The 46017-nt window shown below is 61.1% G+C and carries 36 protein-coding genes and 4 pseudogenes; 27 read left to right on the plus strand and 13 right to left on the minus strand.

Translation table 11 applies throughout. The features are described 5' to 3' along the window. Nucleotides 1-277 precede the first annotated feature (277 nt). Nucleotides 278-659 (plus strand): annotated as a pseudogene (locus ACNPN0_RS07785) (LexA family protein). Further along, entirely contained in the window at nt 641-1951 is a 1311-nt protein-coding gene (locus tag ACNPN0_RS07790) for a Y-family DNA polymerase (protein WP_448938057.1), read from the plus strand. Before ACNPN0_RS07785 ends, ACNPN0_RS07790 begins: the two are co-directional and overlap by 19 nt. Here ACNPN0_RS07790 and ACNPN0_RS07795 read toward each other — a convergent pair. Continuing rightward, on the minus strand, nt 1948-2301 hold the full coding sequence (locus ACNPN0_RS07795) for a hypothetical protein (RefSeq protein ID WP_448938056.1): 354 nt from the start codon (nt 2299-2301) through the stop codon (nt 1948-1950). The two genes, ACNPN0_RS07790 and ACNPN0_RS07795, sit on opposite strands and share 4 nt — an antisense overlap. 208 nt (nt 2302-2509) lie before the next feature. Further along, complete coding sequence (locus ACNPN0_RS07800; protein ID WP_448938055.1) at nt 2510-2752, minus strand: hypothetical protein; 243 nt, start codon at nt 2750-2752, stop codon at nt 2510-2512. A 1142-nt stretch (nt 2753-3894) separates the two neighbouring features. Between ACNPN0_RS07800 and ACNPN0_RS07805 the strand changes: the two genes are divergently transcribed. From ACNPN0_RS07805 to ACNPN0_RS07815, 3 genes are all read left to right on the plus strand, one after another. Continuing rightward, nucleotides 3895-4587: a fasciclin domain-containing protein gene (locus ACNPN0_RS07805; RefSeq protein WP_448938054.1), complete on the plus strand. Its 693-nt coding sequence runs from the start codon at nt 3895-3897 to the stop codon at nt 4585-4587. Nucleotides 4588-4739: 152 nt separating this feature from the next. Continuing rightward, nucleotides 4740-5300, plus strand: a complete 561-nt coding sequence (locus ACNPN0_RS07810; protein WP_448938053.1) for a sigma-70 family RNA polymerase sigma factor — start codon at nt 4740-4742, stop codon at nt 5298-5300. Continuing rightward, complete coding sequence (locus ACNPN0_RS07815; RefSeq protein ID WP_448938052.1) at nt 5300-6106, plus strand: anti-sigma factor; 807 nt, start codon at nt 5300-5302, stop codon at nt 6104-6106. Before ACNPN0_RS07810 ends, ACNPN0_RS07815 begins: the two co-directional genes overlap by 1 nt. Nucleotides 6107-6838: 732 nt before the next feature. Here the strand turns inward: ACNPN0_RS07815 and ACNPN0_RS07820 are convergent. From ACNPN0_RS07820 to ACNPN0_RS07830, 3 genes and pseudogenes are all read right to left on the minus strand, one after another. After that, nucleotides 6839-8288: pseudogene (locus ACNPN0_RS07820) on the minus strand (IS1380 family transposase). A 3-nt stretch (nt 8289-8291) separates the two neighbouring features. After that, nucleotides 8292-9344 (minus strand): transposase, encoded by a 1053-nt coding sequence (locus ACNPN0_RS07825; RefSeq protein ID WP_448938051.1) that lies wholly within the window; start codon nt 9342-9344, stop codon nt 8292-8294. A 410-nt stretch (nt 9345-9754) separates the two neighbouring features. Beyond that, complete coding sequence (locus tag ACNPN0_RS07830; protein ID WP_448938050.1) at nt 9755-10375, minus strand: TetR/AcrR family transcriptional regulator; 621 nt, start codon at nt 10373-10375, stop codon at nt 9755-9757. 90 nt (nt 10376-10465) lie between these two features. On the opposite strand from ACNPN0_RS07830, the gene ACNPN0_RS07835 reads away from it, so the two are divergent. After that, nucleotides 10466-11107, plus strand: a complete 642-nt coding sequence (locus tag ACNPN0_RS07835) for a hypothetical protein (RefSeq protein ID WP_448938049.1) — start codon at nt 10466-10468, stop codon at nt 11105-11107. A gap of 20 nt (nt 11108-11127) precedes the next feature. Further along, nucleotides 11128-11415 carry a hypothetical protein gene (locus ACNPN0_RS07840; protein ID WP_448938048.1) on the plus strand — a complete coding sequence of 96 codons (288 nt, stop codon included), beginning with the start codon at nt 11128-11130 and terminating at the stop codon, nt 11413-11415. Nucleotides 11416-11463: 48 nt separating this feature from the next. Here the strand turns inward: ACNPN0_RS07840 and ACNPN0_RS07845 are convergent. Next, a pseudogene (locus tag ACNPN0_RS07845) lies at nt 11464-12539 on the minus strand (IS3 family transposase); the annotation flags it as partial. A gap of 111 nt (nt 12540-12650) precedes the next feature. Here ACNPN0_RS07845 and ACNPN0_RS07850 point away from each other — a divergent pair. The 13 genes from ACNPN0_RS07850 (at nt 12651) to ACNPN0_RS07910 (ending at nt 28765) form a co-directional block, all read left to right on the plus strand. Then, nucleotides 12651-13127, plus strand: coding sequence for a GNAT family N-acetyltransferase (locus tag ACNPN0_RS07850; RefSeq protein WP_448938047.1), 477 nt, complete (start codon nt 12651-12653; stop codon nt 13125-13127). A gap of 183 nt (nt 13128-13310) precedes the next feature. Next, on the plus strand, nt 13311-14144 hold the full coding sequence (locus tag ACNPN0_RS07855; RefSeq protein WP_448938046.1) for an AraC family transcriptional regulator: 834 nt from the start codon (nt 13311-13313) through the stop codon (nt 14142-14144). A gap of 117 nt (nt 14145-14261) precedes the next feature. Beyond that, nucleotides 14262-15104: an ABC transporter ATP-binding protein gene (locus ACNPN0_RS07860; RefSeq protein ID WP_448938045.1), complete on the plus strand. Its 843-nt coding sequence runs from the start codon at nt 14262-14264 to the stop codon at nt 15102-15104. A gap of 220 nt (nt 15105-15324) precedes the next feature. Then, entirely contained in the window at nt 15325-16218 is an 894-nt protein-coding gene (locus ACNPN0_RS07865) for an ABC transporter substrate-binding protein (RefSeq protein ID WP_332595362.1), read from the plus strand. 72 nt (nt 16219-16290) lie between these two features. Then, a complete protein-coding gene (locus ACNPN0_RS07870; RefSeq protein ID WP_448938044.1) occupies nt 16291-18372 on the plus strand; it encodes an iron ABC transporter permease in 2082 nt (693 codons plus the stop codon). A gap of 57 nt (nt 18373-18429) precedes the next feature. Next, nucleotides 18430-19524, plus strand: a complete 1095-nt coding sequence (locus tag ACNPN0_RS07875) for a peptidase C39 family protein (RefSeq protein ID WP_448938043.1) — start codon at nt 18430-18432, stop codon at nt 19522-19524. A 1184-nt stretch (nt 19525-20708) separates the two neighbouring features. Further along, nucleotides 20709-21485, plus strand: coding sequence for a DeoR/GlpR family DNA-binding transcription regulator (locus ACNPN0_RS07880; protein ID WP_448938042.1), 777 nt, complete (start codon nt 20709-20711; stop codon nt 21483-21485). Further along, nucleotides 21482-22459 carry a 1-phosphofructokinase family hexose kinase gene (locus ACNPN0_RS07885; RefSeq protein WP_448938041.1) on the plus strand — a complete coding sequence of 326 codons (978 nt, stop codon included), beginning with the start codon at nt 21482-21484 and terminating at the stop codon, nt 22457-22459. The genes ACNPN0_RS07880 and ACNPN0_RS07885 overlap by 4 nt, the downstream gene beginning before the upstream one ends. Before the next feature lie 2 nt (nt 22460-22461). Continuing rightward, on the plus strand, nt 22462-24456 hold the full coding sequence (locus tag ACNPN0_RS07890) for a PTS fructose transporter subunit IIABC (protein ID WP_448938040.1): 1995 nt from the start codon (nt 22462-22464) through the stop codon (nt 24454-24456). Beyond that, nucleotides 24453-26135 (plus strand): phosphoenolpyruvate--protein phosphotransferase, encoded by a 1683-nt coding sequence (gene ptsP, locus ACNPN0_RS07895; protein WP_448938039.1) that lies wholly within the window; start codon nt 24453-24455, stop codon nt 26133-26135. The genes ACNPN0_RS07890 and ptsP overlap by 4 nt, the downstream gene beginning before the upstream one ends. Nucleotides 26136-26187: 52 nt before the next feature. Further along, nucleotides 26188-26466 (plus strand): HPr family phosphocarrier protein, encoded by a 279-nt coding sequence (locus ACNPN0_RS07900; RefSeq protein WP_105657931.1) that lies wholly within the window; start codon nt 26188-26190, stop codon nt 26464-26466. Between the two features lie 129 nt (nt 26467-26595). Next, nucleotides 26596-27900, plus strand: coding sequence for an MFS transporter (locus ACNPN0_RS07905; protein ID WP_448938038.1), 1305 nt, complete (start codon nt 26596-26598; stop codon nt 27898-27900). Nucleotides 27901-28003: 103 nt separating this feature from the next. Further along, nucleotides 28004-28765, plus strand: a complete 762-nt coding sequence (locus ACNPN0_RS07910) for a polysaccharide deacetylase family protein (protein ID WP_448938037.1) — start codon at nt 28004-28006, stop codon at nt 28763-28765. Between the two features lie 19 nt (nt 28766-28784). On the opposite strand, the gene ACNPN0_RS07915 is transcribed toward ACNPN0_RS07910, so the two are convergent. From ACNPN0_RS07915 to ACNPN0_RS07935, 5 genes are all read right to left on the minus strand, one after another. After that, nucleotides 28785-29216 carry an SRPBCC family protein gene (locus ACNPN0_RS07915; protein ID WP_166650869.1) on the minus strand — a complete coding sequence of 144 codons (432 nt, stop codon included), beginning with the start codon at nt 29214-29216 and terminating at the stop codon, nt 28785-28787. A gap of 91 nt (nt 29217-29307) precedes the next feature. Further along, on the minus strand, nt 29308-29682 hold the full coding sequence (locus ACNPN0_RS07920; protein ID WP_105657927.1) for a hypothetical protein: 375 nt from the start codon (nt 29680-29682) through the stop codon (nt 29308-29310). A 132-nt stretch (nt 29683-29814) separates the two neighbouring features. Then, nucleotides 29815-31443 (minus strand): hypothetical protein, encoded by a 1629-nt coding sequence (locus ACNPN0_RS07925; RefSeq protein ID WP_448938036.1) that lies wholly within the window; start codon nt 31441-31443, stop codon nt 29815-29817. Nucleotides 31444-31466: 23 nt separating this feature from the next. After that, nucleotides 31467-32750: an AAA family ATPase gene (locus tag ACNPN0_RS07930; protein WP_448938877.1), complete on the minus strand. Its 1284-nt coding sequence runs from the start codon at nt 32748-32750 to the stop codon at nt 31467-31469. Between the two features lie 135 nt (nt 32751-32885). Next, entirely contained in the window at nt 32886-34541 is a 1656-nt protein-coding gene (locus tag ACNPN0_RS07935; RefSeq protein WP_400343165.1) for a thiamine pyrophosphate-dependent enzyme, read from the minus strand. Between the two features lie 368 nt (nt 34542-34909). Here ACNPN0_RS07935 and ACNPN0_RS07940 point away from each other — a divergent pair, with 368 nt between their 5' ends. Together ACNPN0_RS07940 and ACNPN0_RS07945 are read left to right on the plus strand one after the other, a co-directional pair. Beyond that, entirely contained in the window at nt 34910-36439 is a 1530-nt protein-coding gene (locus tag ACNPN0_RS07940; protein WP_448938034.1) for a sodium:solute symporter, read from the plus strand. 337 nt (nt 36440-36776) lie between these two features. Beyond that, nucleotides 36777-37187, plus strand: a pseudogene (locus tag ACNPN0_RS07945) (HipA domain-containing protein); the annotation flags it as partial. Nucleotides 37188-37568: 381 nt separating this feature from the next. Here the strand turns inward: ACNPN0_RS07945 and ACNPN0_RS07950 are convergent. Next, nucleotides 37569-38858 carry an adenylosuccinate synthase gene (locus tag ACNPN0_RS07950; RefSeq protein WP_388024618.1) on the minus strand — a complete coding sequence of 430 codons (1290 nt, stop codon included), beginning with the start codon at nt 38856-38858 and terminating at the stop codon, nt 37569-37571. Between the two features lie 263 nt (nt 38859-39121). On the opposite strand from ACNPN0_RS07950, the gene ACNPN0_RS07955 reads away from it, so the two are divergent. Continuing rightward, nucleotides 39122-39931, plus strand: a complete 810-nt coding sequence (locus tag ACNPN0_RS07955) for a MerR family transcriptional regulator (protein ID WP_448938878.1) — start codon at nt 39122-39124, stop codon at nt 39929-39931. Here the strand turns inward: ACNPN0_RS07955 and ACNPN0_RS07960 are convergent. Then, nucleotides 39916-41151, minus strand: a complete 1236-nt coding sequence (locus ACNPN0_RS07960) for an ROK family transcriptional regulator (protein ID WP_448938033.1) — start codon at nt 41149-41151, stop codon at nt 39916-39918. The two genes, ACNPN0_RS07955 and ACNPN0_RS07960, sit on opposite strands and share 16 nt — an antisense overlap. Nucleotides 41152-41284: 133 nt before the next feature. On the opposite strand from ACNPN0_RS07960, the gene xylA reads away from it, so the two are divergent. Genes xylA through ACNPN0_RS07980 form a run of 4 tightly spaced genes read left to right on the plus strand, consistent with a single transcriptional unit; the run spans nt 41285 to nt 45785 of the window. Then, entirely contained in the window at nt 41285-42472 is a 1188-nt protein-coding gene (gene xylA, locus ACNPN0_RS07965) for a xylose isomerase (RefSeq protein ID WP_448938032.1), read from the plus strand. Nucleotides 42473-42512: 40 nt separating this feature from the next. Beyond that, nucleotides 42513-43940, plus strand: a complete 1428-nt coding sequence (gene xylB, locus ACNPN0_RS07970) for a xylulokinase (protein WP_448938031.1) — start codon at nt 42513-42515, stop codon at nt 43938-43940. A 9-nt stretch (nt 43941-43949) separates the two neighbouring features. Continuing rightward, nucleotides 43950-45218: an FAD-binding protein gene (locus tag ACNPN0_RS07975; protein ID WP_448938030.1), complete on the plus strand. Its 1269-nt coding sequence runs from the start codon at nt 43950-43952 to the stop codon at nt 45216-45218. A 33-nt stretch (nt 45219-45251) separates the two neighbouring features. Then, nucleotides 45252-45785 (plus strand): TetR/AcrR family transcriptional regulator, encoded by a 534-nt coding sequence (locus ACNPN0_RS07980; protein WP_448938029.1) that lies wholly within the window; start codon nt 45252-45254, stop codon nt 45783-45785. The last annotated feature ends 232 nt before the right edge of the window (nt 45786-46017 follow it).

The raw sequence follows: 46017 nt of genomic DNA on the forward strand, positions 1-46017 counted from the left end.
GGGGTTGCAACGACCGTCTCCCATTTAACCGTGCTTTCTATCGGGACATCGGTAACACTTCTGTACCAAGACATCGGCTGAAAACCCCCTTCGCCTCTCGTGCATAAACCCCGGGCACTTTATAGGAACTCAGCCCACGCTCCTTTTCTCGGTTCGCCCCCTTACCTGTCGGCCGCACCCTATACACTCAATCATTAGAATATGTATTCTATGATTAGGTGTTGTCATGAAGGTTTATCGAATACAGGTTTGTGAGCTGGCCACCCCGCCGCAGCGCATGGTCGCGGTGGCGCTGGACCGTGTGCCCGCCGGCTACCCCTCCCCCGCCCAGGACTACTCGGACACGAAGATCGACCTGACCGAGATGCTGATCCGCGACCAGGTCTCCACGTTCATCGTGCGGGTCTCCGGCGAGTCCATGCGGGACGCGGGGATCAGCGACGGGGATGAACTGATCGTTGACCGGTCCGTGCAACCTAAGGACGGGCATGTGGTGATCGCGGTCATCGACGGGGAAATGACCGTCAAAAGGCTCTCCGCCGGCCCTGCGGGGGGTGGTACTGAAGGCCGAGAACCCGGACTACCCGGACCTGCGCGTGGCGGAACTGTCGGATTTCCGGATCTGGGGCGTGGCCACCACATGCCTGCACCACCTGTAGCCTCCACCGCCAGCCGGCGGGGCGAGTACATCGCGCACGTGGACGTGAACAGCTTCTACGTCTCCTGCGAACGGGTCTTCGACCCGACACTCGAAGCACGCCCAGTCATCGTGCTGTCCAACAACGACGGCTGCGCGGTCGCGCGCAGCGCCGAGGCGAAAGCTCTGGGCATCGAGATGGGTGCGCCCTGGTTCAAACTCGCCGCCGATGCCCCACGCACCAGACTAGTCGCCAAGTCCTCCAATTATGAGCTGTACGGGGAAATGTCGGCCCGCGTGATGAAGCTCCTGGGCCGGTTCTCCGCTTGGGTCGAGGTGTATTCCATTGACGAAGCATTCCTCGGGGTCACCGGCACTCTCGAAGAGCTGCAACTGCTCGGTGAACGGATCAAGGCAGAGATACGCCGACTGACAGGGTTACCAGTCTGTGTAGGTATCTCGAAAAGTAAAACTCTCGCAAAACTAGCTAACAAGACAGCAAAGCACATCAAAGTGCTGGACGGGGTATGCGTGTGGGAACGCGCTCCCACACAGACTACTGAGAACCTCCTGGCCAGCTTGCCCGTTATCGAAACGTGGGGCATTGGCCCTCGGCTCACCAAACGACTCCGAGGACTAGGCATCCATACGATCAAGGATCTGCGGGATGCGGACGAAATGCGGATCCGGGACACATTCTCCATTGTCCAGATGCGCACCGTCTTGGAGCTGCGCGGGATTCCATGCATACCGATGGAGGAAGAACGGGTGATCAAGGACCAGCTGATCTTCTCCCGCAGCTTCTCCGACCCAATCACCGACCGGGTAGGCATGGAACAAGTAATGGGAATCTACGCGCAGCAAGCCTCCGCCAGATTGCACAAGCACCAACGCCAAGCCAAGATCCTCTCCGCATGGGCAATGACCAGCTACTACAACCAGCACCAGAACCACCAGCCATCGATCACTGTGAAGCTGCCAGGACCCACATCCGACCCGGTAGTGCTCACCCGCGCAGCGAAACAGCTACTCCCCCAGATCCTGGCCGGAGTGAAATACGCTCGGGCCGGAGTAGTAGTCATGGATCTTCAGCCATGGGCGATGCAAGAGACGTTCGACCCTTTCGTGTCAGCGCATGAGGCGAAGCAGATCGGTCCGCTGATCCAGCAGATCCGTGCCGAGCACGGGGTCAAGTCCATTGGGCTCGGTGCTGCGGGCCTGCAGCAGGGACCGGCGTGGGAGATGCGTCGGGAGATGATGAGCCCGCGATACACCACGCACTGGAGGGAATTGATGACCGTCAGAGCGGTCTAAGGGTGGCGGTGCTTGTAGAGGGCTATGGCCGCGCGTTTCGCCCGAATCGTTGCATTGAGCGCTGAAAGCCCGATAATCCCAGCGACTGCTACCCCTACGCCCCAGAACACCAGGTATCCGATGCTTGGCACCGTGCCGGCAAGACTGCCTCCGGCGAACAGGATCGCTAAAGAAGTCAAGATCAAGGGGATTATTCTCCCCATGTGGTCATAGGATCCTGCATCGAATTCAGACTTGGCGAGGAGGTGTTCGAAGGGATGGTTCATCGGCACTTCGCTGAGAGCGTTGAGTTCTCGATTTACGCGGCGCGCGTGCCTTTCATTCAACCGGCCTACTTCACTATGGAGCATCTTCTGCGCTGGCCTTTCCGTGTCTCTCTTCGGTTCCGGCCATAGTACAGAGGCTGTGCATGGGCCGCGATCCCCCGTAGCGGGCGGGCTCAGGGACTGCAGCTCGCGGCTCGTGTCCGAGCGGTCGGTTGGTTCGTGCTCTCCACGTGTGCGCAGGAAAACCAGCACAGCGGATTGGGATTTTACTGTGCATAGGTGGGCAGGAGGCTTAACCGCGTTCAGTTGTTCTCGTCGCGGTTGATTCGGGTTCGGGCAGGGTTTCCATCCAGCAGGTGGCGTCGATTGCGGTTTGCAACCCGTTCATGGTTTGGGAAACGGCCTGTTTCGTATCGGGGTAGTCCTTGTTCCAGGGGTCGGTGCTCATGGTGATGCGTCCGGTCGCGGCGAGGTCTTCTAGCTCGTTGGCCAAGGTTTTGAGATCCTCGTAGATCTCTGAGGCGTTGCGGGGCATGATCTCTCCTAAGCGGCCGGAGCGGAAGGCATTGAACGACGAGGCAATGCTGTTCTTTTTGTCTTCTTCACCGTAACCCATGCTAAGGACAGGATCTCCCGGATTACGGTGGCGATGCCATCGCTACATGGCTTCGTTTTTCGTCGTCTTCGCTGGCCAACAAAGCAATCTCCTCGGTGCAGGGCATGAGCTCGGCGGATTAGCGCTAGATGCCTGAAATCCGCTTCTATTGGCTAGCAAAATTTCATCTTAGGTGACCCCGATACGTTCTATTCCATCTACGCGTTCAGCACCGCTTCAAGCTCTATCCCGCATCTGACTCCGAAACGACCTTGCTCGAGGCCGCATGCAGGCCAAAATTGACCGACGTGTCGAAACCCAGATACCTCAGAACCTGACTGGCTTACAGATGGCCGTTTCTTTACTGCATCCTACCTGCGTACAGGAAAAACAGAGGAAAGAATCAAGTTTTTCGTGCGCAGTAGGCAGGTTGCCCAGTCCAGGTTCCTGGGAATCCGAGGATGATTGCCTACATGTGGAGTAAATGAGCAATTATTCATTTACTCAAAGAGTGCTTGATCGAAGAAGCACGAACACCCCAGTTCCGAATTGCGCCTGCGGCTTCGTGCTCGGGCGCTAGATTGCAAGCAGAGCAACGGAGGGATGAAGCTTATGCCGAGCGCAGGCAGGCAGAATTTTAAAGGTAAGGCAAGCAACGAGGTCCTCGAGACCGGCAGACAAGGTTGCCCACACGAGTTGGCCACCCACCCCGCAGCTTTGTGGGCGACCTCCACAGGACATGCCACAGCCCATTGAAGCTTCTTCCGTACATCGGGGCCACCCAGCTGGCGACTGCCGTCTCCTCCCCCGACAGAGCCGAATGAACGTTCTCCAGGCACGCTCAAAGAGAAGTTGAAGGCGACCTCCTATGCAGATCCCCGAAATTCCCAGGCCCGCTGAGCATGGGCTGATTCCAGCGCCGAGATCTTGGCGAGGGACGTCGGCGCAACAAGCAAAAGAAATTTCTTTTAAAACCAATCCGCGCCTGCCTGGGTTCCGAATGCCTATCAAGAACACTTCAGAGCAAGAGTTCGCAACCACATAATCCCGCCCTGACCAGGGCTCCAGGCAAGGAGAAGTACATGAACCGCATGCCACGCAAAATGGCAGGACTGCTCTCGATCGCCGCAGTAGCAGCTTTGGGACTCAGCGCCTGCACAATGGATGAATCCGCAGATTCTTCCTCCTCTGACTCCACGATGTCCAGCCAGGCGCCTAGCAGCTCGCCAGCCACGGAGGACTCCCCTATGGCCAGCGAACCAGCCATGGACCCGGCAGCAAACCTCGTCGGCCCACAGTGCGCGGACTATGCAGAAGCCGTCCCCGAGGGCGCGGGATCCGTTGCGGGCATGGCCAAGGATCCAGTGGCCGTAGCCGCCTCGAACAACCCGTTACTGACCACCTTGACTAAGGCTGTCTCCGGCGAGCTGAACAAGGACGTGGATCTGGTTGACACCTTGAACGGCGCCGAATTCACCGTCTTCGCTCCAGTGGACGACGCATTCGCCGCATTGCCAGCCGATGACCTGAAGGCAGTGACCGAGGATGCAGACATGCTCTCCACGATCCTGACCTACCACGTGGTCCCGGGCCAGATCGCCCCAGCTGACATCAGCGGCGCACTGGAAACCGTGCAGGGCGACACCGTCGAGGTCAGCGGCAGCGGCGATGATCTCATGGTCAACGATGCGAAGGTCCTATGCGGCGGCGTGCAGACCGCTAACGCCACCGTGTACCTGGTTGACTCGGTGCTGATGCCACCAGCCAAGAACTAAAGTACAGCGCGCCTCGCTCTCTGACAGGCCGGGTGAACAGGCTCTTGGCATCGCGCCAACAGCCTGTTCTCCCGGCCTGTTGCAACCTAACCACGGTTCTCTGCATTCCAAGATTGCATACTCCCGCGATGACCTGTGAGATCCTTGATCTCATGACCCCGAATCACTCGAGCCCCGTGCAACAAGGTGTCGCTGCTGACGCGCAACAGCTCTTGATTCGTGCAGGTCAAGGCGACTCTGATGCTTTTGGCCTGTTCTACGATCAAAGCTGCGCACAGATCTTTGGAATGGTCCAAGCACTACTGGGCACCACGCATAGCAGCGAGCAGGTCTTGGAGAAGATTTTCGTCGATGCTTGGAGCCAAGCCCCGCGATTCAGCTCCGGGAACCTTTCGGCGCTGGCCTGGCTGGCAAACATTGCCCACCAGCGATGCCTTTGGCATCTGCGCGAGTCCCTCGGGTTGCAACAGCCAGGGGCCAAGGCCGCCCGTCCGCCAACCACCGAGGGGCAACGCAGATTCACGGAGAACCCTGCACTGTCGCAAGCCTTTGGGAAACTCAGTGATATGCAACAGCAAGCACTGCATTTAACCTACTTCGCAGGCCTTGGCGATACTGAAGTAGCAGCGCAACTGCAGCTTCCGGTGGAAACCGTAAAATTACAGCTCCTCGATGCTCTGAGGAAACTTCGAGACCTCATGGGAGTCGCATAATGACACAGCCTGGCCAGGACCTCCTTGTCGAACTTGCGCTCAACACCACCAGCAGCACTGAGCGCCAGGCAGCGTTGGCACAGATAGCCGACTTGCCTCAAGCGCAGCAAGAACTCGACTCGTTGCAGGAAACCGCAAGCCTGTTGGGTCTGGCAGCGCCTGCAGTGCTGCCGCCAGCACGGTTGAAAGCCAACGTCATGCAAGCAATTCGACAAGTCGAACAGGTGCACCCAGACGTTCCCTCTGCGCCGCCTGTGCACGATACTGCCGCGCCCCCACCGCTCGCCTCGACTCGCGAGGCAACTAGTCCCCCAGCACCGAACAATGCGGGGCTTCCGAAGAAGCTCTTCGGCCTCGCGGCAACGGTCCTCCTGCTCGCAGCCGGCGGGCTGGGAGCAGCAACCTGGAACCTGAATACGCAAAATAAGGAACAGCAGGCGCTGATCAATGGCATGCTCACCGAGCGGAACTCCATGAAGCAGATTCTCAGCGCACAGGACATGAAATCCACTTCGCAAGCCCTGGAATCCGGGGCAACCATGCGTCTGGCTTACTCCGTTGCTGAAGGTCTGATGTCCGTATCAGTCACAGGCATGCCAGCTCTAGCGGAAGATCAAGGCTATGAGCTCTGGCTCATCTCAGCCGATGGGGCAATTCCGGCAGGGATGCTGGACCTCCAGGACTCCTCAGGCACGACAATGATCAGCGGCTCCATGGCCGGAATCACGCACCTAGGCGTCACGATCGAACCGGAGAACGGCTCGCCCTCCCCAACAAGTGATCCGCTGATGCTCCAAGATCTCTAGCCAACTCGCTTGAATCCGAGGGCCCAGAGAGCCAGGAACTACCAATTCAATCCCTCGGCAGGTTCGTTGTACTGATCACGAAAGGCTCCCGCTCGCACCCACACACCATGGTTCGGGCACATCATCAGGACAGATCAGGGCCCTCCGCCATCTGACGGTGCTGGTTGCACGGTAGATGTGTGCCGCGTTGAGCACGGTCCTGGTCCATCACCTCGATCACCCTCCCTTACCTTCAATAAATAAAGAAATATTTATTTCTTTCAAGCAGTGTCTGCAGTGTGCCAGTATTGAAACTTTATATTTTCGGGCATCATGCGATTACTGAAATAGGTACTTTGGTACGTTTCGGAATCTGGGTCGCGATACAACCGTAAGGTAGCACCGAATCGCAATTGCGGTGCAATCGTCGAAAACAGCAGAATTGAGCGTCTGAACTCCACCTCCAGCATCGCTCAAGACCTTACTACCCTGCTTTTTTAGCGAAGGACCGGATGCTTTCCGACCAGGGCACCTTGGAATTCTGTATCGAGAAAACCCTGACAATGGCTAACCCAGGTTTTTCATAACGGCTCCGACGGCCACCGAAATCCATTCCCAAGAGATTCCCGGTGGCCGTCGCAGCCTCTGCCCACGCCGAAGAGCGCCTGACACACCAGCGCTGGGTGCCAGGCTCCACCAACCCGGGCTACATAGACCTTTCGAAACCAAAGAAACCACAGGACAACCACCAGATCAGGCGGCCAGCTCACCGTGCCGCCACCGCTGGTACAACGTACCGATGCCCTCATTCAATTGGCATAGAAGTTGCGCTTCTGGTGCACTTTCGGGGATCAGCAGCCGGCGTTGCCGGCCACCAGAGACAACTTTCCCGGCCATCGAAAATAGCCGGTACCGCCACCGCTTCACATCACACACTGAAGCGTCATGGCCACCAGGCAACACCGCCAACTGCAGCCACGACACCAGATTCAGTGCGAACATCGCCAAGTCAGCCCACACCTGGTTCGTGGCAAAAGACCAATTCGGCAACTTCCCCAACCCCGCGCTCTTCAGCGTCTTGATCCGGTTTTCGCACCGGCCGCGGGCCCGGTGCCGGGCATCGAGGAACGCCACGTTGAACCGCGGACTATTGGTCAAGAACACCGCCACCCTGTTCCCGTCGGTATCGAACAAGGTCGCTTTCGCTCCGGGATGCAACGGCTCGGCCCGCAAGTAAATCCTTGTTCCTGGAGGGTGGTCCTTCAGCTCGATCACCTTGGACGCGTCGATCACCCACGCATCATCACGCTGGTCCCCGTCAGCGGTCAGCGCTGGTTCCCAGTACTTCTTCTCATCGATCCACCGGATGAACCGCTCCTTGATGACCGGCAGCGAATACGAGGTGGAGAATTGGATCCCCAGCGAATCCAGGTGAGGCAAGAACTCACGCGAAGATCCGGCACTATCGGTGCGGACCAGGATCTTCTCACCACACAGGTTTCCGTGCTCGTCGTAGAAATCATCAGGTAGTTGGGCCAACGCTTGGCTGAGCACCTCGATATGGGAAGCGGGCTGAGTTCGGGCCCCGGTTTCCCGGGCGCAGGTGCACGGCGAGGACTTCTCCGGTTCCATTCGTCTTGCCGTAGTCGGGCATGGCGATCATCGGTGAGAAACCGTACCCGCCTTTATACGTTCCTGCGCTGGATTCTTTTTCGGAGTGGACATGAACCAGCGAGGCGTCGAGGTCGATAATCAGCGGTTTGGCTGGCGTGGCCAGCCGCGCAGGATTCCGTGGCCCGGCCGCAACCCAGACTTTGGATCGCAGGCTGCGGGTCATGGTGGCGAAGCCATAGGCGAAAGCTTCTGGTTGTTCATTGATTCGGCGCATGATTCGGCTGATTGTGGCATCCGAAGCTACGGGGCCGAAGAGCTCTGGTGCGGCGCGTAGCTGGTCAATGTCGGTGGCTTGCTGCCCGCCGGCGGCCAGCGATAAGGCGAGGGTTCCGAGGATTTTTCCTGGCCGGTGGGTTGCGGTGGCTGGTACGAACTGGCTGAACCGGTCTTCGCAAAGAGCGCGAAAGCCCACCGCGTTCAGGAAGCCGGTCAACACCGACAGCCCAGCATAGGAGACCAGGGTTCGGCCGGTGGGTTGGGTCGGTAAGGCAGGGAAAATGTGGGTAGAATGGTTCGCTGATCCTTTTATGTCTCATGTCAAGGTAAAAATCTTCTCTCGCTGCCGGAAAATACTGCGTGCGAGATACCGTTTCAGAGCACGTTTGATCTCCTGATAGCTCAACCCCTCAGCTGTTCGCCGTTCGGCATACTCCTTGGTCGTTTGATCGTGGATCATTCGGTTCTTGATCACTATGCCTAAGGCCATGTTAGGTTGCCGGTCGCCGTGTCGATTTAGCCGATGCCTTGTAACGTTGCCCGACGAGGCCTGCAGAGGAGCCGCGCCTGCCAGTGACGCAAACGCGGCTTCTGATCGGAACCGGCCATGATGCGAGTAGGACGCCAGAATGATACCCGTGGTTACAGGCCCAAGACCCGGCTGGTCCTGGAATCCAGGAGCAATCTGTTCGCTGAGCTCAGCCGACTGTGCCTTATTGCTTTTCAGCCGTGCCGACGCGCTGAGGATGTCGTTAGCTAATTCTGAGGCTTCCTGCCGGGCAATACATTGCTCAATTCCATCGTTGCGACAACTTCGCCAGGCACTGATTTCCGTAATTTGTTGGTCGGTTAGAGCCCGACGTGCGTCTAAGCCAAAATCGGTTTGACGAACCAAAGCATTCAGTGCGTTGCGGTTAGCTGTGCATTGCTGTTCGATCCGCCTACGGCGGGTCAATAGGAGATTCATTGCTGTCCGAATTCCGTCGGTGCGCGGCTGTAACAACAATTCAATTTCAGTGCCGAGGACGCTCATCGCTGCGGCGGTTGCATCGATTTCGTCCGTCTTGCCGATGCCTGCGCGAGCTTGTTTGCGTGGTGGTTTTACCTCAGTGACGGTGATGCCGGCTTCCGTAAATTTGCGGCAGATTGACGCTCCGTTAGATTTGGTGCCTTCCACAGCAGCAATGATCTCGTTGGTGGTGTTACGTCGGATCCAGGCGATGGCTCTGCCCATGCCGGGCCCAGATACCGGGAATGCTTCGCAGCCAGTACGGGCGCCAGTTCTGGTGTTAATGATCGCGTAGGTGTGGGTGCGGGCGTGGGTGTCGACTCCGATGACGTAGTCGTATTTCTCTGCCACGTTGGTCATGATGGTGGACCTCTATTCCAGTTGATGGCCGTTGTTGTGGCATCTGTCTGGAATGGAGTCCTGTCAGGCAGTTCTCTAATGAGTCACGCCTCTTGTGAAGAAGCGGCCAGCCTTTTATCAAGCCATGGCAAGGGGCCAGACCAATGCCAGCCCATCGCAGCGGACAAATCAGTGACATGGCACAGAGCGTAAACCTCTGGCCAGAAAAGGTGTGAGTCACGCTGTGTCAGGTTGGCATCGATCTTGCCAGCGGGTAACCAGACCTGCCAAGACCATTAAAGAAAAGGTGATCCCTTGAACGGGTATTTTGGAAGCTTAGACACTCCCCTTTTCCCAGTTCAGATCACCTTTTCATCTTTTAAGTCAGTTAATGACTACCCGTCTTCATGAAATTCCCGGGCTAGAGCCGCTTAGGCCGCACTCCATGCGGTTGTCACTGCGTGTACGGCAAGACGGAGCGTTTCCGCTTCAGCTTCAACCCGTACTTCCTCGGCGGGCAGAGCACGCTCCGTCATGAGGCCGCTGATTACGGTCGCGAGGAATCGTGCCCGCTGCTCAATCTGCCCGGCGGGAATTGCGCCTTCCTCAATAAGCGCACCCAACCACCGCTCCACACGATGACGCCCCATCCGCTCGAGCGCGAGGTAGGTTCTCGTCTCATCTTCGGACGGTGCGGAGGCCACGTACGCCTCATACAAGAACCCCCATTGCTCCCGGGCGCGATCGCCGGCACCGAATTGCGCGAGGAGCAACCGCAAACATGCGGTCAGGCGCTCGGTCGGCATGAGAGCCCGATTGTTGATCGGATCGTCGGGAATGTCGACGTCGTAGATTCCGGCGACGACAGTGTCGACGAGGGCACGCTGCGTGGGGAAGAAATGCCGCAGCGAACCCGTACTCACTTCAGCGCGAGCGGCGACCGCCCGAACGCTCAAACGCGCGGTTGGATTCTCGCCGAGCATCGTCGCCGCAGCGATCAGGATCTTCTCACGCGTGCCCACTTCTCTCGATGCATCAGGCTGGCTGCCCATGGCGTCCTCTCGTTACAAAACTATTACAGTGTGCTAGTCTATCCCATTATTGACTATTACGGTGTACTAGTCTGGAAACGAGGACGGAAAATGAAGTTCAAAAGGTGGCTGAACCATCGCGTGCGTGCCGGATCCGGCGAGCCGGTGCAGCGCTTGCGCTGGTGGCAGATATTCAGCAGGTCCTTGCGCACCATCGCCCTGCCCTCTCCCGATGGGACAGCATCCACCTACACGGTTGATGTTCGCCACGGCGGCGACATGGCTGATGGCGTGATCAGGGCCCGCCTCTATGTGAATGGATCGTTGCACTCGTACTCGAAGATGCCCGCGCGCTTCCCAGTCCCAGGCGGCCACATCGAAGTCGCTGCCAACGGCTTCGGACTCAAGCGCTGCCACTATCTGCCCGCAGGCGGCAGCGAACTGCAACTGGCCCCAGATCCCGCATCCGCGGAAGGGCGCCGTGCCAGGCTGCATCACAGGCATCCGGGCCTGAGCCGATTCATCGGCATCGTCTCGACCGCACTGGTCTTCGCCGGCCTGTGCATCACGGTGCCTCAGATCATTGAATCGATATCCCGGATTCCTCCCATCGCCGATTCGATAGGCACCTTCACTTCTCCTGTGCAACTCCCGCTCCAGGGCAACCTTTTCATCGGGTTCGGGGCCGTTCTTGGCAGCACGGAACGAGCCTTGCGGATGCGATCGAGCTGGATCGACGAACTCGCCAGCTAAGCCCGCGAAAGGAAACAACTATGCCGAACGCCGCCTCAAACTGGCTCCTCCAAATCGACGAACCGATATCAGCTTCCCGCGTTCCGCCCGCCGCCGAATACCACCGCGTCTACGCGGGCGAAAAGCGCAAGATCCCGCGCGGGATCCTCGCGATCGCCCTGCTTCTCGTGGGCTTTGCAGGTTTCGCGCAGCTATCCCTCCTCGGTGCCCGTCATATCGATACCGAAATTCTCGGGCGTGCCGGCTTCACGCCGCTCCAACAGGCCGCCGGCGCGCTCTCCCTGGCCTTGCTCATCCCCTTACTGTGAGCTGGTCAAGTTTTTGGGACACGAACTTTGATCTTCTTGTATATTTCCTCAAGCCGTCAAAGCTAGAGGATCCCTTTCCTGATACGAGTCCAGAACCACCTGGGGGCTAACTCCGCCATTTGCCGTATACGGGCGCTTCCGGTTGTACCAAACCGCGATGTACTCCTTCACTGCGGCACACGCAGCCACCCTGCTGCTGAAGAACCTCTGGTGGAACATTTCCTTCTTGATCGTCCAGAAGGCTGACTCGGCGACGGAATTATCCCAGGGACACCCCGGCGCGTCCCGTCGACTACCGCACCCTGTGCGCAGCACACCACCTCTGGAACGCGCCGAGGTACATTGGGGCCTCGGTCTGAATGGAACACACTACCAAACTGGATGAACGCCTGCGACGCAGCAAGCCCCCTCGCGTCAATGGCCAACTACGTTTACATGTTCTTACCCATTGACCAGCCCACGATCTGTCGCGAATTCAAATCGATCACCGTCGCCAAATACAACCAGCCTTCACCGGCGCGCAGGCAGGCGATATCGCCTAACAGTTTCGCCGCAAGCCGCGAGGAGCGGAAGCCACGCATGCCGAGATTGTCGACCCTATGGTTTTCTATACGCACCGTCCGGGATTGGCGCTCACGCACGGTCGTGGTTTTGAAGGCGCTCATCCGCCTGGCACGGATTCTCAGCTCTTTCATGAGCGACATCACCGTGGATGTCGAGATGTCTTCCTCATGGTTTTTGCGGATCAAATCCACTAATTGTCCGCCACCGGCGACCTGGTTGGACGCCTCACACTCGTCCTGGAGCAGTTTCGTGCGGTGTGCTCGCAGGACTTAGGCTTCGCTCAGCTCTTGGCAGGCGTTCAGACATCGGTAGTGACTGCCCCTGGAATTCTGGGTTTCCTGCCCATCCAGTTCACTGGATACTCGCCTATGTGGGCTTCGATGAAGTCTAAGACCGCGCTTACTCCTTACTGTTCGCGGCGCGATCGGCGCCGACAACTTTTATGAAGCCGTTCTCCCGTTTCACCTTCAACAGTTTTTTGCGCAGGTTCTCGTTGTGGACCGTTTCACTGGGCCGTGTTCTTCGGTTTCCACTATGGGACGCTCGGCGCGGTCGGCGCGGGATTCTGAGCGCTCATTGACCTCTTTTTGAAATAAGAGCGCCATAGGTAGGTCTAGTACTGTTTAATGCATTTAAGAGTTTTTTAAGTTTACGACATCGAAAGGCTTTGGATGTCGCGCTCACAATCAATTACCCTGCGTCCATTTCGCAGCGCAGACACCGAATTCTTTGCCAGCATGGCCTCGGATGAACGTGTAGCTCGTTTTATTGGGTATGGGGAGCCATGGGACCGGCAAACCATCAACGCCTGCGTTAAGCAATCCCTCCAACATGAACCACTCGACACTGTGGGGGGCTCTCGATGGTTCCTAGCAACTGAAGCAAATGCAGCAGTGGGCCTCGTGTTTTGCACCCGGCTGGAAAGTTGCGTGGAGGTCGGTTACTGGGTATCTCCAGATCAATGGGGGCGAGGAGTTGGTGGAGCCGTGCTCGATAGCACCCTGATTTCAATTCCCAAGATATACGGAATTACGAAATTCAGTGCCCGCGTATCTCCGGCTAACACTGCTTCAACCCGACTGCTCACCAGTCGAGGATTCAGACTGGAAAAACGTGATGACATGCTTGAGTACTACACACTGGAATAGCCTTCTGTGGGTAACCGAACGCAGCCTAGATTCCTGATTGAACCAGTTGGGGGTGAAATGTATTTGGTTTAGTAGTCGATCCGTAGAATTTTGGCACGCGATTATTGAACCGTTCTTCAAGGGGTTCGGTAGATCTAACATGAAACCTGCTATGTCATGCCGAATACTTTCTATACTGCAAATATGACTTCCCCTCCTACCTCGACCATCGGGCTTGGTACTTGGTCCCGTGAACCAGGTACTGCTCTAGTGCAAGCAACTGCCTTGCCTAGCGATGCGACCTCATCATTTGTGATTCTGAGCGAAACGCACACCATTGATGTCTCTACGGAGTGGGAGCCTCATTCGCACCTGGCCCATGAGCTCTTATGGACCCAAGATGGGACACTCACCGCTCAAATCGAAGGACAGATTTTTACGGTCTCCGAGGGTCATGGTCTGTGGATTCCGTCCGGAGCGCTGCACGGTGGACGCCTGACCGCACATGTAGAACTTTTCAGCGCGTTCTTTTCCCCTGAACGAACCACCACCCCATTCAGTACCCCTACAGTGATCGACATGAAACCGTTGCTTAAGTCGTTGCTGGTCCATTTATCCAGTCGGGAACTGAGCCAAGAAGCCAGAGCGCGTGCGGAGGCTGTAGTTTTCGACGTACTCAAACCATCAGCTCATCAGCTAGCGCTGCGCTTGCCCGATGACCCTCGTATCCATGGCATTGCCAACCGTTTACTAGCCAACCCTGCGGATAACCGATCTCTCGAGCGATGGGCGGTAGATGCTGGAATCAGCTCACGAACCATCACGCGAGTCTTCCGCGAAGCAACCGGCTTATCCTTTGCCCAGTGGCGTCAAGCGGTGAAAATTCATCGCGCCCTGGAGCTGCTCACCAACGGTGAAGGCGTCCAAGACATCTCTGAAATGCTGGGCTACGCGCAGCCGAGTACTTTTATCGACGCTTTTCGACGCACTATGGGCTCCACACCTGGCACATTCGCCATAGAAAATGTCAATAGGTGACCGAAAAGCCGGATGCACTGTCAGAAATCATCGATTGCTGACATCGATTAGTTAACTTAGACTTACCTAAGTGAAAATACCTATTCAAATCGGATGTATTCAATCCGGTCAATACGCATGCTAGATGTGGCGTCCGGAGCAGCTTCCGCTGCACCCGGAACGATGCTCGTCCACGAGGTAGTGCTGCGCTACGGCAAAAGCACTGTAGTGGACGGTGCTTCCATCCGTTTATCCCCGGGTGAAGTCACCGCACTCATTGGACCCAATGGCAGCGGAAAATCCACACTTCTCCGTTCCATGGCAAGGTTGCATGAGCGCACCGCGGGGGTCATCACGATCTCCAATTCTCACGGGGAGGCCCGCGAAATTAGCACGCTGAACGGACGAACATTCGCCCACGAAGTTACGCTCTTCGCGCAGTCCCACGCCACCCCGGAAGGGTTAGCCGTGGCAGATATCGTCGCCTTAGGTCGCCATCCATATCGGCGCGGTTTCTCGGGGCTATCCGATGCGGATCATGCGGCGATTGCCTGGGCCATGGAACTGACTGGCACTACCTCGATGTCCCGGAAGGCAGCTGGGGAACTATCCGGTGGAGAACTTCAACGTGTCTGGTTGGCCGTGTGCCTGGCACAGCAAACCAATGTGGTGCTTCTCGACGAGCCGACCAATCACCTCGACTTGAGATATCAGGTCGAGACCCTAGACCTGGTCCATGATCTAGCCCGTCGAGATCGGCTAGCCATCGGCATCGTCCTGCATGACCTGAATCAAGCCGCCGCGCTGGCTGATCGGCTGGTGCTGATGAAACACGGCCGGGTATACGCCTCAGGAACCCCTGCCGAGGTCCTCACCGCAGATAACCTCTCGGAGGTCTATGAGATCCCCGTGCAGGTCCTCTCTGATAAGCAGAATGGATTGTTGCGCATCGAACCGGTTAGCCGCCACCGGATGAGCTGACCACTTTCTTTCTACCACCGAAACATATAATTACAAGGGAAAACCTATGCCTACACTCGCTCGAAATGCAGTCACTTCAGCGGCCGCTCTAGCACTGTTGTTCTCAGCCACCGCTTGCGGTACCACGGACATTAGCAGCGCTGGTGCCGAACGGAGCCCCGCTGCCGCATCCGCAAGTTGCGCGAATGACACCACCGCCACTAGCACAGACCCGGTATCTATGACCGATGATCTGGGCCGCACACTTGAATTGGATAAACCAGCCGAGCGCGTGGTGGTACTCGAATGGCAGGAAATTGAAGATGTCCTGACCTTGTGCGTCACTCCGGTGGGCGTCGCTTCCCCAGATGGATATAGCACCTACGTCACTGCAGAGGAGCTGCCTGAGGGTGTTGCTTCGGTGGGTGAACGTGGCGAGCCAGATCTGGATTCGATCTACGCGCTGGACCCCGACTTAATCATCGTGGACGCTTTTAGTGAAGAAGACCCCGTGCTGTCGCAGCTTGATAAGGGCGACGTTCCCGTATTGGCGGTCAAGGGCAACGATTCTGCGGATCCCATCGGCAACATGAAAAATGTCTTCTCACAGGTCGCCGAAGCCACCGGCCGCACCGAGCGTGCTGCCTTAGTGCTCAACGAATTCGACGCCCACTTGGCGCAGAAAAAACAGGAAGTCTCCGAGGTGAAGTTGGAAACCACCGACTTCCTCTTCTTCGACGGTTGGGTTGACGGCTCCAACCTGACGATTCGTCCATACACTGACGGGGCTCTGTTCACAGAGCTTGGCAAGGAACTGGGCCTGAGCCCAGCTTGGAACGATGACATCAACAAGTCCTTCGGATCCGGCGGGGTGAACAAAGAATACGGACTGGCCCAGACGGACATAGAAGGCCTAGCGGGCGTTGGCGACGTCAACCTGTTCTACTCCAACGACGCAGGCACCGGGTGGACCACCGAGCTGGAATCCAGCGAGATCTGGAACAACTTGACCGCAGTCAAGGAAGGCCGGACCTTCCAGTTCCCAAACATCTGGGGTGCCGGCGGGCCGAAATCCACCAGTCAAGCGGTAGATGCCTTCACCGATGCACTGACCTCCGCCTCGGAAGCCAAGTAGCGTACAACTGAAATGAAAACCGCTGAAAAATCAGCAGAGCGACACATCGTGGACAGAGGGGTCGGCATCCGAATGACCGGCCCTGGTTATTCCCCCGCGCCGGTCACCGGTACCCGTCTCGCCACTGGCCTAGGTCTGCTAGCCGCCTTAGCGGCAGCGGTACTGCTGGTGGGTGCTTGGCACCTCACCCAGGGGACCTCCGGTATTGGTTTGGGTGAACTGCTACGCGCACTCACCGGAGATGACACCCGTATCGGAGGGGTGGGAGCCGCCGAGATCTTCACCGGCTCCCGGCTACCGCGCCTCTGTGCGGGTGCCGCCGTCGGTCTGGCTTTGGGGGTAGCAGGTTCACTGCTCCAATCCGTCACCCGCAACCCGCTGGCCTCGCCGGACACATTGGCTGTCACCTCTGGTGCATTCTTCGCGTTGAGCGTGGCTGCTGCCTTGGGAATAAGCATGTCCACGCTAGCTTCCAGCACTCTCGCATTCGCTGGCGGGCTGCTCGCCGCCGGGATCGTATTGGCTATCTCTGGGCGCAGCGCGGGAACCGCCACCACCCGGTTGATCCTCGCTGGCTCAGCCATCGCTATGGCGTTGGAAGCAGGCAGCGGAATCATTTTACTGCTGTTCAAGGAAAATACGACTGGACTGTATGCCTGGGGTTCAGGGTCGCTGGCCCAATTAAATCTCGATGCATTCTTGCGCAGTCTGCCAGTGATCTTGGTGGTGCTGGCCATCTGCCTCTTGCTCTCTCGCCGACTGGATGTCCTGTCCTTGGGTGAGGAAAACGCTGCGGTGCTCGGCATCCCGGTGCGCTCAACCCGCACTCTCGCCGTCCTGTGTGCTGTGCTGCTCACCGGCGTTTCCGTTTCGCTGTCCGGCCCGATTGCTTTTGTTGGGCTTGGCGCCCCCGTGCTCGCCCGACTGCTGTCGCGCCGCCTGGTAGTCTTGCGCCGTCAACTGTTCTTGCTCCCCGCCACCGGCCTGATTGGTGCGCTACTGATCCTGCTGGCCGATGTTTCGCTTCGTGCCTCGCTCGGTGCGCAAGGTGCGGCTTCCATTCCTACTGGAGTTCCCACCGCAATCCTGGGCGGGGTGCTGATCATCATCTTGGCAATGCGACTGCCCGAAGCTTCCAACTCCCGCAACCCGTTACAGGTAGCAAGCAAATTGTGCAGCAACCGCCGATTCGTTCTCACCATGACGCTGGGATTCAGTTTGCTGTTGGGAGCCGTGATTCTAAGCCTTTTGGCCGGAAGCATGTTACTCAAGCTGGGAGATCTCGCCTTGTGGTTCCAGGATGATGCGCCCAAGCTCATTGCCCGAGCCTTCTCCGAACGTGCACCACGGACCAGCGCGGCGCTGGGTGCCGGAGCCGCCGTAGGACTGGCTGGTTGTTTGGTGCAGGGCGCCGTGCGCAACCCATTGGCCGAGCCCGGAATCCTGGGTATTACCGCGGGGGCAGGGCTGGGCGCGGCTGTAGTGGTCACTGCCTTTGGCGGTTCCCGCTCGCTACTGGTGATTTTTGCGGTGATTGCCGGGCTCGCGACCTTCGCTGCCATCACCGCGCTAGCCTGGCGTCGAGGATTCTCCCCTGAACGTTTTGTGCTAATCGGCATCGGTGCTGGCTACACGCTCTCTGCGGTCACCACCTACCTGCTGCTGAGCATTAATTCGTGGGAAACTCCGCGCATCTACACCTGGCTGTCTGGCTCAACTTATGGACGTCAGTTCGCAGACGTGTTACCTGTTCTGACGGTGTTGGCATTAGCTCTTCCGGTCGTACTGCTCATGGGACGCAAGCTGGACCTGCTAGCCATCGACGAAGACCTGCCCCGGGTGCTGGGCGTCAAGACCATTCGCATCCGATTAGTCTCATTGTCCATTGCCGCGCTGCTTGCGGCACTCAGCGTAGTGGCCGTAGGTGTGGTTGGCTTTGTCGGACTCATCGCCCCGCATCTGGCGCGGTCGTTGGTGGGTTCCCGCCATCACCGGGCAATCCCGGTGTCCATGGTTTTCGGAGCATTGCTGGTTTGCCTGGCCGATACTTTGGGCCGTACCGCAATCGCGCCGGCACAGATTCCCGCTGGTCTGATCGTGTCGTTACTCGGCTCCCCGTACTTCATTTGGCTTTTGTACCGATCACGCGGCTAGGCGTTAAGCGAGGATCCTAACCGGCTCCGCCTCCACCCAACCTAATAGTAAGGAATCATGGCGAAACCCTCTGCCCGGCAAATGAGAATCCAGACCTTCGACCCTGAACACCACCCGGCGCAACTGCAGCATCTGGGTTCCATGTCAGGTCCGTGGGAAAGTCGCATGGCAACGGTCAACGCTCGGCTGCTCACGATACAGTCATCAGATGCCACAGTATTCGGTGCCGCATTGCTTACCGCACGTTCGGCGACTGCATACGTGAAGATCTCTGGGGTTCTTGCCCGTGACACAGCTGCATATGAAGAGCTCGTCCGTGCGGTGCTGGACTACGCCAGGGAAAAAGATCTGGCCTGCGTGAAATGGGAAAGCTGGTCGGAAGAACCGTGGCTAGCAGATCTGGCTGAACAAATGGGTTTCCAGGCGTTGCCTGCTCCACGCTGCACCACGGATGCTTCGGTATCGATTCCAAAATTCGGCTATGTGCACTGGTCACATCCAGCCCGCTATCTGCGAACCGCGCACTACCAGCAAAGCGAGAACTTCACCTGCGCCGCGGTTTCCGCGCTGGCCGCGCACGGGGAAACGATGAGCATTGCAACGATGGATCGCCTGCGTACCGCCGAGTTGTTGCTGTGGCGTCAAGCGACTAATTTCATGGCTTGCGAACCCGTGGGGCTCGGGCTGGCCATCGCAGAGCACTGGCCCGCAAGCTCAGTTCAGGTGTCTTTGGATACCGATAAGCCAGTAATCGTCGACTATTATCCCGAGGTTGAACGTGGTTGGCGGGGCATCTTGCAGGCTGACTCGCGCCGCCGTGCAGAAGCGACCGGGTTGCCGGTGACCTCTACGCGTATGGAAATCTCACAGATTCACAAAGCATTAAGTCAGGGTGCCCGGGTCTTGTTGCTAGTATCATTGCAGCAGATGCTCGGCTACGATGTTCCGCACTGGCTACTCTGCCATGGAACGGCTGGTTCCACGGAACGTCCCGTTATTCTCATCGAGGACTCTTGGGTCGATGTTGGTAGCGGGGAGAGCTGGGTGGATGCTACCTGCCTACCGATAGCTTTCCAGCAACTGGAAGCCATGTCTTGTCTCGAGTCAGATGGCTATCGAGCCGCGCTAATTCTGGCTGAGAGTGCTCTCTAAATCACCAATCAAGTTCGTCAATAACAAAAGAATTCGACACCCGTCCAGAGACATCTTGCAACTCAATGGTTGCGAGAAGTCTCGCCGGGCACCGCTCCCCAGCCGAGAACGAGAATCCTTGAGAACTCACTAGTACTAGAATCTCCCAACCATGTGTCGCACTAATATTGTTGGATCATGCGGGCCCCATTAGTCGCGAGAGGCTTTTCAAGGACTCCATAACCAGTCTCTACGGATCCCCTCGCGGATCAGTCAAGGCTAAGGCCGCCGATCGCCAAGTCCAGGGCTTCCTCGCCATTCGATTCCGCTACGATGACCACTGGATTCATCACGAGCTATTCGGTGCTCTGGTAGGCCGGCCCTAATTCGATACCGCCCTCGACGCGATACTTCCCCGATGCGACTCCCGTGATCATGTACTTGGTTTGGGAGGAACGCTCGAACTAGATAACAATCGAACTCTCCGACGAAGTACGCGAATACAACCTCGAGCTGCGGGCCTCTGGCTTCGACGGCAGTGACGCCGACCCGAGATTGCCGGTGGGCCCCATGGTTTTCACCGTCATGGTAAATTCGACCCCAATGCAACTAGGAAGCCTGCAAGAACGCAATAACGAATCCATCGCCAAATGCCAATCCAACGGAAAGACTTTAGCAGGCGCCCACTAGTGCAAATATAAGAGCTGACCTCAGATCGCCCCCACGCTGTTCCGGTCGAAGTTGTACCTTGGCAGAGTAACATCCGAGGAGAAAAGGAATGCACAAAGGGCTGTTGCACTTCAGCCAGCTCGACCGAACGCATTCAAGCACGGAGAGTGGCATGGCCTGATCCAGGCACGTCATCCTGACGCAACTCATTCGCCCGGCAACCTATGATTTCTGTCGAATTCATGAACTGCCCGCCCTGGTTCCTGGCCGTACAGACGTCTTGCTCATTAGCTGGGTTTCCAGTCAACTGAGGCCGCACAGATGGCGATTTGCCGCGGACAGGATCGAGTCGCGCGCTGCTTTGGTTACGCATATCTCCCAGCCTTGTTTCTGCATAACCCCTAGCAAACCCACTCAAAACCAACTAAAGCCAAAGATTCCCCAGATTTTCACTTGACGATGCCACATAATCGGGCATAAAGTCATGGAAACACAGATCAATGTGTTGCAGGTCATGAGGAATTGCGGAGGCAAGAATGTTCGCCGAAGAACGACACCGGCTGATCGTTGAGCAGCTGGAAGCTGACGGGAAAGTAACCGTCGCCCAGCTCGCGCAGCGCTTCGATATCACCCGGGAAACCGTGCGGCGGGATCTGGCCCAGCTGGAATCCGAGAACTACCTGCGCCGCGTCCACGGCGGAGCGGTCACCACCACCGAAGCCAGCACCCGCGAGGAAAGCTACGTGGTGCGCACCGCCATCCATTCAGAGTCCAAGGCCCGCATCGCCCAGCGCGCGCTGAGCCTGCTGCCGGTCTCCGATGCCTCGGTCATCATCGACGCGGGAACCACCACGGAAATCCTGGCCGAGCGCATGCTCAAGAGCACCGCGGGCACCGGACTGGTGGTCATCACCCACGCCCTGCCCATTGCCTCGGCGCTGGTCCACAGCCCGGATGTCGCCCTGGAGCTGATCGGCGGGCGGGTCCGCGGCATCACCGGCGCCTCCAGCGGAGCCCGCACCGTGCAGGAGTATTCCCAGTACCGGGCCGACATCGCCTTCGTCGGCACCAACGGGCTGCATGCAGGATTCGGCCTGAGCACCCCGGACCCGCTGGAAGCTGCCGTCAAGCGCGCCTTGGTCGCCAGTGCCCGCCGCGTGGTGCTGCTGGCCGACGGATCCAAATTCGACCAGGAAACCCTGGTCTGCTTCGCCCGGCTCGAAGACATCGACACCCTGGTCACCGACCAGCAGCCCGGCACTGAACTTGCCGCTGCGCTGGAAGCGGCGGATGTCGAGGTGGTGATCGCATGATTATCACGCTGACCGTCAACCCGGCACTGGACAAGACCATCGAATTGGCCGCCGCATTGCAGCCCGGTGCGGTGCAGCGGGCCGCTGGCAGCCACCTGCAGGCCGCAGGCAAGGGCGTGAATGTTGCGCGGGCCATCCTCGCCGCCGGGCAGCGGACCCTCGCTGTACTCCCCGGAGCCGGAAACGATCCGCTCATCGCCGCCCTAGCCGCCGACCAGTTGCCCTACCGGGCGCTGGAAATCAATGCTGCGCTGCGCACCAACACGACGCTGACCTCGCCGGATGGATCTACCACCAAGATCAACGAGGCCGGTCCTGAGCTGGACGCGGCCACGTTGGAGCAGCTCTCGGAGTTGGTGCGCGATTCCTGCGCTGGCGCCGCTTGGCTGGTCATGGCAGGGTCGCTGCCACCCGGGGTGCCGGCGAACTACTACGCCCTGCTTACCGCGTCGTTGCGCGAGCAGCTGGGCTCGAAGTGCCCGAAGATTGCGGTGGACACCTCTGGGGAGCCGCTGCGCCAGCTCTTCGCCCACGACGAGATCCACATCCCGGATCTGGTCAAGCCCAACGCCGAAGAGCTTGCCGAGCTGCTGGGCGAGGACCTGGGCGAAGCCCAGCTCGAAGCGGACCCCGGGCTGACCGCTCGCGCCAGCTCCAAGTTGCTGCGCCGCCCCGGGGCCGCGGTGCTCACCACCCTGGGTGCGCACGGCGCGGTACTGGCCACTGCCGAGGGCTGCTGGCACGGCTGGCCGCAGCCGATCACCCCGCGCAGCACGGTAGGTGCCGGCGATTCCTCGCTGGCCGGCTATCTGCTGGCAGACACGGCAGGCCACTTGCCGGCGTTCAAGCTGCGCCAGGCCATCGCCTACGGAACCGCGGCGGCCTCGCTGCCCGGCTCCGGCATCCCAACCCCAACCGACCTCCGCATCGATGCGGTCAGCGTCATCGAACTCACCCCAAGGCAAGGATCCTGACCATGAGCGATCTGATCGAAACCCGGCTCGTCACCCTGGATGCGCATCTAGGTTCCACGAGTACCGACGTCATCCAGTACCTGGCCCAGCAGATCACGCAGGCCGGGCGAGCCGCCAGCGCTGCCGAATTGGCCGAGCATGCCTTGGCCCGCGAGGCGAAGACGGCCACCGGCGTGCCCGGCGGCATCGCGATTCCGCATTGCCGATCAGCAGCGGTCACCGTTCCCACCCTGGCCATGGCCCGGCTGGGCACCCCGGTGGACTTCGGTGCCAAGGACGGCCCGGCAGATCTGGTCTTCTTCATTGCCGCCCCGGAAGGCGCCGACAAGGAGCACCTGAAGCTGCTCTCCAAGCTGGCCCGCGCACTGGTGAAGAAACCCTTCACCGCGGCCCTGCGTGCAGCCAGGAGCAACGAGGAAATCGTCGCGTTGGTCTCCGAAGTACTCTCCGATGCCCCCGCCGCACCAGCTGCACCAGCAGCAGCACCCGCTGCCACGGCGCGGCCGAAGATCGTGGCCGTCACCGCCTGCCCGACCGGCATCGCCCACACCTACATGGCCGCCGATTCCCTGGCACAGGCCGCCGAAGAACTCGGCATTGACTTCGCTGTGGAAACCCAGGGGTCCTCGGGGTCCAAGCCGTTGGATCCGGCATTGATCACCCAGGCCGACGCGGTGATCTTTGCGGTGGACGTCGACGTGCGCGACCAATCGCGGTTCGCCGGCAAGCCAGTGATCCAGGTTCCAGTCAAACGCGGTGTGGATGAACCCGAAAAGCTGCTCAAGGATGCCTTGGCCGCGGCCAAGGATCCGGCGGCCCGCAAGGTACCAGCCGGCAACGAAACGGCAAGCGAGCGCTCCACGGATTCTGCTTCCGAGGGCTTCGGCGCTGGCCTGAAGCGCGCGCTGCTCACCGGTGTCTCCTACATGATCCCGTTCGTCGCCGGTGGCGGCCTGCTGATCGCTCTGGGCTTCTTGCTCGGCGGCTATGCCATCACTGATGCAGCAGACCAGTACTTGACCGAAAATACGCTGTTCAATCTGCCGGAAGCTGGCTTGCTGGCCTACCTCGGCGCGGTGGCGTTCAAGATCGGTGGCCTGTCCATGGGCTTCCTGGTCCCGGCGCTGGGCGGTTACATCGCCTATGCCTACGCCGACCGTCCGGGCATCGCCCCGGGCTTCACCGCGGGTGCCGTGGCAGGCTTCATGGGAGCCGGGTTCATTGGCGGCATCGTCGGCGGCGTTATCGCCGGCCTGGCCTGCCGCTGGATCAATTCCTGGACCGTGCCACGCTGGCTGCGCGGGCTGATGCCAGTGGTCATCGTGCCGTTGCTCGGTTCCATCATCGCTTCGGGCCTGATGTTCTTGTTCCTTGGCGGACCGATTGCCCAGCTCACCGAAGCCCTCAACGGCTGGCTGGCGGGCATGTCCGGCACCGCGGCGGCGATCCTCGGCCTGGTCCTGGGCCTGATGATGGCCATCGATTTGGGCGGGCCGATCAACAAGGTCGCTTATTCCTTCGCGGTAGCCGGCTTGGGCGCCGGTTCGGTGGCCGATAACCCGGCCCCGCTGATGATCATGGCCGCCGTGATGGCTGCCGGCATGGTTCCGCCGCTGGCGATGGCCCTGGCCACCGCAGTGTCCCCGAAGCTGTTCACCGGGGCGGAACGCGAAAACGGCAAGGCGGCCTGGCTGCTGGGTGCCGCGTTCATCTCCGAAGGCGCCATCCCCTTCGCCGCGGCCGACCCGCTGCGCGTCATCCCGGCCTCCATGGTGGGTGCCGGGGTCACCGGCTCGCTGATCATGAGCTTCGATGTGCTCTCCCAGGCACCGCACGGCGGCATCTTCGTCTTCTTCGCGATGGACAGCACCTGGCCGATGTTCCTGGTGGCCACCGTGATCGGCACGCTGGTTTCCGCGGCGCTGGTGATCATCCTGAAGAAATATGTCCGCAAGGCCCCCGCACGGGCCGCTGAAGAGGCAAAGGCCGCAGCATGAGCCAGAAATTCACCGGAGTAGGCGTCAGCGCCGGACGGGTCATCGGATCCGTGCGCCGCATGCCCGACCCCATCCTCCCGCCCGCCGACGGCGCGCCCCTGCCAGCAGGTTCCAGCGCGGAAGCCGAATCCCTGCGCCTGGCCGAGGCCACGCAGGCGGTCGCCGCGCAGCTCAAGGAACGCGCGGCGCAGGCCACCGGCGATGCCCAAGCCGTGCTCAAGGCCACCGCGCTGATGGCCAGCGACCGCACGCTGCTCAAGTCGGCCACCAAGCTGGTGGCATCGGGCACCTGCGCCGAATCGGCCATCTGGGAGGCCGCCGACGCGGTCGCCACGCAGCTGTCGGCGCTCGGCGGCTACATGGCCGAACGCGCCGGGGATGTGCTCGATGTGCGCTCGCGCATCGTCGCCGAGCTGCGCGGCGTGCCCGCCCCGGGCATCCCGGACTCCGACCAGCCCTTCATCCTCGCCGCGGTGGACCTGGCTCCGGCCGATACCGCGACGCTGGATCCGGCCAAGGTCCTGGCACTGGTCACCTCCGATGGCGGGCCGCAATCGCATACCGCCATCATCGCGCGCTCGCTGGGCCTTCCGGCCATCGTGGCCGCTGCCGGCACCACAGCGCTGGCCGACGGGGACCATGTCTTCGTGGACGGCATCGACGGGCTGGTCATCACCGGTCCCGGCGAGGCCGAAGAGCATCTGGCCGCCACCTACGCCAACCGCGAGGCGCTGCCGGAGTTCTCCGGCACCGGGCAGCTGCGCGACGGGCACCGCGTGCCGCTATTGTCCAATGTCGGCAGCGGCGACGACGCGCAGCTGGCCGCCGCGGCGGGCGCCGAGGGCGTGGGCCTGCTGCGCACCGAGTTCTGCTTCCTGGGCAAGGACAAGGAGCCTTCCCATGACGAGCAGGTGGCAGCCTATGGTGCGGTCTTCGCCGCCTTCCCCGGCAGCAAGGTCGTGGTGCGCACCTTGGATGCGGGAGCGGACAAGCCGCTGCCCTTCCTGACCGATGCCAGCGAGCCGAATCCGGCCCTCGGCGTGCGCGGCTACCGCACCGACCTGTCCAGCCCGGGCGTGCTCGAACGCCAGCTGCAGGCCATTGCGCAAGCCGCCGGCGAGCACCAGGCCGAGATCTGGGTGATGGCGCCGATGATTTCCACTGCGTCCGAAGCGCAGGAATTCGCGCAGCTGGCCAAGGCCGCTGGCCTGGCCACCGCTGGGACCATGATCGAGGTCCCTTCGGCGGCGGTGCTGGCGGGCCAGATCCTGCAGCGCTGCGATTTCGTCTCCATCGGCACCAACGACTTGACCCAGTACACCATGGCCGCGGACCGCCAGCTCGGCGCCCTGGCCGAGCTCAACGACCCCTGGCAGCCGGCAGTGCTGCACCTGGTGGCCGCCACCGCCGCCGGTGCGCAGGCGGCCGGCGGCAAGCCCGTCGGAGTGTGCGGCGAAGCGGCCGCCGACCCGGCGCTGGCCGTGGTGCTGGTGGGCCTGGGCGTGGACACCCTGTCCATGAACAAGCGGGCGTTGGCACCGGTTGCCGCGGTGCTGCGCACCGTGGACCTGCCCACTGCGCAGCGCCTGTCCCAGCTGGCCTTGGACGCCGAGTCGGCCGAGGCGGCACGCACTGCCGTGCGCGCGCAGCTGGGCGAGCTGGACCGATTTGGCCTCTAGGCCCCCCGAATTTACCGCAATCAACCGTTCAAGAGATCCTGAAGGAGCCATCATGGCAGAACGTACAGCAATCATCGGCAGCCGCGTCGGCCTGCACGCCCGCCCGGCAGCCATCTTCGCCGAGGCCGCGGCCGAGGCGCCGGTCGAGGTCACCATCGCCCTTCAGGGCGAGCCCGTGGACGAGGCGCTGGACGCGTCCAGCATCCTCTCGCTGATGGGCCTGGGCGCGGAATACGGAACCACCGTAGTGCTGCGCGCCGAGGGCGAAGGAGCCGAAGCTGCCCTGGAGCAGTTGGCGGCCATCCTGGAAACCGACCACGACGCCGAGTAGCCCGAAGCCGAGCTCCGGGGGCCACGCGCCATCGCGTGGTCCCCGGAGTTCTTTAATTCCCATCCACTGATTGACAAAACCCAATCAGTGGATGGATGATAGTTCCTACGCACTACCGCAGGAGCTTTAATGAGCGCGCTCAAAACCTCTGCACTGCGCCTCATCAAGCCGTTCGCCTACCGCGACTACGCCCTGCTGGCCAGCGCACTTGTCCTCTCCACCTTCGCCGCCGGCATGTGGGCCGTGGCAATGGTCTACCAGGTGCGCCAGCTGGGCGGCGGGCCCATCCAGCTTTCTGCCGTGGCCACTGCCAGTGCCGCCGGGCTGCTCTGCTTTGTGCTGCTCGGCGGGATCATGGCGGACCGCCATTCCTGCCGGCGGATCGTGATGCTGGTCGAGGCGCTGTCGCTGGCAGTCATGGGCATCACCGCGGTACTGGCCATGGCCGGTGCCCTGGAGCTGTGGCACCTGATGCTCGCCGGCTTCTGCGGCGGGGCCGGGTCGGCCTTCTTCTACCCCGCCTACTCCGCGCTACTGCCCAAAATGCTGCCCGCCGAGCAGCTGCTGGCCGCCAACGGACTGGAAGGGACAGCCCGGCCGGTGGTGCACACCGCCCTGGGCCCGATGGCCGCCGGATTCGTGGTGGCGGGACTCTCGCCGGCGCACGCCATCGTCGGCATCTGCGTAATCCACCTCGCGGCGCTGCTGATGCTGCGCCGGATCCCCAACCGCCAGGCGTACAACGCGCCAGGCCCCGTTGACGGCCAGGGACAGCCCGGGATGTTCCGGCAGCTGCGCGAAGGCATCGGCTACACGGTGCGCACCCGCTGGCTGCTGTGGACGCTGCTGTTCTCGGTCATTTCGGTGTTCACCTTCATCGGGCCCTTCGAGGTGCTGCTGCCCTTCATCGTCAGCGGCAACCTGCACGGGGACGCGACACTGTTCAGCTTCGCACTGGCCTTCTTCGGCCTCGGTTCGGCGATCGGCTCGCTGCTGGTCGCGTCCGCGAAATTCCCGCGGCGCTACTTGAGCTTGATGACCGCCTGCTGGTGCCTGGGCACCTTGCCCCTGGCCCTGGTGGGCTACGTCGATGCCGCGTGGATGCTCTTCGCGATCCTGCTGGCCTTCGGCATCACCGATGCCGTGGGCATGGTCATCTGGGGCACCTTGCTCCAGCGCCGGGTTCCCGGACACCTGCTCGGGCGGATCTCCAGCCTGGATTTCTTCGTTTCGCTGGCGCTGATGCCGCTGTCCATGGCGGCGGCGGGACCTTTGACCCAGGTGCTCAGCTTGCAGGCGATATTCGTCATTGCCGGCCTCGCCTCGCCGCTGTTCGGAATCATCGCATGGTGGGCCGGGAAATTTGCCCGCGACGAGATAGCGCATCCGCTCTCGGACCCCGTTCCGGCGGCGCTGGACGGCGAGCGCAGCTGACCGGTTGCGACCAGCTGGCGCGGGGCCGGCGCTGATCAAACTCCCAGCAGATTTCCGCGTGTAGTTCCCGGGCACGGACCGGGCATGGCGGGAAGGTGGAAGGATGACTTCTCGATTGCCCGGCAAGGCGCGCCTGGCCCTGCTGGCCCTGTTGGCGCTGGGCCCGGCATTCCTGGTTTCCTGTTCCCCTGCACCAGCGCCTGCTCCCGATGCGCAGCCCACGGGCTCCGCGGCAAGCGAGCAGGTGGATTGCGCCGTGGCTCGATGCGTGGCGCTGACCTTCGATGACGGACCTGGCCAGTACACCGGGCGGCTGCTCGACGAGCTGAAGGCCGCGGATGCGCCAGCCACCTTCTTCATGGTCGGGAAGAACATTGCCAAATACCCCGACGCGGTCAAGCGCATGGCCGCCGAAGGCCACCAGCTGGGCAGCCATACCTGGGACCATGCGGATCTCACGACGCTGACCAGGGAACAGATCCAGCATGAGCTGGGATGGACCAGCGAAGCGGTAGAAAAGGCCTCCGGCCACGAGCCCACCGTCTTCCGCCCGCCCTATGGGAATCACGGTGCCGTCTATGACCAGCTGGTGCCCTACCCCTTGGTGCTGTGGGATGTTGACACCCTGGATTGGAAGCACCACGATCCGGAGAAAACGGTGCGCATCGCCATGGACGAAGTCCATCCGGGCTCCATCATCTTGATGCATGACATCCATGAGAGCTCGGTCAAGGCACTGCCGGATCTCGTGGAGAAGCTGAAGGCCGATGGCTACACCCCGGTCACCGTGGACCAGCTATTCAATGGCCAGCTGGAGAATTCGACGGCCTATGCTTCGGCTCCTGCTTCCGGCGCAACGAAATAGTCTTGCGCCGCGCAGGTGCTCAGGGGGCCTGCTCTGCGTACAGCCGCAGCTGGTCCAGCTTGTCCCCTTCGCTTTCGCGGATATTTGCCGCCAGCTCCTCGCACTGCTCCACCGTCAGGTCCGGGTTGATGATTGCCACCTGCAGCACTACCTCGGTATGCCCCGCGTCGTCCTTCAGGTCGTAGCGGTAGGAGAGCCCATCGGGATTCTCCGAGGTGTGCAGGATCAGCAAGCGGTTCTCGATCAGGTCATGGACGCGATACACGCGTTCATGGCCGGCAACGCGGTAAACCAGCTGGGTGCCGACCTTGAGCTGCGGGTCGTCCGAATGCATGGAGCCGATCCCATGGATCCACAAGGGTGTTGCTGCCCAATCGGTAAGCAGCTCCCAGACACGGTGCACCGGCAGGTGAATGACCACGGTGCTCTCGAAAACGCTGAACTGGCTCATATCCGCATAGTGCCACCCTCGGCGGCCAAATGGAATAGCTTCATGGCTGTTGGCATGCAATCCGGTTTCCGGCCTCTGGGCGGCAGAAGGCTTACCAGTCTTCTTCGTCGTCGCCATCCGCCTCGGAGATACCGAGTTCCGGCTCATTCTCGAGGTCGAAGTTGTACCAGGCCTCGGTGAAGTCAACCATCGCATCCAACGCATCCTGCGCGTCGGAATCCAGGGCTTCCAGCGCCTCGGGGCTGTTGAGCACTGCGGTCACCGCGAGGAATGGGTGATTATCGAAGTAATCGGTGGGGGTGGCCTCCCCATTGAACGTCAAGTTCTCGCTCTGCGCGAAGAGGTCGACGTACTGAGCCACTGCCTCGGGCAGACGGCTCAGATTAATGCCAGTCAGGGACTCATTGTAGATTTCAGCAGTTGCGTCAGCCCACTGCTCAATGAGCTCTTCGCTCATCTGTGCCATCAGATTATCCACCTCGTGGTTGGGGTTCTAGTGCTCACGGGAATCGGTAGCAATTCATCTTATTTCTTCAGCGGGCGCGTGCCAAGACAGAAAGGCCCACGGCGTTGTGATCTTTTCCGCGTAGGTTCCTGCTCACTGGTTCGGGACGCCGAGGGACGGGATATCGGGCATGTCCGGCAGCGAAGGGATCGAGTATTCACGGGGCTGGGAATCCGGAGTTTCCACATCCTTGAGCTGATTCAGCAAGTTTTCGTCGAGGACGCTATCCTGGCTTGGATGGCGGGGCTCCGGGGGCGAATCCAGCGAACCCTCCACTCCCGATATGAGCAGCCCCAGCGATGCAGCCGCGGCAAACAGCCCGGCGAACAGATGCACCCCGATGAAATACAGGCCGCCGATATTGCCGCGAAGCATGGCCAAGTTCCGGTTTTTGGCCGAGGAGCTGACAGCCAGCCCGTAGGCAAAGGCATTTTCCTTGAATCCAAGACGGACTTGGGCTGCCAGCAAGGAAATGCCAGGCACCAGCAGTCCGGCGGCCACCGATCCGGCTGGCACGGCAGCGATCCTGCTTTCATTGGCCAAGCAAATCCCTAAGAACACTAGCTGGATGAGCGCCAGGCACGCCCGCTTCCAGAAGCCAGCCGCGTGCAAGCCGCTGCACCGGACCAGGTACCGGCGTTGCTCGTGGCGGTCGGAGCCCTTTCTTGGCGGGCCAGCATTTTCTTGCAGGATCCACAGTGCTCCTAGCTGGCTTGCCAGCACACCGAGCAGCATCACGATGATGCCAGCCACCGGCAGGAAACAGCCCAGGACCGCTCCGCTCGTGCTCAGGAGCCAACCAATCCGGTAGGCGCGAATGGCTCGGGGCAGTTTGGGGAAGCGCGCATCAATGTCCTTGGCGTAGCCGGCGGGCAACGATCTGGCCGCCTTGCTGTACGCCTTCTTGTTCCACCATCCAAAGAGCCCGGCCGCGATGGCAATGGCGGCAATCGCCAGCAGCGCCCCGGTTCCACCAGCCCGCTGCCCCAGGGCAGCGGCAACTGCCAGCACCGGAGTGAAAAGCCAGAACCGATTAGCGTAGGCAGTTTGCTTCGCAACGAAGGTTTCCGCGTAGTCCTGATGCAGGCCTTCGTTCATCGGATCCATGGATATCAATCCACGCAGCACATCGCCTTGTTCCCCAACGATTTTTTCGCCATTGCCGATACTTCCGGCCGCCCGCAACAGCCCCTGGTGATTGGGGTCGATCTGCAGCCCGGATTGGAGGAATCCGAGAGCCGCCCGGTTGTCATCTTGGGCTTCGGCAGCAATTGCCGCGCCCTGGTAGTAGTCGGGGTTCCCCGGCTCCAGCCGAATCGCGTGCTCGATGGCTTGGCGGGCCAGCACCCTGTCATCGTTGCTCCGAATATCGCTGAGCGTGATCATGCTCAGCCAGTAGTGCCCGTTGCCGTATTCCGGTTCAGTTTCGATTACCTGCCGGATCGCCAGCAGTGCCTCCTCCCGTCGATGCTGGCGCATCAGGGCGACGGCCAGGCACTCCCCGGCCACCGGGTTGGCAGGATCCAGATTCAGCCCGGCTCTGGCAGCGGACTCCGCTTTGGCCCACTGCTTGAGGTTCAAATGGCATGACGAATAGAGGATCCAGAAGGCAGGGACCTGATGGTGCTCGTTGAGGTTATCCTTCAGCAAGGCAATCGCTTCGGTTTCCCGTCCGATCGCCAGGTGGTGGGTGATCCGGTGATGCAGTCGCTCGAATTCCATGCGGTGTACTCCCCCGGTGCTTTCTAGAGCATGTTCTGCGAAACCAGATACTCGGATAAATCATCGTAGCGGCCATGCTGGTTGCTGAAGCGCACCACATTTCGCGCGGATTCCAGCCACGGCAAAGTCGACGCCTTGATTTCCGCCAGGGCAGTTCTGATATGGCCCATGTCCAAGGGGAGAACCTCGTTGCGCTCGATGGATTGCATCATTGCCTTCTCGGCGGCAGTGGTGCACACGTGCTCCAGGTCCGCACCCGAGAATCCGTCGGTCTGTGCCGCAATCCATTCCAGGTCGATTCCGGCAATCGGGCGGTTCTTCAAGTGGTACCGCAAGATGGACTCACGTGCCGGCGCGTCCGGCGGAGTCACCAGCAGGGTCCGGTCCAACCGGCCTGGACGCAGCAGTGCTTCGTCCAGATCCCATGGATGGTTGGTAGCCCCCAGAACGTAAAGGCCATCGTTGTTTCCCGCAAGCGAATCCATCTCGATCAGCAGCTGATTGACCATCTGGCGCATCCACGCGCCGGATCCAGTCAGCGAACCGCGGCGGATGCCGATGGCATCAATCTCATCGATGAAGAGAACCGTTGGAGCATTCTTGCGGGCCTGGTCGAAAATCGCCTTGAGCCGCTTTTCCGTTTCACCGATGTAGGAGTCAACCACATCGGTAATGGTGACAGACATGAAATTGGCTTTCAGCTCACCGGCCACCGCGCGAGCCAGGAAAGTCTTGCCGCATCCCGGTGGCCCATACAGCAGCAGCCCGCCGCGCAATGATTTGCCAAAAGCCTTGGCAATTGCGGCGTTGCGCATCGGTGCCAGGAAGGATTCGTGCAGGCGGTCCTTGACCGCCTGCAAGCCACCCACATCATCCAGGGTGACTCCCGGTCCGGCCGGGTTCTCGATGGGAACATCCGGGGCATCGGACCCCGCATCCGAGTGCAGTGGGACCCGTCCTTCAATAAAGGGCGCCGGCAGCGAACTGCCGAGTTCCTTGGAACCTGCTTCCCAGTCGTAGCCTGGTGGCGTGTCGTTCTGCTGGTTTCCAGCCGGCGCGGCATCCGCTGCGGGTGCGACGGGCGCCTGCGGGGCCATCGCTGCGGCCATCGACGCGCTGATCGTTCCAAGCATTCCCAGCGCGGACGCGTTCCCCGGATCCTGCTGCAGCACGATGCTGACATGGGACAGCGCTTCGGCGGATCGACCGGCACCATCGAGCTGTTCAGCCAGGTGCAATCGCAGGGCATGGTCGTCCGGCGCTGCTTCCACGGCCCGGAGGAGGCTAGCAATAAGGGCATCGTTCATTCTAGGGCCGCTCCACGGTTGAAGGTCTCGGTCTGTTGCCTCTGCTGGTTAAAGTATCCAGCGGGTATCGCTAGAAACGACACCCGCTGGAATTATACGTCGCAGACCCGTCTGTTCGCTGAGCGCACCCAGTACCTAGTAGGCCTTGATTCCCTGCTCTACCACCAAATGGATCAACGCGAATTTCTTGTTTTCGTCAATGGCCTTCAGCGCATTTTCCAAGGCAGCCGGGACATCTGAATCATTCTCGACGCGGACGCCGAACCCGCCGAAGGACTGCGCCATCAGCGCGAAGTCGGGGTTGGCCAGCTGGGTTCCGGAAACCCGTTCCGGGTACTGGCGTTCCTGGTGGGTGCGGATGGTGCCGTACTGCTGGTTGTCCATGACGATCACCAGCGGGGTGGCGCCGTACTGGGCAGCGGTAGCCAGTTCCTGGCCATTCATCAAGAACTCGCCGTCACCTGCGATGGTCACCACGCGGCGTCCCGGGTAGTTCAGCGAAGCGGCGACGGCGGAAGGGATCGAGTAGCCCATGGAACCGTTGCGTGCCGAGAGCATCGAAGCGTAGCCGTTGGTTGGGAAGTAGCGGTGGGCCCAGTTGGTGTGCTCGCCCGCGCCGAAGGTCACCAGGGCGTCTTCGGGCAGGGATCCAACCAGATTAGCCATCATGGTCGCCATCCTCGCCTGGCCCGCGGAAGGCTGCGCTGGTGGAAGTTCGGCGAACTTCTCCTGCTCGCCGCGCATCCGGGAAGTCCACTCCTTCCAGGATTCTTTGACCGGCAAATCCATCAGCAGCAGGTCGCGAACGAAGACATCGGGCTTGGCGACAATCTGGTGCGATACCGGGCCGGAACGCCCGCGCAGCGACGGGTCGATGGTGACCAGGAAGTTCTTCTTGTCCCAGTTCTGGCGGACATTGAAGCCGTCGGTGATGACGTCGCCTGGAACCGTGCCGACGAAGATCAGCAGATCAGTCTCTTCCAGCAGGTCGTAGGTCGGTTTGGGGCGGCCGTAGCCGATCGGGCCAACATAGGATGGCGAGTTGAAAGGCACGGTACCCTCGCAACGCCATTCGGCAGCGGCTGGCAGGTCGTGTTCCTCGAGCCAACGGGTGAAGTCCGCTGCGCCTTCGTGGGACCAGTCGTTGCCGCCGAAAATGAACAGCGGCTTATCCGCTTCCTGCAAGGCGGTATTCAGCGCCTTCCAGTCGGTCACGGTCATGCCGCCGGTAGCCACCGGGATTTCCGGATGGACTTCGGCGGAAACTTCGTTGCGGATGATGTCTTCTGGCAGGCCGACGACCACCGGGCCCGGGCGTCCGGACATGGCAGCGAACATGGCCTCGGCGACGACTTCGCTGGCGCGATCGGCGTGGTCCAGGATCATCACGCGCTTGGCGCCGGTGCCGAACCATGCCTTGGGATCGAATTCCTGGAAGGCTTCCTTTTCACGGTGCTCGAACGGGATCAGCCCCACGAACAGCACCAGCGGGGTCGAATCCTGCCATGCGGTATGCAGGCCGACGTGGGCGTTGGCAGCTCCCGGGCCACGGGTCACCATGGCAATGCCGGGGCGCTGGTGCATCTTGCCTTCAGCTTCGGCCATGTAGGTGGCTCCGCCTTCGTGGCGGCAGACCACGGTTTCGATTGGCGAGTTGTGCAGCCCATCAAGGACATCCAGGTAGCTTTCACCCGGCACCACGTAGGCGCGTTCCACGCCGTGCGCGGCAAGCGTGTCGACAATGACGTGTCCGGCCGACTTCTTTGTCAGGCCCTGACCATTTTCACTCATCTTCTAGGCGTCTTTCTGGTTTCGAGAAATCGTCTGACGCAACGGCGGGGAAAACGGCCCTGCTGGCCAATGATGCAACGCTGCGTCAACGTGAAACAGTACTAAACAAGCTGCGATTGCACACATTGCCGATCGAATGCTACGCATATGTGACACGATGCCGTATGTGAATCATATTTGAGCGCAAAATGTCCAGAAAGTTTCACTGAATGGAACGGTTTGCTTCGTCACATTGCGGCTGGCCAGAGCAGTGCGGTGGGCAATGTTCGCGATTTCCATTGATCGGCAGCGCCAGCACTAGTAGCCTGTGATGCAACAAAAGTTTACTTACAGTAAGCGCTGCCTTCATCCGGACATCGAGGTTCTCCATGGAATTCATCAACGGCGCGATTGTCGCCGCCTACCTGGCCGCAATGCTGGCCTTTGGCTGGTGGGGCAAATCCCGCACCAAGAACAGCAGCGACTACCTGGTGGCCGGCCGGCGCCTGGGCCCCTTCCTCTACACCGGAACCATGGCGGCAGTGGTGCTCGGCGGAGCCTCGACCGTTGGCGGCGTTGGCCTGGGCTACAAGCACGGAATCTCCGGCATGTGGCTCGTGGTGGCTATTGGCGCAGGCGTGATCCTGCTGTCGCTGGCTTTCGCCCCGACGCTGCAGAAGCTCAAGGTCTTCACCGTTTCGCAGATGCTGACCCTGCGCTACGGCAGCGCGGCGGCAACCAATACCTCCGGCATCGTCATGCTGGCCTACACGCTGATGCTCTGCGCCACCTCCACCAGCGCCTACGCCACCATTTTCGTGGTGCTCTTCGGCTGGGAGAAATGGCTGGCCATCGCCATCGGCGGCGCGATTGTTGTGGTCTACTCGACCATTGGCGGCATGTGGTCCATCACCCTGGCCGACCAGGTGCAGTTCATCATCAAGACCATCGGCATCTTCGCCCTGATGCTGCCCTTCTCCATGCATGCCGCCGGCGGCCTGGACGGCATCCGCGAGCGCATGGGCGCCGAATTCTTCAGCTTCACCGGCATGGGGCTGCAGTCGATCATCACCTACTTCGTGGTCTACACCCTGGGCCTGCTGATCGGCCAGGACATCTGGCAGCGCGTCTTCACCGCCAAAACCCCGAAGGTCGCCCGCTGGGGCGGGATGACCGCTGGCATCTACTGCATCTTCTACGGCGCTGCCGGCGCACTGATTGGCATGGCCGCGAAGGTGGCGCTGCCGAATATCGCGGGCGCGGCGGAGAACAAGGACGTGGTTTATGCCGAGGTCGCCACTCAGCTGCTGCCAGTTGCCGTGGGAGGTTTGGTCATGGCCGCAGCCGTGGCCGCGATGATGTCCACCGCCTCCGGGGCGCTGATCGCCGCCGCAACCGTGGCCCGCACCGACGTCACCCCATTTGCGGCCAGCTGGTTCGGCAAGCGCGTGGAAGTGAATACCGATGAGAACCCCGAGCATGATGTTCGCGCCAACCGCATCTGGGTGATGGCGCTGGGCGTCGTCACGGTCACCTTGGCAATCCTGGTGGACGACGTGGTCGCAGCACTGACCATTGCCTACGACATCCTGGTGGGCGGATTGCTGGTGGCAATCATCGGCGGCCTGCTGTGGAAGCGCGCCAATGGCGCTGGGGCCACAGCCTCCATGGCGGCAGGATCAATAGCTACTTTGGGCACGATGATCATCTTGGAGATCCAGGCTGAGAACAAGTTCGACGGCGTCTACGCCAATGAGCCGATCTACTACGGCCTGATCGCTTCGGCAGTAGCGTTCATTGCTGTTTCGCTGTTGACCAAGCCCACTAGCCGGCAGGTGATCGAGCACTGGAACCTGCGAGTTGCCGGCAAGACCCACGGCACTCGGGCCAGCACTACAGCACAGGAATCAACACTCTAGGCCAGTAGGCAGCATCGAAGCGAACCCTTGTATTCGAGCCTCGGGCTCAGTGTTGCTCAGCCTTGATCACTACTGAGCACGGGGATCGTTTTGCTCCTCGATATTCGGCGCCGCAGAATTGACTGCGCAGGACTCCAAGTGGGCTATGAAATTCTGAGGCCACATTTCAGCAGGGCCCTCTTTGCCGTACAGGAACTTGCAAACGCCAGTTTTGCAACGTTGGAATCTGGGCATCTTTATCGTTCCCGCAAAGTTGAAACCCTTCATTGCCGCTCTGTCGCTGATGCTCAAACTTTTCATCACCTGATGACGGGGTGCACACGGCCACCATCACCGACCACGGCTGCTCAAAGACCTGACCGTGAACCTGGCCTTGGGAAACTGCGACATGCACGCTGGGGACATCGGGCTGACCATCGACCGCGGAACCGTGCGGCTGGCTCCGGCCTACGATGTGGTCCCCACTGCCGTATGGGAGCACGCCGGCCGAGAGCTGTCCCTGTACGTAGGCTCCGGCGTGCACATCGACGAGGTCAACGGCAGGCACTTGATGGACGAAGCGGCCTCTTGGGGTGTCCCTGCGAAAATTGCCGCCAGGCAAATACGCACTACCCTGAAGGCAATGCTGGATGCGTTCCCGGAGCTCATCGAAAAATCACGCGCAGAAGGCTGGTTCACCCTCATGCTCCTCGGCGTTGCCGCTGACACCAGAGAGCGCATCGACCGGCTCATCCCGCCAAGCACATAACCACTAGGGGGTTGCCCCCTGGCTCATTCCTCACTGGCTTCTCGCATGGTCGCGTCGATAGCAGATTCGTCTGGCTCCGGTTTGCCATTAGGAAATATGAAAGATGCCGCACCTCGTTTGCCGGCTGCCAGAACCTGTCCGCATCGTTTCTGATAATGACTGCGCTGACAGTAGCCTCTTCTGGCATTCGGCTTCCGCCTTGATACGTTCACGTGTTGGTTGCGCATGTCCGTCACTACGACCATGCGCTTTTCAATCCTAGGAATTCCGCTTGACATGACAGAAGCTGGTCACCTGCTCGGCTCAGGGCCGCGCACACGAAAAAGGAGCTATCGCAGTTCATTCATTAATGAACTGCGATAGCTCCTAAGTCCCGGGAACTTAGTCCTGGATCAGATCGTGGCGCACGATGGTCTGATCGCGGTCCGGGCCTACGCCGATGGCGGAGATCCGGGTGCCGGAGATCTTCTCCAATGCCAGGATGTAGTTCCTTGCGTTCTCCGGAAGCTCTTCCATGCTCTGCGCACCCGAGATGTCCTCGGTCCAGCCCGGGAAGTACTCGAAGATCGGCTTAGCGTGGTGGAACTCGGTCTGCGTCATCGGCATTTCGTCGTGGCGGACGCCGTCAACGTCGTAGGCCACGCATACCGGGATCTGCTCGATGTTGGTGAGCACATCCAGCTTGGTCACGAAGTAGTCGGTGAAGCCGTTCACGCGCGAAGCGTGGCGAGCCAGCACAGCGTCGTACCAACCGCAACGACGCGGGCGTCCGGTGTTTACGCCGAATTCGCCACCGGTCTTCTGCAGGTAGAGGCCCATGTCGTCGAACAGCTCGGTAGGGAACGGACCAGCACCCACGCGGGTGGTGTAGGCCTTGATGATGCCGATGGAGCGGGTGATGCGGGTCGGGCCGATGCCCGAACCCACGGACGCGCCACCAGCAGTCGGGTTGGAGGACGTCACGAATGGGTAGGTACCGTGGTCCACGTCCAGGAAGGTGGCCTGGCCGCCTTCCATCAGCACGACCTTGTCCTCGTCCAGAGCCTTGTTCAGCTCGTAGGTGGAGTCGATGACCAGCGGGCGCAGGCGCTCGGCGTAGGAGAGGAAGTACGAGACGATTTCCTCGACCTCGACGCTGCGGCGGTTGTAGATCTTGACCAGCAGCTCGTTCTTCTGGCGCAGTGCGCCTTCGACCTTCTGGCGCAGGATGGACTCGTCGAAGACGTCCTGTACGCGGATGCCCAAGCGTCCGACCTTATCCATGTAGGCCGGGCCGATGCCGCGTCCGGTGGTGCCAATGGCACGCTTGCCCAGGAAGCGCTCGGTGACCTTGTCCATGGTCTGGTGGTACGGGGCCACCAGATGCGCGTTGGCCGAGACACGCAGCTTCGAGGTGTCGGCGCCGCGCGATTCCAGGCCGTCGATTTCTTCGAAGAGGGCTTCAAGGTTCACCACGCAGCCATTGCCGATAATCGGAGTGGCGTTCGGAGAAAGGATGCCGGCAGGAAGGAGCTTGAGCTCGTACTTCTCTCCGCCGACGACCACGGTGTGCCCGGCGTTGTTGCCGCCGTTTGGCTTCACTACATAGTCAACCTTGCCACCGAGCAGGTCGGTAGCCTTTCCTTTACCCTCATCGCCCCATTGGGCTCCGACGATCACGATTGCTGGCATGGGATCCTCCCCCTTGCAAAAAGCAGTGGTTACGGCGTGCTTAGCGCCGTCCCGGCACGGTGCCGGGCAAAAAATATGCCCCTGTCCTGCTCACTGAAACCCGGAGGTCCGTTGCAAGAGTTAGGGGCTCTTACGACCAAAGTTTACCGAAACGATTAGCGAATCTCGAGTTGCACGTCACGAAGTCGGGGTTAATCATGGATATCAACGAGTTTCTCGCGCAGACTTGACCCTGAGATAGTGTGAGGGCGGAGAACTGAAGCATGTTATCCATCGGGGCGTTTGCGCAGATCGGCCAGGTTACCCACCGCATGCTGCGGCATTGGGATACTGCCGGCCTGCTCACCCCCGCCCATGTGGCCCCGTTCAGCGGCTACCGTTCCTATGATCCTTCCCAGCTTCAGCGTTTGCATCAAATCGTCGCCTTGCGGGATTTGGGGTTCGGGCTCGAAGAGATTTCCATAATCCTGGATCAGGGAGCAACAGCTGGAAAAATAGCCGAGCTTCTGCACATTCGCCGGGCGCAGGTTGAGGCCGAACACCAGTTGGCCACGCAGCGTTTGGCAGATGTGCAGCGGCGCCTGCACTTGATCTCCAAGGAGAAGCACATGTCACGCATTGAAATCATCCACAAGCCATTGCCCGCGTTGCGCTTGGCCGCAGGCCGTTTCACGGTGGCCGAGCAACCTGAAATCGCCGGTCGCGTCGGTCCCCTCTTCGACAGAATCGCGCAGTCCCTTCAGGGCCAGAGCCTTGCCACCCCCATTGCGCAATACGATGGCACCGAGGATGGCGTAGAGGTCATTGCCGGATACGCCACTAGCGCTATGAACCTCGCCGGGGTCGAGATCATCGAGCTTCCTGCAGTGCCCGAGGCGATCTGCGGGGTGCATCTGGGAGCCATGGACACCATCCATGAAAGCTGGCAGGCCGTGCACGAGGAAGTCTTGGCCCGCGGGCTAGTCCCATCCGGTCCGTGCCGCGAAGCCTATGTGCGCGCCGTGTCGGAAAACCAAGCGGATTGGGTGACCGAGCTGCAGCAACCGGTCAGCAAGCCTCAGCCAACCAGCTGATGCGGGGCCTCCAGCAGGTCTCCCACTACGCTGCGCGCGGCGCCGACCAGCGCACCGGTTTGGCCCAGCGGCGAACACAGCAGCCGCGCTTGGGCGGCAATGCTTGGCGCGTGCACCTGCAGGCTGGCTTCCATGGCAGGACGCAACCACTGCTCCAGGGCGGCAAAATGCCCGCCAAAGACCACGGTGGAAACGTTGTACAGGCGCATCGCCGAGGCTACGGCAATTCCCAGGGATTTTCCGGCCTCGGCCACCGCGCCCACTGCCGGTTCGGCACCGGTTTCCAGCGCTTGGTAGAGCCGGCCAATTCGCTCCTGGCGCGATTCGCTACCGCCTGCCGCCCCGAGGTTGGCAGCGGCCAGAATAGCTTCCTGCCCGGCGACGGTTTCCAAGCAGCCACGCCCGCCGCAGCTGCACGCCTTGCCCTCGGGGGCGATCACCACATGGCCGAGTTCGCCGGCATGCCCCTGGGGTCCGGCAAAGAGTTCAGCGTCGATAATCAATCCGCCGCCGATGCCCACTTCCCCCGAGACAAAGAGGAAGTCGCGGTCCTGGGCCTCCATCAATTGCTGCTGGGCCAGCGCCGAGGCGTTGGCCTCGTTGAAGAGCCTGAAGCGGGTTTTGGGTTCGGGCAGCAGCGCCGCGACGTCCAGGTCCTGCTCCACCCAACCGAGGTTGGGGGCCTGCAAGACGGTGAACTGCTCCTCGTCCACCAAGCCCGGGACGGCGAGCGCTCCGCCAAGAATCGCCAGTCCTTGGGATTGGGCCGCTTCTTGCAGATTGCGGCTCAGTTCCCCCAGCGCGGCGAGCACTTCTCCGGAGTTCGAGCGGTGATTGGTGCGCGGCCGGATTTCGTGCGCCAGCAGTTTGCCGCTCAGGTCAACTAATCCGGCGGCAATGTAGTCGACATTGATTTCCATGCCCATCACGCAGCGCGCGGGATTGAGCACCAGCCCCACCGAGGGTCGTCCGCGTTCCCCGTCGCGGTGCACGCCGATTTCAATGGCCAACCCGGCAGCCAACAGGTCGGCGACCAGGCTGGAGACCGAGGCCTTGGTCAATTGGCTGCGCTGGGCGATATCAGCTCGCGATAGCCTCCCGGCATCGCCGGTGCCGGCAATCACCGACAGGACCCTGGCCAAGTTGGCTTTGCGCACGTCCCCGACGTTGCCCGGGGCCGAGGATGCTGCGGCTCTGGCGCTGGACGCTGGTTGGCGCATGCCTTCTCCTTGTGGAAATTCCTGGAATGGATTTGCGGGTTTCGCTATTGACTCTAGCGTATTGCCACCCATATAGTTCAGAACATAAACTAAATGGCGGAAGCCATACCACCCCGATCCAAGGATGCATCCCATGACTCTTCAGCCAACCGCCGCCGACCGCTTCACTTTTGGACTGTGGACCGTGGGATGGACCGGTGCCGATCCCTTCGGTGTCGCCACCCGCAAGAACCTGGACCCGGTAGAAGCCGTCCACAAGCTCGCCGAACTCGGCGCCTACGGCATCACCTTCCACGACAATGACCTGATTCCTTTTGACGCCACCGCTTCCCAGCGCGAGCAGATCCTTTCGGACTTCCGCGCAGCACTGGAAGAAACCGGCCTGAAGGTCCCGATGGTGACCACCAACCTGTTCAGCCACCCGGTGTTCAAGGACGGCGGCTTCACCTCCAACGACCGCTCGATCCGCCGCTTCGCACTGGCCAAGGTCCTGCACAACATCGACCTGGCAGCCGAGATGGGCGCCGAAACCTTCGTCATGTGGGGCGGCCGCGAAGGCTCCGAATACGATGGCTCCAAGGACCTGGCAGCAGCACTGGACCGCATGGGCGAAGGCGTGGACACCGCGGCCGGCTACATCAAGGACAAGGGCTACAACCTGCGCATCGCGTTGGAGCCGAAGCCAAACGAACCACGCGGCGACATCTTCCTGCCCACCGTTGGCCACGGCCTGGCTTTCATCGAGAAGCTGGAACACGGCGACATCGTTGGCCTGAACCCGGAAACCGGCCACGAGCAGATGGCTGGCCTGAACTTCACCCATGGCATCGCCCAGGCGCTGTGGGCAGGCAAGCTCTTCCACATCGACCTCAACGGCCAGCGCGGCATCAAGTACGACCAGGACCTCGTCTTCGGCCACGGCGATCTGACCAGCGCCTTCTTCACCGTTGACCTGCTGGAGAACGGCTTCCCAACCGGCGGACCGAAGTACGACGGCCCACGCCACTTCGACTACAAGCCATCGCGCACCGACGGCTACGATGGCGTCTGGGACTCGGCCAAGGCCAACATGTCCATGTACCTGATGCTCAAGGAACGCGCACAGGCATTCCGCGCAGATCCAGAAGTACAGGATGCCATGAAGCTTTCCGGTGTCTTCGAACTGGGCGAAACCACCCTGAACGCTGGCGAAACCGCAGCACAGCTGATGAACGATGCGGCAAGCTTCGCCGACTTCGACGCCAACGCCGCGGCGCAGCGCAACTTCGCGTTCATCCGCCTGAACCAGCTGGCTATCGAGCACCTGCTCAACGCCCGCTAAACCCCGCACACCCACCCCACCGAAGGAAGCAGCCCGAACAATGACGCTCGTTGCCGGCATCGACTCGTCCACCCAATCATGCAAGGTGGTCATCCGCGACGCCGCAACCGGCGCATTGATCCGCTCCGGACGCGCCTCGCACCCTGAGGGCACCGAAGTGGATCCAGAGTTCTGGTTCACTGCGATGCAGGCTGCTATCGCCCAGGCCGGCGGCCTGGATGATGTAGCCGCAGTTTCGGTGGGTGGGCAGCAGCACGGCATGGTGGTGCTCGATGAATCGGGCACCGTCATCCGTCCGGCGCTGCTGTGGAATGACACCCGCAGCGCCCAGTCCGCCACCGACATCATTTCCGATGCCGGTGACGGCGATATGGAAGCCGGCGCCAAGTACTGGGCACAGCGCACCGGCACCCTCCCGGTCTCGTCGATCACGCTGGCCAAGCTGCGCTGGCTGAAGGACAACGAACCGGAAAACGCCGCCAAGGTCGCCGCCGTCTGCTTGCCGCACGACTGGCTGTCCTGGCGACTGGCCGGTTACGGTCCGGGCAGCGGCGCCGAAGGCTTGGCCGCCCTGCGCACCGATCGCTCCGATGCCTCGGGCACCGGATACTACCGTCCAGCCGAAAACGCCTACGACCTCGAGGCGCTGGAGCAGCACCTGGGCCACGCCCCGCTGCTGCCAGCCGTTGCAGGGCCGCTGGAATCCATTGGCCGCACCGCGTCTGGCGCATTGATCGGTGCCGGCGCGGGCGATAACGCCGCAGCCGGATTGGGCGTAGGCGCCAAGGTGGGCGATGCGGTGATGTCCCTGGGCACCTCCGGCACCGTCTTCGCGGTTGCCGATTCCCCCTCGGCAGATGCTTCCGGCCTGGTGGCAGGCTTCGCCGACGCCACCGGCAACTACCTGCCGTTGGTATGCACCCTGAACGCCACCCGCATCTTCGACGCCACTGCCAGCCTGCTGCAGGCCAGCCTCGAAGAATTCAATGACCTGGCGCTGTCCGCCGCCCCGGGCTGCGACGGCCTGGCCTTGCTGCCCTACTTCGACGGCGAGCGCACCCCTAACCTGCCAGAGGCCACCGGCTCCCTGCATGGCATCACCCGAGCCAACTACACCGCCGCGAATCTGGCCCGCAGCGCGGTGGAAGCGGTAGTTTGCTCGCTGGCCGACGGCCTGCGCGCACTGGAAGCGCAAGGTGTCCAAGCCCAGCGCGTCATCCTGGTCGGCGGTGGCGCGCAGTCCCGCGCGGTCCAGCAGATCGCCGCGCAGATCCTGGGCTTGCCAATCGTGGTCCCCGCCCCGGGCGAATACGTGGCCGATGGAGCCGCCCGCCAGGCGGCCGGCGTCCTGGCCGGAGAATTCCCCCACTGGGCACAGGGCACTGCCCAAGTCCCGGCGATGGAACCGGCCCCGCAGGTACTGGAACGCTACCGCGCACTGGTTTCCAGCCAGTGGCTCGACAAGTAGGGAATAGCCGTGGAACTGCGCAACAGGGAACTGAACTGGGCCGGAAATCTTGAATACCGGGCCAAAGAACTGCTCTACCCCACCAGCCTTGCACAGTTGCAGAACCTGGTGCGTGCTGCAAAATCCGTGAAGGTCCTGGGATCGCGCCATTCATTCAATGACATCGCCGATACACAGGAGCTGATGATCTCTCTGGCCAAGATGCCAGAAGCCATCGAGATTGATGAGCAGGCAATGGCCGTGCGCGTCAGCGCCGGCACTACCTACGGCGCCCTGGCTGATGCACTGCAACGCGCCAGCTTTGCCCTGCACAATCTCGCCTCCCTGCCGCATATCTCGGTTGCCGGGGCGGTATCCACGGGAACCCACGGTTCCGGCGAAACCCATGGCAACCTCGCCACCGCCGTGCGCGCGGTGGAACTGGTGCTGGCCGATGGCTCGCAGCTGAGCGTGAAGCGCGGCGGCGAGGATTTCAATGGCATCGTGGTCGGCCTGGGTGCGCTGGGCGTGCTGACCCACCTCACCTTGGATATCGTGCCCAGCTTCGAGGTGGAGCAGACCGTCTACCAGGACCTGTCCTGGGACAAGGTGCTCGAGGACTTCGACACCATTCAGGCTTCGGCCTACAGCGTCAGCCTGTTCACTGACTGGAGCGGCGAGCAGGTAGGCCAGGCCTGGCTCAAGCGCCGGGTCGGCGACGCGCTGGCAGAGCATATTGACCAGGGCCGATTCGGCGGGTTCCCGGCGACCGCTGCGCTGCACCCGCTGCCCGGCGCAGATGGCGGGATCTGCAGCATCCAGTTGGGCCAGGCCGGTGCATGGTCGGATCGCTTGGCGCATTTCCGCATGGACTTCACCCCCAGTGCCGGCGATGAATTGCAGACCGAATACCTGGTTCCGCGCGAGCACGCTGTCGAAGCGATCCAGGCTGTCCGCAGGCTTTCTCCCGCCATCACTCCCCTGTTGCTGGTCTCGGAAGTGCGCACCATTGCCGCCGATGACCTGTGGCTCAGTGGAAACTACGGCCGTGACGGCATCGCCCTGCACTTCACGTGGAAGCCCCAGCAGGAGGCTGTCGAGGCGCTCCTTCCACGGATCGAGGAAGCATTGGCACCTTTTGCGGCACGCCCGCATTGGGGCAAGCTCTTCGCAGCCACCGGCGCGCAGCTGGCCGGGCTGTATCCGAAGTTCAACGACTTCATTGCCTTGGCGCAGCGCCTGGATCCGTCCGGCAAGTTCCGCAACGACTTCCTGGACCGCACGGTGTTTGGAGCCTGAACGCGCACAGGCGTTGCGACTAGACTTGTCACCATGGCATTGACTCAGTTAACGGTCGTGGACACCGCGGTCGGCATCCTGCAACAGTTCGGGTTGGCTGATTTGTCGATGCGCCGATTGGCCAAGGAACTCGATGTCCAGGTCGGTGCGCTCTACTGGCATGTGAAGAACAAGCAGGAGCTGCTGGCGCAGGTTGCCGCCCAGCTGCTGAACACCCCTGCGCTGTCGGTGGATGCCGAGGACTACAATTCCCCATCCGAGGCAATCCTGCAGCTGGCGCGCAAGCTCTACCTCGCGTTGCTGCCGATCCAGGACAGCCCCGAGGTCATCGAAGTCGCCACCGCAATGCAGGCCACCGAGCTCCAGCCGGTGCTGCAGCTTCGCACCCTGCTGGAAGCAGCAGGGCTGCCTGCCGAAAATGCCCGCCATGGACAACAGCTGCTGCTGAACCACGTGCTCGGCTCGGTCGCCTACCGCCAGAACCTCGTGCAGCTCGATGTCGATGCACCCCTGGCTGACGGCTTCGACTGGGGCCTGCAGCGGGCCGTAGCCGGCCTGGTCGGCTAGCGCCTCGCGCCGGGACGTCCTCAACCAAACTTGCCAGGTAGTCTTTCGCTTCCTGCACCGAGGCGGCAAGCAGCCAGGCTGCTTTGCACTGGATCTCCAGGTACGCGAACTCGGCCAATGCCATATCAGCCACCCAACGCGCAATCACTGGCGTGCCGCACATCCGAGCGGCGGCGATCCGTTCCTGCGCGAAGTCCGGGTACGGTTGGGCGTCCTGCGTGCCAGGTCGTGG

The organism is Glutamicibacter sp. AGC84, from assembly GCF_053543575.1.

Bases quoted from the DNA above. Each gene is read 5' to 3' on its own strand.
- ACNPN0_RS07790 (WP_448938057.1), top strand. From the start codon at position 641: ATGCCTGCACCACCTGTAGCCTCCACCGCCAGCCGGCGGGGCGAGTAC.
- ACNPN0_RS07795 (WP_448938056.1), bottom strand. From the start codon at position 2,301: ATGCTCCATAGTGAAGTAGGCCGGTTGAATGAAAGGCACGCGCGCCGC.
- ACNPN0_RS07800 (WP_448938055.1), bottom strand. From the start codon at position 2,752: ATGCCCCGCAACGCCTCAGAGATCTACGAGGATCTCAAAACCTTGGCC.
- ACNPN0_RS07805 (WP_448938054.1), top strand. From the start codon at position 3,895: ATGAACCGCATGCCACGCAAAATGGCAGGACTGCTCTCGATCGCCGCA.
- ACNPN0_RS07810 (WP_448938053.1), top strand. From the start codon at position 4,740: ATGACCCCGAATCACTCGAGCCCCGTGCAACAAGGTGTCGCTGCTGAC.
- ACNPN0_RS07815 (WP_448938052.1), top strand. From the start codon at position 5,300: ATGACACAGCCTGGCCAGGACCTCCTTGTCGAACTTGCGCTCAACACC.
- ACNPN0_RS07825 (WP_448938051.1), bottom strand. From the start codon at position 9,344: ATGACCAACGTGGCAGAGAAATACGACTACGTCATCGGAGTCGACACC.
- ACNPN0_RS07830 (WP_448938050.1), bottom strand. From the start codon at position 10,375: ATGGGCAGCCAGCCTGATGCATCGAGAGAAGTGGGCACGCGTGAGAAG.
- ACNPN0_RS07835 (WP_448938049.1), top strand. From the start codon at position 10,466: ATGAAGTTCAAAAGGTGGCTGAACCATCGCGTGCGTGCCGGATCCGGC.
- ACNPN0_RS07840 (WP_448938048.1), top strand. From the start codon at position 11,128: ATGCCGAACGCCGCCTCAAACTGGCTCCTCCAAATCGACGAACCGATA.
- ACNPN0_RS07850 (WP_448938047.1), top strand. From the start codon at position 12,651: ATGTCGCGCTCACAATCAATTACCCTGCGTCCATTTCGCAGCGCAGAC.
- ACNPN0_RS07855 (WP_448938046.1), top strand. From the start codon at position 13,311: ATGACTTCCCCTCCTACCTCGACCATCGGGCTTGGTACTTGGTCCCGT.
- ACNPN0_RS07860 (WP_448938045.1), top strand. From the start codon at position 14,262: ATGCTAGATGTGGCGTCCGGAGCAGCTTCCGCTGCACCCGGAACGATG.
- ACNPN0_RS07865 (WP_332595362.1), top strand. From the start codon at position 15,325: ATGACCGATGATCTGGGCCGCACACTTGAATTGGATAAACCAGCCGAG.
- ACNPN0_RS07870 (WP_448938044.1), top strand. From the start codon at position 16,291: ATGACCGGCCCTGGTTATTCCCCCGCGCCGGTCACCGGTACCCGTCTC.
- ACNPN0_RS07875 (WP_448938043.1), top strand. From the start codon at position 18,430: ATGGCGAAACCCTCTGCCCGGCAAATGAGAATCCAGACCTTCGACCCT.
- ACNPN0_RS07880 (WP_448938042.1), top strand. From the start codon at position 20,709: ATGTTCGCCGAAGAACGACACCGGCTGATCGTTGAGCAGCTGGAAGCT.
- ACNPN0_RS07885 (WP_448938041.1), top strand. From the start codon at position 21,482: ATGATTATCACGCTGACCGTCAACCCGGCACTGGACAAGACCATCGAA.
- ACNPN0_RS07890 (WP_448938040.1), top strand. From the start codon at position 22,462: ATGAGCGATCTGATCGAAACCCGGCTCGTCACCCTGGATGCGCATCTA.
- ptsP (WP_448938039.1), top strand. From the start codon at position 24,453: ATGAGCCAGAAATTCACCGGAGTAGGCGTCAGCGCCGGACGGGTCATC.
- ACNPN0_RS07900 (WP_105657931.1), top strand. From the start codon at position 26,188: ATGGCAGAACGTACAGCAATCATCGGCAGCCGCGTCGGCCTGCACGCC.
- ACNPN0_RS07905 (WP_448938038.1), top strand. From the start codon at position 26,596: ATGAGCGCGCTCAAAACCTCTGCACTGCGCCTCATCAAGCCGTTCGCC.
- ACNPN0_RS07910 (WP_448938037.1), top strand. From the start codon at position 28,004: ATGACTTCTCGATTGCCCGGCAAGGCGCGCCTGGCCCTGCTGGCCCTG.
- ACNPN0_RS07915 (WP_166650869.1), bottom strand. From the start codon at position 29,216: ATGAGCCAGTTCAGCGTTTTCGAGAGCACCGTGGTCATTCACCTGCCG.
- ACNPN0_RS07920 (WP_105657927.1), bottom strand. From the start codon at position 29,682: ATGGCACAGATGAGCGAAGAGCTCATTGAGCAGTGGGCTGACGCAACT.
- ACNPN0_RS07925 (WP_448938036.1), bottom strand. From the start codon at position 31,443: ATGGAATTCGAGCGACTGCATCACCGGATCACCCACCACCTGGCGATC.
- ACNPN0_RS07930 (WP_448938877.1), bottom strand. From the start codon at position 32,750: ATGAACGATGCCCTTATTGCTAGCCTCCTCCGGGCCGTGGAAGCAGCG.
- ACNPN0_RS07935 (WP_400343165.1), bottom strand. From the start codon at position 34,541: ATGAGTGAAAATGGTCAGGGCCTGACAAAGAAGTCGGCCGGACACGTC.
- ACNPN0_RS07940 (WP_448938034.1), top strand. From the start codon at position 34,910: ATGGAATTCATCAACGGCGCGATTGTCGCCGCCTACCTGGCCGCAATG.
- ACNPN0_RS07950 (WP_388024618.1), bottom strand. From the start codon at position 38,858: ATGCCAGCAATCGTGATCGTCGGAGCCCAATGGGGCGATGAGGGTAAA.
- ACNPN0_RS07955 (WP_448938878.1), top strand. From the start codon at position 39,122: ATGTTATCCATCGGGGCGTTTGCGCAGATCGGCCAGGTTACCCACCGC.
- ACNPN0_RS07960 (WP_448938033.1), bottom strand. From the start codon at position 41,151: ATGCGCCAACCAGCGTCCAGCGCCAGAGCCGCAGCATCCTCGGCCCCG.
- xylA (WP_448938032.1), top strand. From the start codon at position 41,285: ATGACTCTTCAGCCAACCGCCGCCGACCGCTTCACTTTTGGACTGTGG.
- xylB (WP_448938031.1), top strand. From the start codon at position 42,513: ATGACGCTCGTTGCCGGCATCGACTCGTCCACCCAATCATGCAAGGTG.
- ACNPN0_RS07980 (WP_448938029.1), top strand. From the start codon at position 45,252: ATGGCATTGACTCAGTTAACGGTCGTGGACACCGCGGTCGGCATCCTG.